The following is a 45,724-nucleotide window of genomic DNA, read 5'->3' on the forward strand; positions in this document are numbered from 1 at the left end:
GAAGGCGTTTCGTTTATTGTATAAAATATTTATTCGCCAATAAACATATATAAGTTATTTGGCTTTATAACGGCATCTCCTGCATAAATAACCCACTCTGTTAAGTTATCAAAATCTAAATGATAACTATTTCCTTCACTCATATCTTCTATAAAATATGGTTCATTAATGAGTATTCCTTGAATGAAATCTTCCGTAATGTTTTGCATTTCAAACCACATATGTTCACTTTTTCCTTCTTCGTAGGAGACACCAAACTTAGCAAGGAAACGAAAATCTTCATTTGATTGTTCAATGTGAAAAATGTTGCTGAAATACCCGAAAGTATTTTTCGCATTGTAAGCCATACGAGCCGTTTCACTATTTGTTTTATAGAACATGAGCCCTGTAGCTTCCTCGTGTTCTTTGAAAAAACTTTCAATATATTCTTCTGAAGTATTAAATTTGAATAAGAGAACGGATGGAGATTGATGGTATTCATCTCGGGCATCCATTCCGCCTAAGAATGTATTTTGTGCATCTATTGGTTGTAGTTTCACTTCTTCATCCTCGATTGAAGATAATTGGTCCATACTCGTTTTATGCCCTATATAAGATAATCCTTTTTCCCACGGAACAGCGACTGTATGTATAGAACCTTGCTGACTATGCGCGATAACGATAGGCTCATTCATAGGGACTTGTCCATTCTCAACGGCATTATTAGCAAATGTTTGAAAGAGATCGCCAATGCCGTAGTAGGAAGAAATGCGATTTGGAATAATTAACTCTATTTCAGTTACGCCTGCTCTTAAAAGACCATGTGTATGAAACCAATATTGCGTAGGCTCATCATCTTTATCGTCTTCATAAACAGAATGAATAACGTACAAGTCAGGAATGTCAGGTAATAATTCATTTTCAACGTGATATTCAATATAACTTCTAGATATCACTTTCATTGCTGCACTTGAATCGATTACAAATAACAAATCTGGGGCGAGATTCCATAAAAACTGTAACTGCTGGAAAAAGCAGTCCAGTACATCGCCTACAAATAGCGTACGAGTGAAAATTTCAGTGCCGAAAGCCGCATCTTCAAAATTACGATCTACGATTGTAGAATCTTGTCTATTGTACATTTTGTATTCTTCTGGGTCATTCGCCTCATCAATATGCAGTTCATACGGTATGATTGCTTCATCCATATGTAACTCAAAAATAAGGCTTGTCTCATCACTATAAACAATTTTTAACTCATCAACTTTAGTAGCGATAGTCTCTAGCCGCTGTTTTAACTGCTCAATTGTAATTCTAGTTGGTATAACAGCAATCATATCTGAAAAATGACGTTCTAATGTTCCATTCATAGCTGCGCGGTATGTTTCTGTTTGCACTTCCATCCAATCACTCCTATTCAAATGAATCCATTTTACATGCCAATCAAATGTCGATATTTTCTGTTTTCTCTCTCTAACATTATAGAGTGCATTTGTAGAAGGTGTAAAATTATTATTTTGTATTATAGGTTGAAAGCTTGTAAATTAAATAAATCTTTTGTAAAATTTGTCGAAAAATAGTTCTATATAACGAATCATTTGTTATGATAGAAATGCTGAGAAAATATGAAATATGGAGAGGAAAATGGCTGTGAAGAAATTGTTAAGTGTCTTTTTATCATTCTTGCTATTGCTTTCATTTACTGGAACTTTAGCGCAAGCAGAAGAAACTGCTTCTATGTCAGTAGAAAAAGCAATTCAAGTATTTAAGCAGCAAGGGAAAACGAAGGGGATAGTGGAAGGGTACATTGTTGGATATACGCAAAGTTCTTCTAAATATACGAAGGATCCAGCTAAGTTTGATGATACAAACGTAGCAATTGCAGATTCGCCAAACGAAACGAATCCAGACAAAATCATGCCTGTTCAGTTGCCAAAAGGTGATGTGAGAACGGCAGTGAATGTAAAAGATCATCCTGAAAATATCGGGAAGAAAGTTAGTTTGACTGGGACTCTTGAATTATATTTTAGTAACCCAGGTTTAAAATCAGTAACAGCTTATAAGTTTCAAGGTGAAGGCCAAAACCGTGTTAGCGATGTAGTATCTTCACCGAACGGTGGAGAAGTCGCTAAAGGAACAGCGGTAACATTAACGACGAATACAGAAGGGGCAACAATCTACTATACGTTAGATGGCTCTAATCCTACTAATAAAAGCGTTCGTTATAATGGACAAATTGTAGTGAATGAAAATAGTGTAGTGAAAGCAATCGCAGAAAAAGAAGGGCTTACTTCTTCAGCAATTTCGACGTTTTCGTTTATTATCGTAAATAATGAACAGGTTCGTATTCATGACATTCAAGGAAAATCACATATGTCTCCTTACAACGGGAAGAAAGTATACAATGTGGAAGGCGTTGTCACAGCGCTTGATAAAAACGGCTTTTATATAGAAGACAATCAGCTAGATAATGATCCAGCTACTTCAGAAGGTATGTACGTATACAAAAAAGATGCGAATGTAGCAGTAGGAGATCTTATTCAAGTTGATGGAGTAGTAGAAGAATATGTTGGACCAGGATATGCAGAGCGATTTGAAACAGACTTAACGACGACAGAAATTAAGGCGAGTCGCGTTGTTGTAATCGCAAAAGATCAATCTTTACCAGCACCGATTGTACTTGGGGAAAACGGTGTGAAAATCCCGGATCAGATTATTGATAATGATGCATTTGGTTTATTTGATCCAAATGAAGATGCAATCGACTTCTATGAAAGTATAGAAGGTATGCGTGTTACGATGCCAACACCAAAAATTATTGCACCTCAGAAAAACGGAAATTTATATGTAACAGTAAAAAATGGTGGAGATAAAATAGTAACACAATATGGCACACCTCTATTAGATGAAAATCAATTAAACCCAGAGCGTCTTTCTGTAAAAGTGCCTCGCGATTATGTAGCAAAAGTAGGAGATACTTTCACTGGAGATATAACAGGGGTAGTAGGATATGATTACGGTTCTTTCCGTATTTCGCCAATAACAGAATTGCCAGCTGTAGTGGATGGTGGATTTAAGCAAGTAGGGGCAAATATTCAGCCTCGTCTTGATAAGTTAACAGTTGCTACATATAACATTGAAAACTTCTCGGCGAATAAAAAAGAAACAACAGATGAAAAGGTAAAAGCGTTAGCGTATTCTATTAAATACAATTTAAAAATGCCAGATATTATCGGTGTAGAGGAAATGCAAGATAATAACGGATCAATTAATGACGGTACAACAGATGCGTCATTGAGCGCAAAACGTATCATTGATGCAGTTCTAGAAATTCGTGGACCGAAGTATGAGTATGTAGAAATTGCTCCAAACAATAATCTAGACGGAGGAGCACCAGGAGCGAATATTCGCGTCGGTTTCTTCTACAACCCATCACGCGTGAAATTAGCAGCAGTACCGAAGTTACTTGATAAAAATGTGGTTCGCATTGGAGACGAAAGTTCATTATTTGAAAGTACACGTAAACCGTTAGCGGCAGAATTTACGTTCCAAGGACAAAACGTTGTTGTCGTTGCAAATCACTTAAACTCAAAAATAGGGGATGCAACGCCATTTGGAAAAGTGCAACCGCTCGTATTAAAAAGTGAAGACAAACGAATTCAGTTAGCACAAGAAGTAAATCAATTTGTACAAGGAATTCAGAAAAAGAACACAAATGCACCAGTTGTTGTGTTAGGAGATATGAACGATTTTGAGTTTGCTAAACCACTAAAAGCACTAGAAGGAACAAACTTAAAGAATATGTTAAACACAGTGCCGAAAGAGAATCGTTACACGTACATTCACGAAGGAAATGCACAAGTGTTAGATCATATTTTAGTAACAAACAACATCGCACCGCACACAATTGTAGATCCAGTGCACTTAAACTCAAACATAATGAAAGAGCACGGACGTGTAAGCGATCATGACCCAGTACTTGCTCAAATTGATTTGAAGAAAGCTTCTTAAAGAAAGGAACGCTTAGGTGACTGAGCGTTCTTTTTTGTTTCTGCATCAATAGTATAAAGAGATGATTCCTTTTTTTGTAATCTGATGATAAAATTAATTGAATATTCAGTCGTTAGGAGGGCAGCGATGCAAGCACGAATAAATGGAAAATTAATGAATCAGTTTGCAATTTTTTTTAGTACGATCGTCATGCTTCAGTTTGTAGCTGATATAACAGGACTTACAAGTAATTTAGACATTACGTATAACTTAATACATACAGCAACTTCTTATATAACATTTAGTTTGGCGGTTATTTTCACTTTAATAGGTGCAAGAAGAGAATTAAGTAAATATGCAATTGCTTCATTATGTTTAGTAGTGGCGATTAAAGCAATTTATTTTGTAGCGGTTGTTATTTTATGGGGATTGGCTGGTACACCGTAAATGAATAGTAAATAAAACCCTAATTTCCAATATAGTAAGGAAATTAGGGTTTTATTATACTTGAAAAGCCTTTCTACACCGCTCTCTTCTTTGCAACCTTCTTCTATATTTTTTTCTATCACGCTTTACTCCTTGTATGTACATGAATAAACTAACGAGAAGGAAAAAAGTGCATTGCATCGTTAAAATATACGGCGACATGCCATGCAACGGTTGTTTTGGGTCATATAAATGAAAAGGCGCTCCGCCTATTGTAGGGAATATCGTATTTAGCAGGACGTATGGAATGGAGGCAACTGCAAATGGGAAGAGAATCGCCATATAGTCCTTTTGTGACCACGCAGATGCTGCAAGTCCTAAAAGGGCCATTAAACCTGCAAATAAAAAATTAATTCCGATATATACAGTAATGTAAGTGAGGGGAGATTCGTAATATAAGTTTGCAAACATCCCATTATCATTTATAATGCCTGAACCAGCCGTCGGTTCTCCGTCTGGAATGGTTAATTTGCAAAATAATAACGATAAGATGAATGGAAATGTATAAAGAAGTCCGCCACAAAAGAATGTAACGATATATTTCGTTACTGAATAAGGGAACAAAGAAATCCCTTTACTTACAAACGGTTTAAAACCATCTGATTTATCCGAATTGTAACTTGTACTAAAGGGGAAACTAGCAATAACGGGCATTAATAATAAATAAACATCCATTTCATTGTCGCGAAATCCAATCCATTTAAAAGCTGTTGTTACAAACGCATCCGTTCCATCCCCAATGTAACGAATTACATAATAATAATGGTAAATAAAAATAAGAGCTAGTCCACTAAACATAATAATTAAAGAAACACGATTACAAAAAGCTTGCTTTATATTTAAACGAAGCGCACGCATCATGACTGAAAAAGCCTCCACTATTTTGATAAACTTGTCTATTTTCTATATTACTATTAATTGTAAAGATTTTCTTGTTTTTTTATTTGATTATTTGAAAAAGAGGAATTTTGTTGTTGTGAAGTAAGGTTTAATCATATATCTTAAGAACACCTTTTCCTTTTCTCTTTTCTTCTGATAAACTATGGACAGTATGATATACACTGACTGGAATTTTTTTATACTGGAAATAATAAAAAAGAGAACTTGTCTAGAATGTAAGCGTGTGGTAATATCAAAGGTGTACTGATTGACTATATTATCCAATTGGTCATTTTTGGAGGTGAAGATGTGGCGATAGATCGAAAACGTTCTATTATTGAAGCTGCAACAAAGTCTTTTTCAGCGTTCGGTTATAAAGCAACAACGATGGATCAAGTAGCGAAGTTAGCGAATGTAGGAAAAGGAACGATTTATACTTTTTTCAAAAATAAAGAAGAGCTATTTGGTGAAATTATTTCTAATTTAATTACAGAAATGAAGCAAGTTGCAGAAAGTGCAATTCGTTCAGATGTTTCATTTTTTGAAAATGTACATAGAGCATTATATAGCATCTTGGAATTTAGAAAAGAACATCAGCTCATGATTAAATTAATTCAAGAAGAGCGCGATATGGGAACGAAAGAAGTACAAGAAGTCATGCAACAAGTTGATGTGGAAATTGTTTCTGTTATTCAATCGTATTTAAAGATTGCGATTGAAAAAGGTGAAATTAGCAAATGTGATCCAGAAATTACAGCATTTATTATGCTTCGTCTATATGTATCGCTTATTTTTGATTGGGAAAAAAATCATGAACCGCTAGAAAAAGAAAAAATTGCAGAGTTATTTGAACTTTATTTACTAAAAGGATTGTCAAACTAAGATGATCCTTTTAATTTTATAAAAAAATGACCAAATTAATAATGAGGTCATATATTTAATTTGAGGAGGAGTTATAGAAAAATTATAATCATAATGAGAAAAAGTTGCATAGTAATAAGTTCGGGGATAAGGCATATGTATGAAAAAGTATAGCCTTTTTGTTTGGGTAAAAATGACCAAATGAATATTTCGGTCATTTTAATAAAGGGGGAGAAATGATGAAATGGAATCAGTTGCTTCGTAAAGAATTTACTGAAATTATAAAAAGTAAAAAAATATTAATTCCAATTATCGCGGTTTTATTCGTACCGATTTTATATGCAGGTATGTTTTTATGGGCCTTTTGGGATCCGTATAAACAGTTAGATGATTTACCAGTTGCGGTAGTCAATTTAGATAAAGGTGCAGTATTTGATGGGAAACCAATTGAGGTCGGAAAAGGGCTCGTTGATAACTTAAAAGATAATACAAGTTTCAAATGGGAATTTGTAAGTGAAAAAGAAGCGGAAAAAGGAATGGAAGGTAGAAAGTATTACATGTTAGTACGCATTCCAGATGACTTCTCAAGTAACGCTACAACGTTATTAAAAGATGATCCAAAACCATTAAATTTAGAATACATTCCAAACGAAAGCTTAAACTTCTTATCTTCACAAATTGGCGGAACAGCCATTGAAAAAATTAAAGGTGAAGTATCAAGTACGTTAACGAAAACATATGCAGAGAAAATGTTTGATTCTATTCAAGACGTCTCAAAAGGATTAGCAGATGGGGCGGAAGGAGCAAATAAACTACACGACGGATCAAGTGAGCTGCATGATGGTTCCAGTAAAGTGACGGATGGCCTTCATACACTTCAAGGGAAGTCTGGAGAGATGAAGGATGGAGCTCAGAAATTAGCAGATGGATCTAATAAGTTAGTAGATGGATCAGGCAAAGTAACAAATGGTTTAAATACGTTAAATAGCAAAACAGGTGAGATGCAGACGGGTATAGGGAAATTGCAAGATGGATCTCAGAAAGTAACAGCGGGTTTGAATACGTTAGTAAATAAATCAGGTGAATTAAAAACAGGAACGAATGAATTAGCAGCTGGTATGGAACAGCTTGTTGGAGGACAAAGTCAATTAGAGGGGGTTTCTCAAAAAATTGAAAAGGGTTTGCAAGAATTAGATAGTAAAGTGAAAAGTTCCGCTGCAGGTTTAGAAGAAATGCAGGCGAAAGTTCCTACAATATTAAATAAAGTAAATGAGAAAATAGACGGAGCTGAAAAAAACGTAAATCAGTTAAATGGATTTACTCAATCAACAGCAGGAGATGCCAAAAATGCAGCGCAAGATGTAGCTAATTTACAAAAGCAAATTGAGAGTTTACCAAAAGAATATCAAGAGCAGTTACAACCGTATATAACAAATGCGGCAAAAAGTACAGCGACAGTTCAACAAAAAGTTGCTGTAGTATCGGGTGGAACAAAGACACTAAACGAAGAAGTAAATCAACTAAAAGGTGAAATAAATCAAAAGGCAAGTGAAATGCAAAACAAACTACCGAATTCAGGTGGGATTAATACTTTAACGGATGGTATTACGAAATTAATGAATGCGCAAAACCAATTTGTAAGTAAGTTTCACGGATTTGGTGAAGGATTAAATAATGCCAAAGTAGGTGTAAATAAATTAAATAAGGGGTCAGATCAATTAATTGATGGAGTAACTCAATTAGCGGACGGCTCAAGCAAAGTAACAGGTGGTTTAGGTACATTATCCGCAGGAGCAAATCAAATGTCAGGAGGAATAACACAATTAGTAGACGGTTCAAGCCAAGTAACAACTGGCTTAGGTACTCTAAATGGTGGTCTAAACCAAATGTCAACTGGCTCAACCCAGCTAATCGACGGTGTAAATAAACTAGCAGACGGCTCAGGAAAAGTAACTGATGGACTAGTGAAAGTAAACGATGGTTCAGGTGAACTTGCTGAGAAACTTGGGGAAGGGGCAGAGAAAACTGGGGAAGTAAAAGGGACAGATAAAACGTATGATATGTTTGCAAGTCCTGTAAAGGTGAAGACGGAGAAAATGGCGGAAGTTCCTAACTACGGAACTGGATTTACACCGTATTTCTTATCACTCGGTTTATTCGTTGGGGCATTACTATTATCAATCGTATATCCATTACGTGATACAGTTGGCGTTCCAAAATCAGGATTTAGTTGGTTTATTAGTAAGTTCGGCGTGTTACTATCAGTCGGTATTATTCAAGCGATAGTAGCAGATGTTATATTACTGTTCGGATTAGGTGTAGAAGTACAAAGTATTCCGTACTTCATACTCTTTAGCATCGTTACAAGTTTAGCGTTTATTGCATTAATTCAATGTTTAGTAACAGCATTCGGTGATGCAGGGCGTTTCATCGCCATCATCACATTAATTATTCAGCTTACAACAAGTGCTGGAACATTCCCGTTAGAGTTAATTCCGAAGTTTTTACAACCATTTAATGCTTGGTTACCGATGACATACTCTGTATCAGGATTGAAAGCAGTCGTATCAAGCGGAGACTTTAACTTCATGTGGCAAAACATAGGAATGCTCATGATCTTTATCGTTGTATTATCACTTGGAACAATCGCCTCCTTAACTTTGATGCACAAACGACAATTTAAAAATGTTGCTGAAAATCAATCGGTTGAAGCGTAAAAAAAGCACCTTTTTGGTGCTTTTTTATTTTAATAGAGGGCATCTTTTCCTTGGTTCATCTATAAATCTTTCTAAAAGCTATAGAAACGAAAGAAAAGGAATTACAACAATTTACAGAGAAACATAGGGTAGAGGAGTTGATATGATGAAAGGCAATCCTACTTACTATTTTATCTTATATCCATTAATCTTCTTTCTCGTTTTCTCTCTTTCACCTATCTTGTTTCAGAAAAAAGAATATACGAGTATGAAAGATATACTAGGGATACTTTTATTTTACTATGTGCTAATTAGTGGATATTACTTTATGGATGTTGTAAGTGAAAGAATGAAGAAGGATAGTAAAGATAAACGATAAATTTTATTGTATAAAAACCGATGGAGGATAAAAAATGACTGAAAGTGAGATGAAATTCCGTGATACGACCATTCGTAACTTTTTTGATAAAGAGAATCGTTTAAAATCGATTCCAGGTCAAAAGAAGAAAAAATTAGTATTGTTAGAGCATTTAATTAGCAAGTTAAATGCTAAAAATCAATATACAGAAAAAGAAATTAATACATTTATAAAACAATATCATGATGATTTTTGTACAATTAGACGTGAATTTATTGTACATAGGTTTATGGATAGAGAGGATAGTATGTACCGTATAAACGGGAGAGAAGTTTGGACGAAGTGGGAGGAGTTAAAATAATGAATCAGCGAGGGAATCCCCGCTGATTATAAGCCTGTGCTAGTCTTGCTGTTTCTTTGTAGTAAGTCTATGAACGCTTCAACATTCGAACTTGTAATGTATCCAAGCGTTATATATTCATCTTCATAGTAAAATATTATTTTTTTGTCAAAGATTCTTCTCTTCGTTTCTATGGATAGAATTTTTTCATAATCAAATTCGGCAATGAATGTGTTTTTATATTGGCTAAAAAAGAGAAGTCTTTGATTAGTAGCAAGTAACATGCCAGGATACGGGACTTTATGCGTAATCATATAGCCAGTAAGTGAACATTTTAAAGTAGATAAAATTTTTTCTTCTTTATGTAATAGTTGTTTTGCATCTGTTAAGATAGGGTTCATTCCATATATTCCTTTTATTTTGATTTGTGAATATTGTATCAAGAGTAAAAAGATTCTCAATATGTAATATTGCATATTGGACGTTTTATAGTTTTAATATTATTTTTAAAAAGAAAAAGTACGAGGTGATTCAATGATACGGTTAGTAAAAGAGACTGATGCAGAAGCAATTATGAATATTAGAAAAGAAATTATATTATCGGAAACTACTACAAAATTTTTCATAGTATCCCCAAAGAAGTTACCGAATGATAGTAATGCAGAAAGAGAAAAGATACGGAAAAGCAATGAGAAAGGTAATCTCTATATCGTGTATGAAGTAGATAGGAAGGTAGTTGGCTTTTTACTTTTCAACCGATATGAACTAGAACGGTTACAACACGCAGGCACAATGGGAATGGGGATTAAAGAGGCGTATTGTAATCAAGGCATCGGCACGGAATTAATTGAATTTCTTATTAGTTGGGCTAAAGGGCAGAAAGGTTTAGAGAAAATTTGCTTAGGTGTAGTTTCTGTTAATGATCGGGCAATTAAAGTGTACAAACGTATGGGTTTTGTAGAAGAAGGGAGACAACGAAAGCAAATAAAGTATGAAGATGGATCATATGGAGACGATGTATTGATGGGCTTTTATATTGAATAAAGGATATATGGTATTAAGAAAAGGAATGTACCTACCGTAAATGTCTAAAAGCAGTATATTGCCCCTCCATTAACAGACTTTTACCTATGTATAATATTAATATAGTAAAATCATAACAACCGATATTGCAGTTTCCAATAATATACTATATAATCAATTTAAGAAAACGTTTTCATGCAAAGGGGGAGAATTTCGTGTCGACTATAGAGGACGTGGCGAAATTAGCGGGGTTATCAAGGACAACGGTTTCTAGGGTGATTAATAATCATCCATATGTTTCAGATGAGAAGAAAAAAAGGGTTCAATTAGCAATGAAGCATTTAGGCTTTGTTCCTAATTCTGCGGCGAGAAGGCTTCGTAAACAAAAAACGGAAACAATTGCGGTGCTAGTTCCAAGGATTACAAATCCTTTTTTCAGTAGATTTATTGAAGCAATCGAGATTGCAGCTTCTGAACATAAATATAAACTGATTATTTGTCAAACAAGATATTTACCTGAAAAAGAGATGGAGTATTTACAATTATTATCTACGAAACAAGTAGATGGGATTATTCTATGTTCACTAGAAAATCCGTGGGAAGATGTAGAGCCATACTTACAGCACGGTCCAATCGTGTTATGTAATGAATATATTGAGGAAGCAAATATTCCAACAGTGAAGTTTGATCATGCGCAAGGAGCATACATAGCTGCGAAGCATGTGTTAGATCAAGGATATCGCAATCTTATTTTTTGCCGTGGTAACGAAACCAAATTAGTTAGCCAGCAGCGAAAAATGGGCTTTTTACGTGCAATAACTGAGAAGAGCCGCCAAGTAGAAGCGATTGATTTTCTTGAAAACGCTTTCTCTTGGGAGGATGGAAAACGAATATTCCATGAAGTATTAAAGGACAAAAAAAATCCTACCGCGATTTTGGCAGGAGGCGATGAGGTAGCAGCTGGAATTATCTCAGAGGCGAAGCACCATAACTGGAGCATTCCAGATGATCTCGCTGTTATCGGTTTTGATAATCAAATATTATCACAGATTACAGAGCCAGGTATTACGACAATTGAACAGCCAATCGATGAGATGGCCCGAAAAGTTGTCGACCTGATGATGGATAAAATCCATACGAAAAATTATCGACAAAAAGAATTGTATGAGTTTGAACTGGAGCTCTTGGTGAAAGGTTCAACGATGAAGAAGGATACGATGTTATTAGCCTAGTAGACTATGTCTGCTAGGTTTTTTTATGTTCATAAACTACTATTCTTCGTGAACGCAGTCATCACATTTGTTATGGTATGCTTCGTGTTGCTCATCAATTTCTTTCCCACAGTGCGCACAAGTTTTCGTCGGTAAATTTCTGAAAAACTCCATTGGTTGATCGATCATGTCAATCCCTCCATTTCCATTTCTTACTATTATTGTATTAGTACAAAAAATAAAAGTCAACAACTGTTTTATAACAAAATTGAAAATTAATGAAAAAGTTTAGGAAATGGATTATAGTTAACAATGTAGAATGTAAGTGAAACATGCATTCCTACTCGGTTTTAGAAAGGATGGATACATATGAAAATGACTGTTGTCGGCTTTTGGGGCGGATTTCCAGAAGCGGGAGAAGCAACGTCGGGGTATTTGTTTGAACACGATGGTTTTCGTTTACTTGTAGACTGTGGTAGTGGTGTACTAGCACAGCTTCAAAAATATATAACACCATCTCATATAGATGCAGTTGTACTGTCACACTATCATCACGATCATGTTGCGGACATTGGGGTATTGCAATATGCGAGATTAATTACGAGTGCAACAACAAGGCAACTACCGGAATTACCAATATACGGTCATACGTTTGACGAGAATGGATTCCATTCTTTAACACATGAACCACATACGAAAGGAATCGCGTACAATCCAGAAGAAACACTTCAAGTTGGACCGTTCTCGATTTCGTTCTTAAAAACTGTTCATCCTGTTACATGCTTTGCGATGCGTATTACAGCTGGAGATGGTGCTGTAGTATACAGCGCTGATTCAAGTTATATTCCTGAATTCATTCCATTCACGAAAGATGCTGATCTTTTCATTTGTGAGTGTAATATGTATGCACATCAAGAGGCTGCAAAAGCAGGGCATATGAATAGTACAGAAGTAGCAAGTATTGCAAAAGATGCGAATGTAAAAGAACTTTTATTAACGCACTTACCGCATACAGGAAACCCATCTAATTTAGTAACAGAAGCAAAACAAATTTTCAGTGGCCATATTACGCTAGCGCATAGTGGCTACGTATGGAACTCATGAGGTGATACGATGTTATTTATTGATAATAAAGGAATTACAGATCCTAGAATAAACTTAGCGATTGAAGAATATTGTGTGAAAAATTTAGATATTAACGAAACATATTTACTGTTCTACATTAACGAACCTTCGATTATCATTGGTAAAAACCAAAACACAGTAGAAGAAATTAATGCAGATTACGTAAAAGAAAAAGGTATTCATGTCGTTCGTCGTCTATCAGGCGGAGGCGCAGTATATCATGATTTAGGAAACTTAAACTTCAGCTTTATCACGAAAGATGATGGAGATAGTTTCAGCAACTTCAAAAAATTCACAGAGCCTGTAACGAAAGCGCTTGGTAAATTAGGTGTAAATGCAGAACTAAGTGGTCGTAACGACATTTTAGCTGAAGGAAGAAAAATTTCAGGTAACGCGCAGTTCTCAACGAAAGGTCGTATGTTCAGTCACGGTACGTTACTATTTGACTCTGAAATCGATCACGTCGTATCAGCACTGAAAGTAAAAATGGATAAGATCCAATCAAAAGGAATTAAATCAATCCGTAGCCGCGTTGCGAACATTACAGAGTTCCTAAACGAAGAAATGACGACAGAAGAGTTTAGACAACTTCTTCTAGAAACAATTTTCGAAGGAGAAACAGAAATCCCAACGTATGAATTAACAGAAGAGGATTGGAAAGAAATCCATAAACTTTCTGAAGAGCGCTACCGCAATTGGGACTGGAACTACGGAAAATCACCGAAGTTCAACTTACAACATTCACACCGCTTCCCAGTTGGACAAGTTGACGTTCGTCTGGAAGTGAAAAAAGGAACAGTAACAGAATGCAAAATTTACGGCGACTTCTTCGGTTCACTAGATGTTCATGATATCGAAGAGCGTCTAACAGGCGTTCAGTTCGATAAAGATACATTCACTGCAGCTTTAGAAGGCGTAGATATCGCACGCTACTTCGGTAACATTACAACTGAAGATTTCTTACATTTATTCTTCTAAAAATGAGGGAGGCTGCCATAACGGGCAGCCTCTTTTTTTGCGTAGATTGTCGCGTTTTTTCGGTAAGTCGATATATTCGAAAAATCGCGGATATAATTTCATTCACCATAAAATCACAGGACATCTGCCTCTTATAAAGGAATATATATATTCAAAAGGAGGCGGATTGATATGAAAAGGGTAATGTACGTTGTATTATTACTCAGCTTTGTCATCGGAATGACAGCGTGTAACAGTGGATCGCCCTCAAGTCGTACAATTTTGTCTATCGGAAAACCAGCGGAGGATAATGTTATATATTTTACGCATACAGATAACAAACGAAAGATACATGATATACAAGACATGTTTCAAAATAAGAAGTGGAAAAGAAATGAAACATTCAGCACTGTTAATAAAACGCCAGATGTCGTCTTATCAATAGATGAAAACAACAAAGGGTTACCGACGTTATATGTTACCGTGTATTTTCATGAAAATGGAGCGGACGTTTTGAATTTGTATGGGGAGTATACGAGCTTAAATAAAGAGGAACTTGAAAATCTTAGAAAAAAGATGAGTGCATATTATCCTAAAATGATTTTTGGTCTAGTGTTATAAATTACTTGTAAATAAAATCCCCTTATTTTTCCAAATTAAACTAAGAGAAGGTGATCTGTCTATATGCAGTTAATAGAATATCACTTGCCACTTTAATTTTCTTTTAATATAATTAATTTAGAATTTTTAAATATTCTAAATTTTATAAAGGTGGGGTTTTTGTGAATCTCGTTCAATCTTTGGCTGAAACGGCAAAAAAGAAGGGGAAAAAACCGGCTTATATATTTATGGATCAGTCGGTCTCATATGACCAATTAAACAAAATGGTCACAAGGTTTTCTAGCAATTTAGCAGAAATGGGCATTGGAAAAGGGGACAATGTCGCATTAGTTGTTGGGAACTCACCACATTTTTTGGTCGGTTTATACGGAACAATGAAAGCCGGAGCAACTGTTATTCCAGTTAATCCAATTTATACAGCAGACGAAATGCATTACATTTTACAAAATGGAGATGTAAAAACAATCATCGTACTCGACGTCCTTCTACCTGTTATACAATCTCTTACAACAAGACTTCCTTCATTAGAAAACATCATCATATGCGAAACCTCATCAGATTTTAACCATACAGAAACCGAAAAAATGAAAACGTTTACTAGTTTTGTGGGGGCTGGAGATTTACAATACGAAGGCCCTGAACTAGATGAAGAGGATGTAGCGGTTATCCTATACACTTCAGGTACAACTGGAAAACCGAAAGGCGCTATGCTCACACATAAAAATTTATATAGTAATGCGAATGATGTTGCGTCTTATTTACAATTTACTGCTGACGATCGCGTCGTTGCGGCACTGCCAATGTTCCATGTATTCTGTTTAACAGTTGCGGTAAATGCACCGATTGTGAACGGAGCAACGATTTTAATGTTACCGAAATTTAGTCCGAAAGAAGTATTCCGTATTTGTCGTACGTACGAACCAACGATCTTTGCTGGCGTACCGACGATGTACAATTATTTATATTTATTTGAAGAAGCAAGCGCAGAAGATGTGAAGACGCTTCGCCTTTGTATTTCCGGTGGTGCATCGATGCCTGTTGCTCTTCTGCAAAACTTTGAAAAACGTTTTAACGTTATTGTTTCAGAAGGATACGGTTTATCAGAAGCATCACCAGTTACTTGTTTCAACCCGCTAGATCGTCCTCGTAAACCAGGATCAATTGGCACAAATATTTGGCATGTAGAAAATAAAATTGTAAATGAACTTGGGGAAGAAGTACCTGTCGGCGCAGTCGGCGAATTAATCGTTCGCGGACCTAACGTTATGAAAGGATACTATAATGCACCAGAAGATACAGCTGCGACATTGAAAGACGGCTGGCTATATACAGGTGACTTAGCGAAAATGGATGAAGAAGGTTACTTCTATATCGTTGATCGTAAAAAAGATATCGTCCTAGTTGGCGGTTATAACGTATATCCTCGTGAAGTAGAAGAAGTATTATATACGCACCAATCAGTAGCTGAAGTTGTTGTAATCGGTGTTCCTGATGAAAACTTAGGAGAAGCTGTGCGAGCGTACGTCGTTTTGAAGCAAGCAAACGTAACAGAAGAAGAACTAATGCATTACTGTACGTTACATTTAGCGAAATATAAAGTGCCGAAAAGCATTGAGTTTTTAATAGAATTACCGAAGAATACGACGGGTAAATTGTTAAGAAGAGCATTGAGAGAGAAAGCGATGCAAGTGTAATGAAGAAAAGGTCCCCTAAAAGATATTTTAGGAGACCTTTTCTTTGTTTATCGTAATAACTTTTTCTCATATGAAATGTAGTAGGAAGTTTGTATATATAATAGCGGAGCGTGTTCAAATAACTATTTGGTACTAGTAGTAATGAAGATATTCTTCCTACTTTCTTACATGAAATTTTTAATTTTGGATATTTGTATCATATGTTTCTGCAACAAACACAAAGTCTACATGCTCTTTATCAATAAAAATACTTGTTTTAGATGGAAGACCTGTTATGGTAGAAACAATATCAACCTCAACAAGGTCAAATCCTACACGATAAGCATCTGCAATTTCAATTCCACCAGTTAGAAAATGCAATCCATCCCCAAATGACTTAAATACAAATACATTTTCTTTCAAACTTTTATTATCCATTTCAATCCATTCTTCGTTAATATAAATCTTAAATGTCGTGCACTTTGGAACACACTCGATGTGATGTATCCCTTTATAACTATTAAGCGAAAACATATAGGTATGAGTTTCTTTAAAGTTAATATCTATCCCGTATTTAAAAGCAAAGGTTTTATATACCATTTCATAAAACAATGGCATTACAATATCATCCCATGCGTCATAGGCAAAAGCATGAATTGGTATTAGATGAGGATATAAACTTACAATCGCTTTTTGAAAATTAAGTAAGATGGTTGTATCTGTAATTTCTTTTAAAGAATCATCTATTTCATGGTCATAATCTTTCGAAATTCTGTTATCAATCATATGAAAAACTCCTTACATAGTCTTCTATATACTACGTTTTTCCGCATCATCAGTTTGTGCCTTCTTCAACTAAATTGCAAGTTTAACCGATGATTCCAAAAAAGCCCTTGTCTTATTTTATCAATTGTTAAATGTATTTATCTTTAAACTTCAATACGAAGATTAAACATGAAGGTGCGGGCGGAAAAGTAACAGAAACAAACTTTGTATATGACCCGATTAACCAATTATTAAATGAAGCACTACCAAACGGAACAACTAAATCATACACATATGATGGATTTGGAAACCGTACAAGTGTGAAAGTTGTAGAGAATGGAAAAGAAACAAAATCTATAGCGGCAACATTCAATGAAGGAAATCAGCTTGTAAAATTCGGAAACGAATCGTTAACGTATGATGCGAATGGCAATCGTACGTCTGATGGAAAGTACAAGTATACATGGAATGAAAATGACCAAATTGTAGCGATTACAAAACAAGGTGAAAGCAATGCATTCGCAACGTATAAATATGATGAGGATAATCGTCGTATTGAAAAGAATGTCAATGGTCAAGTAACACGTTACTTCTATGATGGAGATAGTATCAATCCATTGTATGAAACAGATGGAAGTGGAACTGTACTTCGTCAATATGTATACTCAACAAGTGGCGCGCGTCTAGCGATGAAATCAAAAGGACAAACGTTATACTACCATTACAACCCTCGTGGTGATGTCGTTGCGATGACAGATCAAAATAGAGAAGTTGTAGCAACGTATGAATATGATTCGTGGGGTAACGTACTAAAGAGCGACGTAAAAGGTATCGCCGCAGACAATCCATTTGGATATGCGGGATACATGTATGATAAAGAAATTGGGATGTACTATCTGATTGCGCGTTATTATAATCCGGAGCATGGTGTGTTCTTATCGGTGGATCCTGATCCGGGTGATGAAGATGACCCAATTACCATGAATGGGTATACGTATGGTGATAATAATCCAGTAATGTTGATAGATCCAGATGGTAATATACCTGTTGCTCCACTTGTAATAGCGGGTGCAAGGATGGCTGCCCCTCATATAGCACGTTATGCAGCAAAACAAGCAGCAAAACAAGCAGCAAGAAAAGCGAAAAAAAGAGCTACATTAGCAGCTAATAAAAGAGCAGGAGCAAGGGCTGAGGAACTTGCAAAATCGGCATTAAAGAAAAAGGGATATGATGTATTAGGAAGTCAAGTTAGTGTTCGTACTTCTAAAGGTATTAGAAGGGTTGATCATTTAGTTAGAACACCTCGTGGCAAATTACTGGCGGTAGAAGTTAAAGCTGGTAATGCTAGAAGAACTGCGATGCAGTTAAAAAAGGATAAGCTAATGAGGAAACAGGGAGGAAAGATTATAGGGAAGAATGCCCCTCGTAGATTGAAAGACCAAGTTCGTAAAATACGAACCGTTGTTGTCACCCCTAAGTAAGGAGGATAGTTATTATGAATAAAAAAGAACTAAAATTAAAGTTATTGCAAGGTCTAGGTGAAGCATTAAAAGAAAACGGTTATAAGACTAGAACTACACAACAAGACCTGGTGAAAAAATTTGATAAAGGAAAAATCAGTATACATTTAGCCTTTATCAATCACCCAGAAGATTTTCATGTGACGGTGGATGTGGGAATTCGGTTTGACGAATTAGAAAATATGAAAAATCAATGGGATGAAGGTTTAACAATTAAAGAGAAAAAGGAAACCTATACGATTGGGGTTGAGTTAGGGAATTTAGTCCATAGGGAGCAAAAAAGGTGGCGTGTTGAAAAGGAAGAAAATATTTTACCTGTTACTATGGATATTTTAAAAGAAGTTAAGGAATACTTCATTCCATATATTGATAAGTATGTAGATGTGGAAAATGTATTTGATTTATGTGTAAGAGATGATGATGAGGCTGGATTAATAGGGACAATATTTGATGGGGCTCGAGCAAAAAATGCTATTGGATTAGCCTTGTTATTAAATAAAGAAGAGATGTTAGAACAAATCATTGAGAAAAAGAAAGAGTATTTAAAGACGAGGGATAAATTTGAATTGGAGTTATTTGAAAACTTTCTTTCTAATATGAATCTAGGATAAACAAGGTTAGTTATTCATTTTCGTGAGTATAGTGGGGTTAATTGTTTATATCTGGTTTTTCTGGCTGGAAAAACATTAAACTCTAGATTTTCTATTAATTATAAATATTAGTAGCCCCTAGAAGGAAACATTCGACGTTTTTATGATTAGACATAAACTTCGAATGTAACTTATAGGGGTTTTTATTTACAGGTTTTATAATGCTGGAAAGTCCATATCGAATTTTAGTGCCTGCGAGTGATGATGGTGCACTGTAACCTTGAGCAGTAGCGATAGACTTAGCCTTTAATAGCAAAACCCCCACAGAGTTTAGTCAACTTACCTTTTTAAAGAGTGTATCAAAGAATTATTTATTTTTATAAATTAAATGATTAAGAACCATTATTTCGATTATGAAAAAGAAGTATTATTATAAAATGCTAGAGAGACGCTTTTTATTAATTTAATTTATTTGAGTTCAATTATATTATGTGAAATAGGAGTGAGAATTTTGTTCCAAACGATAATTTACGATAAAGCTAAATATCATTATGAAGGAGATTTCCCACAAGAACTACCGATGGAGCAAGCATTTGTACATACTGGAATGTTCTTAGGTTGGATTATTGATAATAATTTATTTAGTGATGAATTCTTAGAAGAGACTGAAGAGGAAATTAATAAATTTAAGCTTAGAAAAATGACTGGAACTCAAGTTTATATGTTCTGGGATGGGGTTTTAAGCGATGACATGTTAAATGATGAAGGGAATCAATTTGCAATAGATTATTTTGATTTTGAAAAAGGTTTATATTTAGATGATTATGATGATGTATTTTTAGAGTGTGATACATTATATCAAGTGCAAGATACTTGGGAAAATTACTTTAAATTAAAAGAAGTGATTGATATTAGGTATACAGAATGGAAAAAACTTAAAAATAACGGGTAAAGAGGACTTTAAGTAATGGAATATTTTTTGTTCCAAATGAAGGTTTATTATATGCTGTAGAAAAAGGAGAGAAATAATGAAATTCCCAAAAGATGAAGATGGACAAGTATTAAATATGTTATATAAACAAGGTATAGATTTTAATAAAAAACATATAGTAGATTTCTTTATTGCAATTCCTGATCAAGGTAATGGAGAAAAAATAATTGGCAGACTACAAGAGCTGGGCTTAAATTGTGAATTAGATTATAATGAAGAATTTGAAGATTGGACATGTACTTGTTCTAAAGAAATGTTCTTAATTTATGAGGATATTGTAGAGATGCAAAAGGAATTGAATAAACTGGGTGAAGAGTTTGGTGGATATACAGATGGTTGGGGTGCATTTGTGTAATGTTGAATTTATTTATCGTGATAAAATAAATTAGACGGAGTAAAGAAACTATTTACGGAAAGAAGGGCTTATATAAGTTCTTCTTTCTTTGTATATATTAAGATATCTTAGTGATAGAAACGTATATGATATGTGGGCGGGGGGCTATTGGTAAAAGCCCGATTGGTAAGGGCTAATTAAAGTTTCACTTTATATAGGTTTTGAGAGAGTAAGATATAAGATATATTGTTTGTAGTGGAGATCTTGAATGAAGGGAGCGTGTGATAATTGGCAATGACGGATGAACAATTCGAGAATTATCTTGTTATGTGTTATGACAAATTAGAAAGTAAACAGCAAAAATTCATTTCGGATTATAATATCTATAACTTTGATGAGTATTGGTATGATCAAGATCAATGTATATTACAGTTTAAAAAAAATGGTCAAGTATTACTTGAATTTAGTGTTGTTTTTATAGGTTCTTGGTCTGAAAAGAGTAACAGTTGGATGTGGTCTTGGGTTAATGAGAATGTGGCTGATTATGCAAGAAGTAAGTCTAACTGTTTGAAAGATTTACAAAAGATTACAGGAAGTGAGGTTTTTATAAATCCACTTTTTGAATGCGATCAAGAAATGGCGTATGAGCTAGCAGCCTTTTCCATTGAATATTTAGATGCAGAAGGAGTGTATATAGCACCAGGTGAGAGAAGTGATGTATTTATGGCTGTTATGTCACCGCGTGCGTTGTGAGTAAGCATATTAAAAATATAGATAAGGTAGAATGAAAAAGGAGTACAGTTTAATAAATTAATAAAAGGTATCATAGGTCCCTGATGCCATGGTGATAAATTTAAAGGAGTGAATTATATTGCTTGAAGTAAAGTTTTACGATTGGAAAAAAAAACGTCCTAAAAAACATTATTTGCTTGTACATGAAATTAGAATTTTTGAGCTAATTTTCTCAAAGAAAGTTAGCGAGTTTGAGATGGGATTAAGAGAGATTGAAAAAGTAACTGTCTTTTGTTTAGCTAACGAAAACACTGATATTTCATATGAAGTAAATAGAGCTTTGGGTGAAATTCGTATATATGTTCCATATGATTTTATGGACTTTTTAGCATTAAATTCAGTTGAAGAGAAATACAAAGAGTTTTGCAAATTAGTACGCCAATATGTTGTCCCTGGACTTGAAGAAAACTCTACTCTTTCATCATCTGTTGTTAAAGGGTATATAGAGGAATCTTTAGATGAAATTGTGAAGCAAAACTATGAAGGAATATTTTTAGTTGGGAAGACACCTAAGAAAAGCCCAAGCCGTAAGAGGATAGCGATATTAAAAGGAATTCATCGTGTTAAAGGTTTCCAACTACGATGTGAAGTGTATGATGAAAAGGGATTAAAGATTCGAGATCAACTATTGGTGGAAGAAGTAGGAAATGAAATGGTGTATGCAAGATTTTTGGGTACCTTAAAATGGGAAAGTGAAAATCTAATAGTAGTTCAATCTAAATCCAGTAGTTGGAAAGAAGAAATCTATCTTTAATAACAAGGTTGTATAGTAGAAAGAGGGTTGTAGAGCATAAATGAATTTTTTTCGAAAAAATAAATTAAGTGACATTCAGAAAAAATACTATGAACATTTTGGAGAGCCGATTCAATTTGTTAATTATTATAGCCGCGGATCGGTTATGTATTTTCAAACGGATGATAGGCTTTATTATGTTAATTTACTGAATGTATGAGGTGATAAATGTGAATGAACGTCTAAAGAAAATTGCAATGTTAAGAGAAAAGGTAGAGGAAAAGGCTACTAGAGAAAAGTTTTTAATGTTATGTCCGTCTATAAAAGAATTTGAGATTATTAGCGGGAAGAAAATTGCTTCATTAGTAAACTTTTTAATTGATGAAACACCGAATCCTATCAAAGTTATGAGTGAATTAAATGCTGAACAAGTTATCAATGACATAAAAGAATTTGAACGTGAATTAACTAGTTTATTGTCTAAGAAGATTATTGTATGGTATGCACATGAAAATTGGGACTTTGGTGTGCAATTAGAATTAGAAGATTTCATGTTATATACAAAAGAAGTATTACATTTCATTGGATATGACGATGCTCAAAGAGGATTAATTTATTCTAGCCTTATTGTAGTAGATGAAGCAATGAGAAGTGCTTTTTCTTTTCTAAAGAATGAGTATAATGTCGAGATAGTACTATGGAAAGAAAGCTGAGTGTATTAGAGTGTTTTAAAACAAATTGGATGAATGGTTGAATTTATTATTAGAAGAAGTGGTGCGTGGTTTAGTGTGATAGAAAGAAAAAGAGAGTCTTCAAGGGATATGTATAAGAGAGTAAAGGAGAGGAAATATGTCTTTTTATAAAAAGGAAATAAAAGGGGATAAATTGATTATAAGTGACGAAAGCATTGATATTTTAATGGATGCTTTTCAAAATAAAGGTGAAGAGATGCCTAAAAATATATCATGGAATTTCATAGCGACGGTATTACTCGCGGGATCTTATTATGAATAAGTAAAAAAACGAAGAGTCTAAATAGTCCCTTCGTTTTTTTACTTATTTTTTCTCTACTAACTTTTTATTCTTCCAATCTAGTGTAAATGATTTATTAAATGTTTTTTGATCAACGTCTTTTACGTTGTTTCCAACCCAGTTTGCAGTTCCGAATGTGAAGCCTGGACGAAGTTGGTAGTCGTCGGCGTGTTTTGTATAAGCGACTTGTAAGTTAGATTGATCTGTATTTTTTTCAGAGATAACAACAGCAATCATACCAGGAGAGAAACCGCTATTTGTTAATGCTGGAAGTTGATCCATCGGTATTAAATTACCTTTTGCATCAGATTCATATAAGTATGTGCGAGAGTACATGAACAGTTGGTTTCCGTATAAAGAATGGTAGGAATCACGTGTGTAAATACCCCAGTTTTGATTGTTATATCCGTTAAAGAATACGTTCCATTTTACGTTTTTGTTTGTTTGGTCAATTAAATTTGTTTTATAACTAGTTTGTTTATAGCTTACAGAGTCCGACCAAGTGACTTGACCAGTTGCACCCGCTTCAGCGCTAGGGCCATTAGGCGTTACAGAAGCTTTAACAGAGCCACCAAGTTGATAAGATACGCTAGATGTTACAGTCGTTTCTTCTACAGCATTTGTAGGTGCTACGTTAAAGAAACGAGCGCTGTTATCTTGAAGGTTAAATGCAACATCATATTGTGAAGGATAACGTAATGTTGCACTAGCGCCAGGGATTGGGTAGTTATCAATAGGTGCATCACTTATAGTAGGATTTGCTTTTAGAAAACTACCAGTTGTATTAATAACGGCAATCTGTTTATCAGCGCTAGGGTCATCGATAAAAGTTACCTTTAAAGACATTGTCATATTATCAGCTTGATCATTATTAAATGTATTATAGCTCGTATGTGTTTTTGCATTTTGCCCGATATCTGTTACAACTTATGACGTCGTTTGAGCGTAAGCAGCAGGTGTTGAAAGAGTTACAGCGCTACTAGCAAAAACAGCGGATAATGCTAAACATTTTAAGTATGTTTTAGAACGTTTCATACAATCACTTCCTTGTATCTTTGTCGATATATGTCGTATTACATTTATATCGTAACATGAAAATAAAACGGAAGGGATAGTTATGCATAATTGCATAGGTGAGTTTTGGATAGTGAAATTTTATGAATCCTTCTCAAGGGAATCGCCGCTGTATTGTTTATATATTCCTCCTCATCAACTCCCCAACTTGCGTCGCAACAAACGCAACATCACTATCAATTTCATCCAATACGTACGATTCCAAAATGCCCATTACAGCTGTTCCTAAAAATTTTAAGACGATATGTTTATCGATGTTTTTATTTACTGATGTGTTTGTGTTTAATTTTTTTTCTATTTCACCCATGATGAAAGTTAGTAATTTTTTTTGAAATGATAATGTACTGTTACTTCTAAATAGTGCCGCGAAAAATGGTTTGTGCTCTTTGAAGTATTCAAACCATATAACAGTTCCTTCTATATAACCTTTGTTTTGTTTCTCATAGCATATTTCTTTTAGTTGGTCTAAATGATCATCCACAATTTTATCTAATAAATTGTACTTATCTAGATAGTGTAAGTAAAAAGTTTTTCGCCCGATGTTTGCTTTTTCTGTAATGTTTTTTACTGTAATTTCGTCAAAACCATCTGTAATTAACATCTCTATAAATGTGGATTGAATGGCTTTTTGTGATTTTATAATTCTTCTATCGATTTTCTCCATATGGTGTTCCTCCGTTGTTGATACACATATTTCGTTACGTGTGTATTATCACCCAAATGCGTAAATGTGGTCATTGAAACAAGTGGTTGCTCGCTTTATTATAAATATACACGTGAGTAATAACTCTCACAAGTGTAAAATTAAAAATAAGATAAGGGTGGTTTTATATATGGCAGTTACGAAGAAAAATGTAAGATTTTATGCAAGAGGTTTACAAGTTGCAGGTATTTTGAACATTCCTGAAGGTGCTGAGGAAAAGAAACAAAATGCAGCGATTGTTTGTGTGCATCCAGGTAGTAGCTGTAAAGATCAAACAGCAGGATTGTATGCCGAGAAGTTAGCGGAACAAGGATATGTAACGCTTGCGTTTGATGCATCATATCAAGGTGAAAGTGAAGGTGCGCCGAGGTATATTGAAGAGCCAGCTGCGCGAGTTGAGGATATTCGCTCAGCAGTAGATTATGTAACTACCCTTCCTTATATAGATGAAGAACGTATCGGTGTGTTAGGCGTGTGTGCAGGCGGTGGTTATGCAGTAAATGCTGCGATGACAGAGCGCCGCATTAAAGCGGTTGGCACAGTTGTTGGTGCAAATATTGGCCGATTAAATCGTGAAGCTGATCCAATTGGGGTGTTAGAGGCGATTGGTAAACAACGTACTGCTGAAGCACGCGGAGCAGAGGAACTGATTACAAATTGGATTCCTAAAAATCAGGAAGAGTTAGTAGCAGCGGGTATGACGGATATAGATATTGTAGAAGCAGTTGAGTATTACACAACGCCGCGAGGTCAAAGTGTGAACTCGCCAAATAAGTTAAACTTTACGAGTATGGGATCCGTAATCGGTTTTGATGCGTTCCATTTAGCAGATACGTTATTAACGCAGCCGCTGCAAATTATTGTCGGCAGTAAGCAAGGCGCATTCGGTTCTTATAAAGATGGTCATGAGCTGTATGAGAAAGCAGCTTCAGAGAAAAAAGATTTACTTGTTGTGGAAGGTGCGAGTCATTACGATTTATACGACCAACCAGAACCAGTAAGAATTGCAGTTGAAAAATTAACAAGTTTTTATAAAGAGCATTTGTAAAAACAATGTTGATATAAATGGTGCCTATAGTTGTTAGATACAAGTCTAACAACTATAGGTTTTTACTATGATGAGCGAAGTGCTTAATATTTACGTTATAAGTGCATAACAAGTTATAATAGAAGAAATCAATAAGGAGGCTGGCTGTGAAGAATCTTCGTTATCTCAATATATTTACCATATTAATTATATACACACTACTTATGTTTTACATCGGCTGGAACGGATGGGTTTGGCTTCATGCGGTATTTGGCTGGGAATCTTGGGGATATTATGCTTTCATAGTCGCATTTATTTCATATGCGTACATTCTCGTGCAAGTGTTTAAGTTTTTGCCATTTCTGCGAACGATAGGTTCGATTTGGTTTGCGGTCATACAATATGCGCTTATGTTGTTGCCATTAGCTAATATTATGGTCTTTCTTTTACAGTTTTCAGTGGAGAAAGAAGCGGCAATTATTTGGACAGGAACGGCTGTGATAGCTGCATTTATCTTTATCTTTGCGTATGGAGTATTTAATGCGTATAGTCCGGTAGTAAGAAAGTACGAGGTGCACATACCGAAAAAGGTAGAGGGGCGTAAAAGTTTACGCATTGCGATGGCTTCTGATATGCATTTCGGTAAACTGTCTGGCGTTTCGCATTTAAAAAGACTTGTTCGTCATGTAAATGAGATGGAACCTGATATTATTTTACTGCCAGGTGATATTATCGATGATCATCCAGGTGTGTTCATTCAAAAGAATATGGGACCAATCATGAAACAAATGAAAGCACCATTAGGCGTATATGGTGTTTTAGGAAACCATGAATACTACGGTAGAGCGGTTCCAGAGTTTTTACAAGAGATGGATAAGATTGATATTCGTATTCTTTTAGATGAAGTAATTACAATTGAAGGTGACTTTTATCTCGTTGGAAGAAGAGATAAAACAGAGCGAGATCGCCAAAGCTTTGAACAATTAATGAGTACGGTAGATAAATCGATGCCAGTTATCGCAATGGATCATCAACCATTTGAGTTGAAACAAGCAGCGGATGCTGGCGTCGATTTACTATTATCCGGCCACACGCACCGCGGACAAATGGCACCGAACCATATTGTAACGAGAAGAATGTACGAATTAGACTGGGGATACGCACAAAAAGGTGCATTCCAAGCGATTGTTTCTTCTGGTTTCGGATTCTGGGGACCGCCGCTTCGACTTGGAAGTAGGTCGGAGATTGTGCAGGTAGAAGTTACATTTGAATAGGGGTTATGAAATAGAGAGCTGATGGCTCTCTATTTTTTTAAATAAAAACAAATAACAATAAATATTTATGTTGGTGCTAATTTCATAAAAGAGATACGATTATAAGACTCGATCAAAATAAAGGGGGATTGTAAGTGATCATATCAGATGTACTATACGGAGAATTTGAAGTGGATCAAGTAGTAGAAGAATTAATTTCAAGTAAGTCTATGCAAAGACTAAAGGGAATTCATCAAGCAGGCGCAAGTTACTTAATGAACGAGAAATGGAATGTAACTCGCTTTGAGCATTCAGTGGGTGTTATGTTATTAGTGAAAAAACTAGGTGGTTCAGTAGAAGAACAGATTGCTGGTTTACTGCATGACGTATCGCATACTGCTTTTTCCCACGTGATTGATTACGTTTTTCATAATGAGGGTGAAAGTTATCATGAAGAGATATTTAGTTCTGTCGTGAAAAACTCAGAAATTCCAGCGATTCTTGCGAAGTATGGTTATAACTATGAAGATATTTTGTTAGATGATTCGAAATGGACGTTACTCGAAAGGTCAGCACCAGAATTATGCGCAGACAGAGTGGATTATACATTACGAGATATGTATACATATGGGTATGTTTCTTTAGAAGAAGTTCACAGTTTTTTAGAGGATGTCATCGCAGTAGAAGGGAAGATGGTTCTTCAAAGTATCGAAGTAGCAGAATGGTTTACAGAAACGTATTACAAAGAAGTAATCGATTTCTTTATGAAACCAATGAATATTTACGGAAATGATATGTTAGTGAAAACGTTAAAGTTAGCTCTTCATAAAAAGGTTATTCATGCAGATGATTTCCTTCTTGAAGATGCTGAGCTTATTTCGAAATTGCAGCAATGTAATGATTCAGAAGTCCATGCTTTATTAAGAAAAGTTCATCCCAATGTAAAAGTAAAAGAAGATAGAGACGATTACGATTTGTATCAGAAAAATAAAGTCCGTCTTATTGATCCTCCGTTACTTTGTGAAGATGAAGTTATTCACTCGTCTGTTGTGTCAGAAAGCATAAGACAGATGAATGATATTGCTTATGAAAAAGCGGTGAGAGGGATATATGTGAAATTGATTTAAAAGAAAAAGGGTTGTTTGTATGGAAATGTGTTACATTTTTACGATACTATTTCATTTTATCATAAAGATACCTTTTATGGTAAAAAATAAAAATTGTAAAGTTTTCCATTGATAATAATTTGTGAAAAAAGTACTAATTTTTAATGTGTAAAAAATAATAAATATTTTTAATGGATGCTTTAGAATCTTTCGGTCTTTATATATAGATTTTTATATTTTTTAAGGTAATTTAAAGAATTTTGTCGTTTTTTGTTGTGATTCTTATATTATGATACATATAATGTTCGGAGTTAGCTATTATAACATAAAAATTTTAAAAAACCAGAATTGAATCATATTGTTTATTTTAATATAATTTAATTGTTAATTAATAACATATTTGGGGTATGATTCTTTATTGAGGTGAGAATTCTTTTTTATATAGGGGGATTTACAAAATGGTTAAAACGGCAAAGCCTGAAATGATGAATGAATTAAAAGAAATAGTTTACAAATTCTTTCCAAAAAATATTATGAAAGAAGAAGAATTGTACGAAGAATCTAAAGAACATAAACGATTTATAGAGCTAAAAGAAACGTTTATAGAAAACGAAAGCTCTCAACAGGAAGTTTTGTCTTTAATCGAGTCAACATTTTGCGATGAGCATGTATCAGATTGTACAGATTTAAACCTATATAATTGTCTAGAATATAACGTGTTGTTAAATGGAAGAGAACCGATGTTAAATGATGATATTGAGTGGATACAAAAATCAAGAGGTGAGCGTCTTGATTTAGGGGTTTTTGTTAGTTTACTTGATAAATATTATTATTACTACGTATTAAAAACAACATATGATGAAGAGGTAAGGGAATGGACTTTTGAAACAATCGATGTAGAAATGGATACCATTTGTGAATTTGAAACACGAATGAATACAAAAGGTTTTGTAAGAGTAGAGCGTGAGATTGCTAGAACGGCAATACCTGATATAGAAACGGAATGTTTACGTATGGGAGAAGTTAACGTATTCCATGCTTTATTTACGGATTCGGTTAGTGAAATATAAAATATATATGCAGATTGTACTATATTGAAAGAGTCGCTAAGAAAGCAAGATGTTACTAATTTCTTAGCGGCTTTTTTATTAATGATCAAACCAATTCCAAATCTCAATATCTCCAAGAGTCGCATAACGTACGTGCGGGGAGTTTTGTAATTTTAATAACTCTTTCGATGGGCCAGTAATAACAATTCCGTATACTTTTACACCGTTATCCTTTACATATTGATAACGTTTATCTAAGTTTAGTTCTTTCTCAGAAAGCGCTGCTATTTTGCTTACCGTTTTTTTATGGATAGAAAGGACGCGCATCATTTCGGTTACTTTGTCTTCTTGCGTTTTCTGCCCGTCAGTTTCATTATCGAGGAATCTTACATGTTCTGGAAACCCTATAGCTTCTCCGCCATGTAGGATATAGTTATCTACATTTTTTCTTTCTTGCCCTGTATCTAAAGCGTACCATACAGGAGTTGGAGGGAGTTCTTGTGCCTCAAATATACTATATAAAAGCGGTTCTAATTCTTTTAAAGTGTAAGCTTTATCAAAAGAAATTGCTACTTCTGCAACGGTTCCATCATGTACTTTTGCAAGTGTATCCCATACTTTTTTTGATGAATCCTTTAAATAATCACCCTGCTCTGTTTTTGGATGAACAAAGAAGAGTTTTGGTTGATAGAACGGATTCATCCAAGTTCGCTTCGTAACATCTACAGATGATAAGAAGCTTTTTGTTTCTATTGTACCGAGGGGTATTTCTTTTTTACCCACGGTTCGTACTAAATCAAATTGGCTATTCGTACGGAAAAAAGCTTCTACACTTGTTCCGCCTCCCATAACACGGCTATTTGGGATCGTTGCTTCAAGTGTAAGCGAAGGAACCTCTCTAATTTCTTCTAGCCTTTTATCATTATTAGCTTGAAAATAAAAGGCTGATAATACCCCGCCGATTATATAGATAACGATGCAAATTGATAATATAAAACCAAACGTTTGTAAACGATGTTTCCACTTAATTCTCCAAAAAGGAACTTTAAAATCTTTTGGAGGTAACTTTTTCTTAATTGGTTCTGTCTTTGTTAACAGCTCATCTAAGTAAGCTTCACACGCTTCACATGACTCAATATGACTTTCTAACAGTTCTTGTTCATCATGCGTGAGTGTTCCGTTTTCGTACTTCTCCCATAGTTTTTTAAATGCTGCACAACCCATCTGTATCACTCCTCTATGTTTCTCGCTTCTTTTCGTCCGCGGTGTAATTCAATTTTTACTTTCGCTAATGAGAGACCAGTCATTTCTGCTATTTCCTTATAGGAGAATCCATAGTAATCTCGTAGTAGCAGGACATTTCGTCTTTCGAGCGGAAGAGAAGATAAACTTTCTAACCAACTAGCGATCTCAAATTTTACGAAATATTCATGTTCTGTACTTGGCGCGTTTGGTAAATGGAATTCTTCCACTGTAGTTGTTTTATATTTTTTTTCTTTTCGATACCAATCGATAAAGGCGTTGTAGGCAATTGTAAATAACCACGGCCTAATTTCTTCGCCTTTGTAATAATCAATATGGACGAGCATGCGATAAAAGGTTTCTTGCATGAGATCTTCCGCACAGTGAGAATCTCCGGTTAGGGAGAGAAGATAGCGAAATAAATCATGCATATGATCTGAATAAATATCTTCTAATGATTGTTTGCGTTTCACTAATTTCCCTCCCTTCATACATAACAACGAAATACATATAAAAAAGTTACAATTTTTTATGGAATTATAGTAAAAAACGTCAAGAATTGGATAGGATTCTCTTTTATCATAATACATATAAGGCGGGTGAATAGAGATGGAAAGCTATGAAACACAAATTCAAAGGTCAATTGATTATATCGAGGAAGATGTAATGGAAAAACAAACGCTGCGTAATTTAGCGCGGGTTGCAGGTTTTTCTGAGTCGCATTTTCATCGTGTATTTCAGGCGTTAGTAGGGGATACAGTAATGGAGTATGTTCGAAAGAGGAGGTTAGCCCGGGCAGCTTATCAACTTTCTCATACGGATGAAAAAGTTATTGATATCGCGTTTGAACATGGCTTTCAATCTCACGAAACGTTCACGAGAGCCTTTAAAAAATTATTTCAAATGACACCGAGTGAATATCGAAAACAAGAAATCGAAACACCGATGTATTACAGAGTGAATGTAAAGCAAAGAAAATTAAATCCGTATTTAGGGGGCATACAAATGGAATATCGTATTGTAAATAAACCAGAATTTTTAGTGGCGGGTTATGAATTGAAGACGACAAGTAAAGAAGGGAAAAACCATCAAGACATTCCAGTATTTTGGCAAGAATATTTACAAAAAGATCTTGGGACAACGATTCCGAATCGTAAAGATACGAGCCAATGGGTAGAGCTTGGATTATGTACTGATTTTAATTTAGAAACAGGAGACTTCACTTATATTATCGGAATGGAAGTTACAGATTTTGAAAATGTACCAAATGAAATTGCAAAGCGTACTTTCCCGGCAGCAACATATGCAGTATTTACAACGCCGAAAGTTCCTCATGAAGAAATGGTATCGTCTATTCACCAAACTTGGAATGCAGTATTCTCAGAATGGTTCCCGCATTCAGGATATGAACATTGCGGCGTTACAGAGTTTGAACTGTACGATGAGCGTTGCCACGAAGATAAGAGTGAGTTTGCACAAGTAGAGCTTTGGATACCGGTGAAGAAAAAATAATAGGGTAAGAGCGAATCATTGGGAGATGGTTCGCTTTTTCATGAAGGGGGAAATAGGAAAATGTTCAAAAAACTAGAATGTGTATCTATACATACGAAAGATATAGAAAAATCAGTTTCTTTCTATAAAGAAATGGGAATGAAGCAAAACTGGATGATAGAAAGAGAAATAGAAGAAGGAGCTATTTGGACGTTAATAGGATTGAAATTTCCAGATGAGAAAAGTTCGGAGTTAGTAATAAGCAATCATCCGGATATTAATTTTACGGAAGTGGAAGTATTAGTAGAAGATGTACAACAAACGTATGAAAGTTTAAAAGATAATAAAGATGTAAAATGGATTCGCGAACCATTTCCAACGGAATCAGGACATGTTGCAGTAATGGAAGCACCTGATGAAAATGTGTTTGTGTTAGTAGGGAAATAGCTAAAATATGGAGATGACCTTTCATAGTGAGTTGTGAAAGGTTATTTTTACGAGTAGATTGTTAAATTTGTATTGCCTCATCTGTAATACATTTAAAAATGGTAAAATAAAGTAGCAATTAAATATTGCGGGTGGAAGGTTATGCCCTTTCTTCATTTAATGGAGTAAGGAGGTGTAATCGTATGGAATTTCTTTTGCAAATTTTGTTGGAAATCACAAAAACTATAGCTAGAGAAGGTATAGTTTTGGGATTTAAGAAATTAACGGCAAAAAAGCGCAAAAAGAAGACCACCCGTCTGCCTGCGAAGCGTGGGAAGTCTTCAAAGCGCAAATAAGCTTTAGTTGCAACCTTCCACCTCGCGGTAATTAGTTGCAGTGACGGGGTGTTGGAAGCACCTCGTCTACTTCATTTTATGCAAAACTTATTTAGTTTATACTTCTATTTATAGTATAACAGTTTAGAAATGTATTTGTTAATAGTTTTATTTTTACTTTGTATAGTAGGGGAAGTAGACTGGTATTGTTGGTTTTTGTTGGCAATTCGATATATCTTAAAAATCGCTGATATAACTTCATATACCGCCGAACTATCGCAATAAGCTAGAATAAAAGGCGAGTAACATAATTTCATGTACCATCAAACTTCCCCATAAGAAAAGACGCTACATAGCGTCTTTCCTACGAACGAAACGGAAACACAAGAATAATCGTCGTTCCTTTTCCGAGTGCACTATCAACGGAAATTGTCCCGTTATGAGCATGAACGAGCTGTTTTGTAATGGCTAGGCCAAGTCCAGTTCCGATGTTGCTTTCTTCTGTGTTTGTTCCGCGGTAATATCGTTCAAATAGAAGTTCTTTCGTTTTTTCATCCATTCCTTTTCCGTCATCCGAAATGGAGAGTATAAAGGAATTAGCGTTTTGTGATAGTTTTACGATGACAGTAGTTGTTTCGTTATTATGTTTTACAGCATTTACGAGTAAGTTTTCGATAATACGCTGGAACCATTTTTCTTCAATGAAATATTGAATTTTATTTGAGCTCGGTACGAATTCAATATTTTGATTTTGAAGTGTTGGATTATTAATAAATTGCAATAATACTTTTTGGACGAACTGATTGATTTCAACGTTTACGTGCTGTGCAGGAAGGCTATTATTTTTTAATTGATACGTTAAGCTTAAATCATCAATTAATGTCGTCATATATTGAGATTTCTCTTTCATAACACTACCAAATTGTTGAATATCACGATCGGTCCAGTTGTATTGATTCGATTCTAGTAATAATGCGTAGCCATATATAGAGCTAAGTGGTGTTTTTAAATCATGCGTTAGACCGGTAATCCATTCTTCTCGTGTTTGCTGAAGTACTTGCCTCATCGCATCATTTTTCTTGAGTGTAATAGAAAGGTGTTCTAGTGAACTTGTCACATCTCTAAACAAACGGAATGACCATTTTTCTTTACCAGATCGCCGGAACCTGACAGGCTTTTCTTTTTTACTAATAGGTTCTTCATACTTTCCACCAGCGATATTTTTAAGCCAGCGCATCGCATGTAATAACGGTTTCCCGAATTTATTACCATACCAAATAGAAAGAATGACTAAATAAACAAATACGATAAGAAGGATTAATCCGCATCCAATGAGAAACTTCTTAGTAAATACATCTTCAATTTCGTCATCTGGGTAGTAGTGATCATTTTTTGCAGTTACAACGAGAAGGTTGCCACTATTTGCATCGTAAAAGCTAGACGTGTTTTCTTTATGATTCCAAGGTTCTTTTTCATTAAGGGCGATTTGTATTGCTGAAAATGTTTTTTTCTTTCCGGTTGTATAAGAAAAAACCTCTTCGCCATTTTGATTAAATATTTGAAGTGCTGCTTTTTCTTTAGACAGTAACTGTTTTTCTTGATCTGTTAATGTGAACGAATCCATTGTTAAAGAGGAATGCTCCTTTTGAATTGCTGTTAGTAAAGCATTGCTTTTTAACATACCACCATAAATAACAAGTACTTTCTTTTCTTCTAATTCAATTTCCCAATATGTAAATTTATAATTACTTTCGATATGATGTTGTATATATGCGACTAAAGATGTCTTCGTATAAGCATTCGGAACATCATTTGGTGTATTAAAGTGGTAGAGGATTTTTCCGTTTTCATCTACAACTTGGAGCCAATCATTTTTCTCCTTTATTAAATCTTGCACTTCAGATTGTAATGAAATATGCCCATCTTCTGAAGAGATGTATCTTGAAATCGTAAAACTATCAGAATCTGGAATGTTAGGTTCATATAAAGTACTAGTAAGAAGAAAAATTAAATAAGTAAAAGCAGCAACTACAGCGATAAGTAATGTAACTAAAACAAAAACGTGTTGCATGATAAATTGAATAATAAGTCGTTTATTAAAATTCATATCGTCACCCTACTTTGTAACGAACTTATAACCAAGGCCGCGAACAGTTTTTATATATTCTGGTTTACTTGGATCGTGTTCAATTTTTTCACGTAGTTTTCGAATGTGGACCATAACAGTGTTGTCATCGCCATTATAGGCAGGTGCTCCCCAAACTTTTTCGTATATTTCCTCTTTCGAAAATACGTAGTTCGGATTCTCGCAAAAGAAGAGTAGTAGTTGAAAGAGTTGAGCGGAACATTCGACAATGTGACCATCCACTGTCAGTTCTGCAGAGTGTTGATCAATTTCAAATCTTCCAAATGAAATCGAGTGTGATTTTTGTTCGTGCGGTACTGCTTGTTTCATATGTCTCCGAAGCTGTGCTTTCATGCGTGCTACTACTTCTAATGGATTAAAGGGCTTCGTAATATAATCATCCGCACCGTATGAAAATCCAGATATTTTATCTAAATCAGATGCTTTTGCTGATAGGAAGAAAATGGGACAATCTGTTTGTTGGCGAATGATTGGACAAATATCAAAACCAGATTGTCCAGGAAGCATTACATCTAAAATAATTAAATCGTAATTGTTTTCCTTAGTTAGAGATAAAGCTATTTCAGCTGATGTTGCAGTTGTAATATGAGAAAAACCTTCTTTTTCAAGAATGGTAGTTAGTAATTGTAAAATTGCTGTTTCATCATCAACGAGTAAAATATTTGCTTGGTACATAAACATCCCTCCTAATTTTCTCGAATATCATATCATCCTTTTGTAACTTATGGAATTTTTAAGGAAATTTTAAGGTTTTCTTTCGCAAAAAATTAAGAATCAAATGATATGATAAAAGTAACATAGGGGAGGAGATGAGTGTGAATCCGTTTCAAGTGATGCGAGCTAGATATTTTTTAATTGTATTTGCACTATTAATTTTAATAGCGAGAAGTAGTGGCGATTTGCTAACAAGTATATTTCATATACAAAATTCTTCTTTTATAAATATCCTTATATTCTATATCCTTCCGATGGTATGGATTTTTTATGAGTATAAAAAGCATCGCATTTCATTTTCATTGTTTGTTAATAAAAATGAAACATTTAACTTGGTGCAAGTTTTATACATTACGGTTATGTTATGCATATTTAGTTACGGGTATCTTATTTTGTATATGTATAGTTTTGCATGGATCACACCAGACTTTATTATGAATGCATTGCATGAACCGATTATAGATAGTACTGGGGGATATGTATATCAAGTCATTAGGGTTGTATTCATCGCACCAATTATCGGGGAGTTTGTTTTTCGCGGATTTTTACTTCAACGCTTTGCAACAAAATGGGGAACGAGCATAGCGACCATCGTTGTAGCAATATTGTTTGCATTGTTACATGTTGATTTCCTCGGTGCAGCCATATTCAGCATCGTATTGTCGATCGTATATATTCGTACGGAAAGTTTACTCATGCCAATTGCAATACATATGTTAAACAATGCATTTGTAATGTGCGCGTCTTTTTTAATAAGTAGAGAAAAAATTATGAGTTTTGCAGACTTCTCAAATTATACGACATTCTTTCCTGGACTTATTATATTTATAACGGGATTAAACTTAGTACTTATCTTTTTATTTGTTAATCGCAAGTATTGGAGTAAAGAAGTGCCAGTTATATATGCAGAGCAGGAAAAGAGCTTTTCAGATGTAGTCGGGAGTAAATAAGATGAAGAAGACGGTTGAAAAAATATTAAAAGAAATTATAGATGCTACGTCTATTGCAGATATGTGTGATAAAAGCTTTTGTAATTGGATTCAACCTGTAGTATTTGTTTTCTAGTAATCATTTAAAAGAAAATATTATTTCTCTTCTTATTGTATTAGGAGTTGTACTAATATTTGGTCTAATTGTAGAAGAAATGATGAAGCGCATCTTCAGAAAAAATGGAGAGAAGTATATGTGGGTTCATAAAGTATTTGAGAAAGTAATAGTGGCTTTCCTTTTGTTTTATAGTATGAAAACAATCATTTACTTTATAGCTTTGAAACATCATTAATTCTAAATTTGAAAGGGATGTATAAAATTATATGAATGAAACGATATCATCAAATAAGTTTTTTTATTTGATTTTACTTAGTCTAGTGTTAATAACGACAGTGAATGTTATTTTGCGCTGGGAGGAAGCTTACTTTTTCATGTATTTAGCGCTCCATTTGTTGGGGATTTTATGTATAAGTGGTGGAGTCGTTACTGAAAAAAAGAGTGAAGAAAGCGTTAACTATATGTGTGTGATCGGTCTTATTTTACTTTTAGCTGTACAGGGTATTATGAAATATAGTTCCTTCTCTTTACAAGATTTTAGTTTATTAATAGATGTACTTCCTTAAAGAGGCTCTTTATGTTATCTAAAAAGCAAGTAGGGTACGTACTAGTTTTAATCGGATTTTTTAAGATTATCCCGCTATTTGCCGGGCAGTAAGACCCCACTGATTAAAGTTTCGCTTTATTATAACGACGCTATTCTTTCAAGACTATGAGTATATTTGATATGTAAAAGGCGTTGGTTTGTAAGTGCTTCCGGATTATGAACCGAAGAAAGTGTTTAAAGATAGGTAAAACTCTTCTTATGTAGAAGAGTTTTTTTATGTAAATAAAAAGATCCATAGCAATTCACATAATAAGCTTGTTCTAATTTAGCGTGTACGAACTTACAATAATAATAGACAGGCAGCATAGAGGAGGGAATAGCGTGAGGAAGGTTATTGGTTGGTCGCTTTTTTTGTACGTTGGATTTGCGTTACTTATATATTGGTATTTATTTGGATGGAATCATGAACTTATTCCGGACATGTATAAAGGAACAAGTGCAGATCCAGAAACGTTTATGAGTGCTAGAGAGCTTACGCTAAGCCAAGATTATTCGCGCGTGAAAAATTTACTATACTTTTTAGCGACGCCTCTTGAATGGATTATTTTATTATTTGTACTTGTGCTAGGTATTTCAAGAAAGTTTGAGAAATGGTCGAAGGAAACGACTAAAATAAGTGTCTTGCAAGTTGCGATTTATTTCTTTTATTTATCATTACTGACAACAGTGCTTGCCTTACCGATGCAATGGATTGGCCGGAAAGTATCCGTTGATTACGGCATTTCAACACAAAGTACACAAAGCTGGATAAAAGATCATGTTATCGGTTTTTGGGAAAGTTATGCGACTATGTTAATCGTAGTTACCGTTCTATTATGGCTTATCCGTAAATTTCCGAAGAGGTGGTGGCTAGCAGGGTGGGCGCTCTCTGTTCCATTTACAATCTTTTTAACATTCATACAGCCTGTCGTTATTGATCCGCTTTATAACGACTTCTCAACGCTGAAAAATAAAGAATTAGAAACGAAAATTTTAGCGATAGCAGACAAAGCTGACATTCCTGCTAAACACGTATATGAAGTAAATATGTCAGAAAAAACGAATGCATTAAATGCTTACGTAACAGGAATTGGTCCTAACGCCCGTATTGTAATGTGGGATACAACGCTTAAGCAGTTAAAAGATAAAGAGATATTATTTATCATGGCTCATGAAATGGGACATTATGTTATGAAGCATATATACTTTGGCGTTGCAAGTTATGTATTGCTATCGTTTATAGGTATGTTTTTAATTAGTCGTATTATAAATATGTGTATTCGCAAATGGGGAGATACATTGCAAATTTCAAAAGTGGCATGTTTCTCCATTTTACCTTTATTTTTCTTAATTTCTTCTATACTCTCTTTTGCAGCACAACCAGCAACAAACTACGTTTCACGTATAGAAGAAAGAGCGGCAGATCAATATGCTTTAAATATGACGAAGGACGGGAAATCTGGTGTGAAAACTTTTCAATATTTATCAAAAACAAGTTTAAGCCAAGTAAATCCGCCTGCGTTAGTGAAGTTTTTCTTATACACCCACCCACCAATTTTTGAAAGAATTCACACGTTTGAACAATATGAGAAACAAAGCAAAAAGGAGTAGCATGATAGCTACTTCTTTTTTTATAGAGATATAAGTTTGATATTGGGAATATTTATCATTGCTTTTTATTGAGATTTTGTAAATAATAAGCTATAAAATTCTAAAAATCTATATATAAAGGAATAAAGGTGGAAAAATGTATTTTTTACAAAATTTAAAAGTGAAATATAAATTATTATCGCTTATTTCATTAGCAGTTTTAGGTATGGTAATTATGAGCAGTGTAGCAATTAATTCCATTAATAAGATTAAGCACGATACAGAGGTTGTAGTAGATGATTATCAATATTCTGCAATTTTATTAGAAGGAATGCTTCGCACACAAAATTCACTAGAATATAATTTATTAGAATTAATTACTGCATCACAAAATGAAGTGGCAAATAAAGAGGGGATAATTGATAATATTGAAAAGGATCTTAAAAAATATGATTCTTTATTAAAAGAATATGATGATGGTTTTAATTTAAGTAAGCAAGAGGATGAACTGTTTCAGAAGATGAAGAAATCTTTGCCAAGTTATAAAGATACATATAAAAAATTATTTGAAAAGGCGAAGGCAACAAATGAGCCACAAATGGTAAACGAATTTCAGAAGGAATTAAAACCGAAGGGAATAGAGTTAGCTGGTTATGCAGTGGATCTAGAATCGTATGTTTCAAACTTAGCTGATCAAGTGTTTAAAGATTCTCAAAAAATGATTGATCGATCCGTTATTACCTTTATCATTCTTGTAGTAGTTACTACAATCGTTATATGTATAGTAAGTTATATTATTAGTAGGCTTATAGTTGCTCCGTTACAAACGGTTAGTCGTATGATGGAAAGAGCGAAAGAAGGAGATTTAACTGTACATGGTGATTATAATGCTAAGGATGAATTAGGTGTATTAGTAAGTAATTTTAACGAGATGATTGCAGGGCTAAGAACAAATATGCAAGAAGTAGAGAATAATATTCAGCTTTTATTCCAACATGCAGACGGAGTAGCATCTGCATCAGAAGTATCTAGTAGTGCAGCGAAGAAAATCACTATGGATATTGAAGAAGTTGCAAATGGTGCAGAGAGTCAAATGCAAGCAATGGAACAAACTGCGGGTGCGATGGAAGAATTGACACAAGGAATGCAGAGTATAGTCAATACATCGTCCTCTGTAAATGAATTGTCTGCTCAATCAGCATTAGATGCAGAGAATGGTAACAAATTAATGAAACAAATGATTCAACAGATGGATACAATCCAAAATTCGGTACATAGCGGTGTGAAACAAGTAGAGACTATGAAAGAACAATCAGAAGAAATTGTTAAAATCATTGATGTTATGCAAGGTATTACCTCTCAGATTAACTTATTAGCATTAAACGCCGCAATTGAGGCTGCACGTGCTGGTGAAAGTGGTAGAGGATTTGCAATTGTGGCAGATGAAGTGCGGAAATTAGCAGAACAATCTAGTGATTCTGCAAAACAAATTGAGAATCTTATTACTCAAGTTATGGGAACAACGAACCATACGGTACATATGATGGGGAAAGTAGATAATGAGGTACAGGCAGGTACAAAAGTAGTAATGCACACAGAAAAAGTATTTGGAACAATTACAGAAAAAGTACAGCAAGTATCTGAGCAAATTCAAACGGTATCTATGTCTACAGATGAAATTGCAGCGAGTAGTGAGGAAATCTCGGCTTCTGCAGAAGACATGGCTCAAATTTCCCAAAGATCATCTGACCGAACTGATAGGGTAAAAGAGTCTATTCAACAGCAAGAAAAATCTGTTCAAGAGATTTCGGTTTCAATTGAACATATGCATAACGCAGCAGGAAAATTAAAACAAATAGTTGCCCAATTTACTCTTCAAAAGTAGTAGCATATTTGAGTGTTAATAAATAAAAAAAAGCATCCTCTTTTTAATCCGTACCCTTTGTAAAGGACATTTTGAAAAAAGTTAGGCAACATCAAGAAGATGATTTCTGTATCCAACAGGAGTCATCTTTTTTAAATTCCATTGATATCTATAATGATTATAATACGTCATATATTTCTTAATCTCTTGTTTCAATTCATTAAAGGACACGCAAGGTTTTATATGAGCTTCATCTTTCAGATGACCAAAAAATGATTCTTGTGGGGCGTTATCCCAACAGTTTCCTCTTCTTGACATGGATTGTCCAAGGTTTATCTTTTTAACTAGCTTTTGATAGGTAGGGCTTGTGTAGTGGGATCCTTGATCTGAATGAATATAAGCACCTTCAGTCAATCGAATCCGCGGATTCCTTTTTAGTTTATGGAGAGTTGTCGTTACGAGCTCTAATGTCATCTGTTCTGAAACATGGTAAGCTAAAATTTCATTAGTTGAGCCGTCTAAAATTGTAGATAAATAGGCCCTTTGATTCTTACCGTAAACTAAATAGGTGATATCTGTAAGAAGTGTTTTCCCTGGGGTATTTTGTTTAAATTCCCGATTTAATTGATTCGGTACTATTCGATGTTCTTTTGTAGCTTTAAGCATTCTTTTATAAGGATTCGCTTTGCGAACCGGACAGATAATCTCGTATTTCTTCATAATTCTACGGATACGCTTTAAATTGTAGACAACTTGAAACTGACCCGCCAATGTCATCTTTATCTGACGAGCCCCCTTGTTTCTATTTCTAAATCGAAGTGCTTTTAATATGGTTTCCTTCAAGATTTCATCTCGATCACTCTTTTGTTTCCGTTGTTCTTGAGATGAAACTGAAAAGTAATTATAGTATCCCGAACGGGATACACCAGCTACTTTACACAAATGACTGACCATATTCCTTAAGTTGTATTTCATGATGACAGAACGAATCAAGATGAATTTCTGACTAGGTGGTAGTGTTATTTCCTTCTCATCCTCCCTTCCATAAGTTTGATTTTTTTTAGCAATTCGTTTTCCGCCTTTAGTAAGTTTCGTTCGGCTTCTAAACGGGCATACTTTTCTTCTAACGTAAGCTCTCTCTCAAGAGTTCTGCCAGCGTTTTCGATACGTGTATCCCTTAAACCCAATACACCATTTTTTCTATAAGCAGCACGCCATCTACTTCCCGATGACATAACTCGTTTCATTCCAATCATATCTATATCAAAACCACATTCTTCAAAAATATTTCGAGGTAGCTTTCCTTTTTCATTTTCCTCAATAAAAATGTGCTTAAATTCCTCTGTATAAGTGATACCTTTCTGACTTACAGATTTTACGTATAGGTTATTTGATAGAATTTGAATTTCTCTTTCTGTAAATAGTTTTTTTGTCATTTTCAACATTCTCCGATCCCAATTTTCCTTTTATTATACAAGAAATACCCTATAGAATAGACTTTTTTCAAGTGTCTATTCTATAGGGTACATTTTAAATTAACATGTTCTTTATATTTGCCTCTATATCATGATGGTTGTTTTTTGGCCGCGATGGTATTATTACGGGAAACGATCCAATCGAACAAGGCCTAGTTTCGGCAACTTTATTTTGTTCCCTACAACGGCAATGTTTTCATTTGTTTGTTTTGTGGTATAAGATTGTACGTTGTTCTTCTTAGATTTAAAGCGCGGTGCGCTGTTTTGTTTTTTGAAAAAGCGTGTATAAGCATCCGCAAGGTTGCGAACAGACGACTGAATCGCAATACTATCCACTTCTTTTAGCCAAACAAACCCTTTCTTCATGGCAGGTAGTTTGGCAGAGCATATACCATAGGTCAAGCCATTTCCTGTCTCTTTGTATGCGTGATCCCATAAGGATAGGAAATGATTGAATACAAAGCGAGAACACCCAATCGTTTTGTTGATTACAATTGCTTGTGCTTGATTTGGATAGATACGAAACTTATAGGCTTTATTAATCATTATTTGATTCACCACCATTTTGGTATATGACTATTATAAACCGAACATGAGTTCGATATGTAGTGGAGTAACACTTTCTGTATGTCGAACAATTAAGATGGCTTTCTGCCATCCCTTGTTCGAAGCCAATTCATCTCCCACCTACTCACTGGGGTGTGACCCTTCACGCTCCTTGAGGAAGGAGTCTTCTTGGCTAAAATGATAAAAAAGGATGTCCAAAAAAATTCTATTTTTTTGGACATCCTTTTAATCTATTTCATTAATAATCCGGTAGGAGTAACTTGATATGTTTTTTTCTTACCTACAAATTCCTGTTTACTATTCTCAAGATTAGTAAGTGTGGCGCGTGTCTTTTCCTTTTGTGCTTCTCCCTCTATATGAGTAAACTCAATACAATCCCCTACTTTGACTGAAACGGTTTGGCTCTCAGCAGATTGTTGTCTATTTCCTACAATTTCTTTATTGTATAAAATATTGCCCGATAAGTTTTGAACTTTAATGCTTGCATACGTACTAGTAAAATAGGAATGGGGTATACCCGCTTCTAATTTAATCTGCATTTTTTCTGTTGTTTTGTTATATTCTATTTTCGCGATTTCCCGATCATTATATCCCTTTAATGACCATGCAAATTGATTTCCATCTAAAACCGTTGTTTCTGGCATTCTCTCTACTTTCTTCAGGCCTTCTTTTGTAACTTGATATCTTGCTATCTTTCCAATGGTTTCATTTTTGTTATTTTCAAGGTTAATTAAAGTCGCTCGCGTCTTTTCCTTTGTTGCTTCCCCTTCTATATGAGTAAGTTCAATGTAATCCCCTATTTTCACGGGCACAGTTTGACTTTCAGCATTTTGTTGTTTATTTCCCACGATTTCCTTATTGTACAGGACGTTGCCAGAAGAATTCTGGACCTTAATACTCGCATACGTACTAGCAAAGTAGGAATGTGGTACACCTGCTTCTAGTTTTACCTTCATCTGTTCTGCCGTTTTATCATAATCTACTTTTGCAATTTCTCTATCACTATATCCTTTTAATGACCATGCAAATTGATTTCCATCTAAAATTGTTGCTTCTGGCATTTTTTCTACTTTCTTCAGACCTTCTTTGGTAACTTCGTATATGGCTTTTTTTCCAAAGCTCTCTTGTTTACTATTATCGATATTCGTAAAGGTAGCTCTATGCACACCTTCTAAATGTGTTAACTCAATATAATCTCCTACTTTGACTGGTACCTTTTGTGATTCAACATTTTGCTGTTTGTTTCCATAAATATCTTTATTGTATACTACTTTCCCTGATGCATTTTGTACTTTAATACTCGCGTATGTTTCATTAAAATAATGATGCGGTATGCCTGCTTTTAAGTCGACTTGCATTTCTTCTGTCGACTTATTGAAATTGATTTTAGCAAACTCAAAATCACTAATTCCTTTTAGTGACCATGCAAACTGCTTTCCTTCTAAAATACTAGAAGAGTTTGGTATATCTGAATTAAAACCTAAGTTATTTAATATAGATTTTAAATCAGGTAAAACACCTATTCTATCATTCCAAGGATCTTGAGATTGTGTTCCTGTATTTGGATTACTTAAAATATTTCTTAATTCGGCTGGTGTATAAGGAGAACCTCGATGTTCTTTAGCAATACCTTGAATCGAAGTTGCTGCTCCAGCAATAATTGGTGAAGCACTTGATGTTCCACTAAATGTTGATGTATATAAATTTGTAGTATTTTGATTTGGATTTGCTGATGTTGTATCAACATTTTCTCCCCATCCATATACATCTAATCGACTTCCATAATTTGAAAACCATAAACGTTTATGTGGAACAGTTGATGATCCCGCCCCAACCATAATAGCACCTGAATCCTTGAAGTCTGGACTATTTCGATTTAAGATCTTTTTTCCATTACGATCTTTAAAATTATCTAAGTCGTTTGAACCATTTGCGCCAGCTTCTATAATAATAATCCCTTTATCTGCACCAACACGAATTGCATCAAAAATATCTGGATGTACTTCTACAGGTAAATATTTATCCCCATACCCATCATATGAAGCTTGTGCCTCTAATAAAAGAACATCCCCTGATTGTAAATTATGTACAGCACTTAAAATAGCATCTGCTGTATAGAACCTCTAATAAAAGAACATCCCCTGATTGTAAATTATGTACAGCACTTAAAATAGCATCTGCTGTATTATAAATTCCATTATCCCTGATTTGGGATATTACTTTTACATTTGCTTTTGGTGCAATTCCAATATTTCCAATTTGATTATCTTCGGATGAAACAATTCCTAAAACTGAAGTACCATGAGCTCTATGCTGGCTTATATTTTGTCCAGACATAAGCTTTATATTTTTATTGACTAAATCCTCATGGTTCAATAACCACCCATATTCCATATCCACAAAAGTTGTACCCTTCCCGTCACCACCCTTAATGCTCCAAGCATGCGAGGCATTAATTCCCTTTGGTGCCGCTTCAAGATATCCTTGATTTTTAAATCTAGGATCATCGTACGGATTAACAGATAAATCTTGTAACTGTATTTCAGGGGGTGTCAAAATTTGTTTTTCTTGTATATAAGCCTCCTCTACAAGAGGTGATGTTTCAAATTTTTTCAGTAACAACTCTATTTCTATGTTATTAGGAGCTTGTACAATATAATAATTTAATAAATTATTAGCTGATTGATTAGCAAATGATTTAGAGTGTACTGATAACTTTTCAATCTCTATCGGATTTACAGATGAGAACAGACGATTCAAAGTAAGTTCTTTATTTTCAGAAAATAACTCCTTTAAATTGTTATCATAATCCCCATTTTTTATTCTTTTCTCAATACCATCTTCATAAGGTAAGTCAATTTGATTTTTAAACTTTACAATTAATCTTTCTTCCTGTGAATCTCTTTCCTTGTATGTGACATTATAAGATTCAGCATAAACTTTATTATGAATACTATCATTTTGTAGGATTAGATCTGTTCCTACAAAAGTTGTCATTGCAATTGATGAAATTAGAAACCCTTTGAATATGTTCATACTATACCCGCCAATCTATATTCTCTTGAGATTTTTT

The 45,724-nt window shown here is 34.5% G+C and carries 42 protein-coding genes and 6 pseudogenes; 34 read left to right on the forward strand and 14 right to left on the reverse strand.

What is annotated here, in order from left to right:
- Window positions 1-29 precede the first annotated feature (29 nt).
- Complete coding sequence (locus DN403_RS00395; RefSeq protein ID WP_149185252.1) at window positions 30-1,382, reverse strand: DUF4026 domain-containing protein; 1,353 nt, start codon at window positions 1,380-1,382, stop codon at window positions 30-32.
- 241 nt (window positions 1,383-1,623) lie between these two features.
- Between DN403_RS00395 and DN403_RS00400 the strand changes: the two genes are divergently transcribed.
- On the forward strand, window positions 1,624-3,990 hold the full coding sequence (locus DN403_RS00400) for a DUF6359 domain-containing protein (protein WP_149185253.1): 2,367 nt from the start codon (window positions 1,624-1,626) through the stop codon (window positions 3,988-3,990).
- A 126-nt stretch (window positions 3,991-4,116) separates the two neighbouring features.
- A complete protein-coding gene (locus tag DN403_RS00405; protein WP_001148894.1) occupies window positions 4,117-4,416 on the forward strand; it encodes a hypothetical protein in 300 nt (99 codons plus the stop codon).
- A gap of 54 nt (window positions 4,417-4,470) precedes the next feature.
- Here DN403_RS00405 and DN403_RS00410 read toward each other — a convergent pair whose 3' ends face one another.
- Window positions 4,471-5,316 carry a hypothetical protein gene (locus DN403_RS00410; RefSeq protein WP_000984163.1) on the reverse strand — a complete coding sequence of 282 codons (846 nt, stop codon included), beginning with the start codon at window positions 5,314-5,316 and terminating at the stop codon, window positions 4,471-4,473.
- Window positions 5,317-5,643: 327 nt separating this feature from the next.
- Here DN403_RS00410 and DN403_RS00415 point away from each other — a divergent pair, with 327 nt between their 5' ends.
- The 4 genes from DN403_RS00415 (at window position 5,644) to DN403_RS00430 (ending at window position 9,610) form a co-directional block, all read left to right on the forward strand.
- Window positions 5,644-6,216, forward strand: coding sequence for a TetR/AcrR family transcriptional regulator (locus DN403_RS00415; protein ID WP_000963381.1), 573 nt, complete (start codon window positions 5,644-5,646; stop codon window positions 6,214-6,216).
- A 218-nt stretch (window positions 6,217-6,434) separates the two neighbouring features.
- Window positions 6,435-8,912 carry a YhgE/Pip domain-containing protein gene (locus tag DN403_RS00420; protein WP_000871857.1) on the forward strand — a complete coding sequence of 826 codons (2,478 nt, stop codon included), beginning with the start codon at window positions 6,435-6,437 and terminating at the stop codon, window positions 8,910-8,912.
- 142 nt (window positions 8,913-9,054) lie between these two features.
- On the forward strand, window positions 9,055-9,270 hold the full coding sequence (locus DN403_RS00425) for a hypothetical protein (protein WP_002083046.1): 216 nt from the start codon (window positions 9,055-9,057) through the stop codon (window positions 9,268-9,270).
- A 34-nt stretch (window positions 9,271-9,304) separates the two neighbouring features.
- The gene (locus tag DN403_RS00430; RefSeq protein ID WP_149185254.1) at window positions 9,305-9,610 is read left to right on the forward strand and encodes a DUF2087 domain-containing protein; all 306 of its coding nucleotides are present in this window, start codon (window positions 9,305-9,307) and stop codon (window positions 9,608-9,610) included.
- A gap of 26 nt (window positions 9,611-9,636) precedes the next feature.
- Here DN403_RS00430 and DN403_RS00435 read toward each other — a convergent pair whose 3' ends face one another.
- A complete protein-coding gene (locus DN403_RS00435) occupies window positions 9,637-9,990 on the reverse strand; it encodes a PH domain-containing protein (RefSeq protein WP_001068229.1) in 354 nt (117 codons plus the stop codon).
- A gap of 133 nt (window positions 9,991-10,123) precedes the next feature.
- Here DN403_RS00435 and DN403_RS00440 point away from each other — a divergent pair, with 133 nt between their 5' ends.
- Window positions 10,124-10,633 (forward strand): GNAT family N-acetyltransferase, encoded by a 510-nt coding sequence (locus tag DN403_RS00440; protein WP_149185255.1) that lies wholly within the window; start codon window positions 10,124-10,126, stop codon window positions 10,631-10,633.
- Window positions 10,634-10,827: 194 nt separating this feature from the next.
- Window positions 10,828-11,844 carry a LacI family DNA-binding transcriptional regulator gene (locus tag DN403_RS00445; RefSeq protein WP_000103710.1) on the forward strand — a complete coding sequence of 339 codons (1,017 nt, stop codon included), beginning with the start codon at window positions 10,828-10,830 and terminating at the stop codon, window positions 11,842-11,844.
- Window positions 11,845-11,883: 39 nt separating this feature from the next.
- On the opposite strand, the gene yhfH is transcribed toward DN403_RS00445, so the two are convergent.
- Window positions 11,884-12,012 (reverse strand): protein YhfH, encoded by a 129-nt coding sequence (gene yhfH / locus DN403_RS00450; protein WP_000567010.1) that lies wholly within the window; start codon window positions 12,010-12,012, stop codon window positions 11,884-11,886.
- Between the two features lie 180 nt (window positions 12,013-12,192).
- Between yhfH and DN403_RS00455 the strand changes: the two genes are divergently transcribed.
- From DN403_RS00455 to DN403_RS00470, 4 genes are all read left to right on the forward strand, one after another.
- Complete coding sequence (locus DN403_RS00455) at window positions 12,193-12,927, forward strand: MBL fold metallo-hydrolase (RefSeq protein WP_000784692.1); 735 nt, start codon at window positions 12,193-12,195, stop codon at window positions 12,925-12,927.
- A 9-nt stretch (window positions 12,928-12,936) separates the two neighbouring features.
- Window positions 12,937-13,926 carry a lipoate--protein ligase gene (gene lplA / locus DN403_RS00460; protein WP_000897261.1) on the forward strand — a complete coding sequence of 330 codons (990 nt, stop codon included), beginning with the start codon at window positions 12,937-12,939 and terminating at the stop codon, window positions 13,924-13,926.
- Window positions 13,927-14,097: 171 nt separating this feature from the next.
- A complete protein-coding gene (locus DN403_RS00465) occupies window positions 14,098-14,526 on the forward strand; it encodes a hypothetical protein (protein ID WP_000832634.1) in 429 nt (142 codons plus the stop codon).
- Between the two features lie 161 nt (window positions 14,527-14,687).
- Window positions 14,688-16,220 (forward strand): fatty acid--CoA ligase family protein, encoded by a 1,533-nt coding sequence (locus tag DN403_RS00470; RefSeq protein ID WP_149185256.1) that lies wholly within the window; start codon window positions 14,688-14,690, stop codon window positions 16,218-16,220.
- Window positions 16,221-16,397: 177 nt separating this feature from the next.
- On the opposite strand, the gene DN403_RS00480 is transcribed toward DN403_RS00470, so the two are convergent.
- Complete coding sequence (locus tag DN403_RS00480) at window positions 16,398-16,985, reverse strand: hypothetical protein (RefSeq protein ID WP_000566763.1); 588 nt, start codon at window positions 16,983-16,985, stop codon at window positions 16,398-16,400.
- A gap of 155 nt (window positions 16,986-17,140) precedes the next feature.
- Here DN403_RS00480 and DN403_RS00485 point away from each other — a divergent pair.
- The 9 genes and pseudogenes from DN403_RS00485 to DN403_RS30995 form a co-directional block, all read left to right on the forward strand.
- Window positions 17,141-18,010 (forward strand): annotated as a pseudogene (locus tag DN403_RS00485) (RHS repeat domain-containing protein); the annotation flags it as partial.
- A gap of 30 nt (window positions 18,011-18,040) precedes the next feature.
- The gene (locus DN403_RS32265; RefSeq protein ID WP_481747565.1) at window positions 18,041-18,445 is read left to right on the forward strand and encodes a nuclease-related domain-containing protein; all 405 of its coding nucleotides are present in this window, start codon (window positions 18,041-18,043) and stop codon (window positions 18,443-18,445) included.
- A gap of 14 nt (window positions 18,446-18,459) precedes the next feature.
- On the forward strand, window positions 18,460-19,095 hold the full coding sequence (locus DN403_RS00490) for a DUF4304 domain-containing protein (RefSeq protein ID WP_149185258.1): 636 nt from the start codon (window positions 18,460-18,462) through the stop codon (window positions 19,093-19,095).
- Between the two features lie 490 nt (window positions 19,096-19,585).
- Window positions 19,586-20,026 (forward strand): DUF7832 domain-containing protein, encoded by a 441-nt coding sequence (locus tag DN403_RS00495; RefSeq protein WP_000487868.1) that lies wholly within the window; start codon window positions 19,586-19,588, stop codon window positions 20,024-20,026.
- 76 nt (window positions 20,027-20,102) lie between these two features.
- Window positions 20,103-20,420 carry a ribonuclease E inhibitor RraB gene (locus DN403_RS00500; protein WP_000671650.1) on the forward strand — a complete coding sequence of 106 codons (318 nt, stop codon included), beginning with the start codon at window positions 20,103-20,105 and terminating at the stop codon, window positions 20,418-20,420.
- Window positions 20,421-20,687: 267 nt separating this feature from the next.
- Window positions 20,688-21,152 carry a DUF6882 domain-containing protein gene (locus DN403_RS00505; protein WP_017762900.1) on the forward strand — a complete coding sequence of 155 codons (465 nt, stop codon included), beginning with the start codon at window positions 20,688-20,690 and terminating at the stop codon, window positions 21,150-21,152.
- A gap of 118 nt (window positions 21,153-21,270) precedes the next feature.
- Window positions 21,271-21,945 carry a hypothetical protein gene (locus DN403_RS00510; RefSeq protein ID WP_000895167.1) on the forward strand — a complete coding sequence of 225 codons (675 nt, stop codon included), beginning with the start codon at window positions 21,271-21,273 and terminating at the stop codon, window positions 21,943-21,945.
- A gap of 209 nt (window positions 21,946-22,154) precedes the next feature.
- Window positions 22,155-22,637, forward strand: a complete 483-nt coding sequence (locus DN403_RS00515) for a hypothetical protein (protein WP_149185259.1) — start codon at window positions 22,155-22,157, stop codon at window positions 22,635-22,637.
- Window positions 22,638-22,773: 136 nt separating this feature from the next.
- A complete protein-coding gene (locus DN403_RS30995) occupies window positions 22,774-22,938 on the forward strand; it encodes a hypothetical protein (protein WP_000011711.1) in 165 nt (54 codons plus the stop codon).
- A gap of 42 nt (window positions 22,939-22,980) precedes the next feature.
- On the opposite strand, the pseudogene cytK2 reads toward DN403_RS30995, so the two are convergent.
- Window positions 22,981-23,991, reverse strand: a pseudogene (gene cytK2, locus DN403_RS00520) (beta-channel forming cytolysin CytK2).
- Window positions 23,992-24,148: 157 nt separating this feature from the next.
- Window positions 24,149-24,694 carry a TetR/AcrR family transcriptional regulator C-terminal domain-containing protein gene (locus DN403_RS00525; RefSeq protein ID WP_086398432.1) on the reverse strand — a complete coding sequence of 182 codons (546 nt, stop codon included), beginning with the start codon at window positions 24,692-24,694 and terminating at the stop codon, window positions 24,149-24,151.
- Window positions 24,695-24,863: 169 nt separating this feature from the next.
- On the opposite strand from DN403_RS00525, the gene DN403_RS00530 reads away from it, so the two are divergent.
- From DN403_RS00530 to DN403_RS00545, 4 genes are all read left to right on the forward strand, one after another.
- The gene (locus tag DN403_RS00530; RefSeq protein ID WP_000301546.1) at window positions 24,864-25,781 is read left to right on the forward strand and encodes an alpha/beta hydrolase; all 918 of its coding nucleotides are present in this window, start codon (window positions 24,864-24,866) and stop codon (window positions 25,779-25,781) included.
- A gap of 146 nt (window positions 25,782-25,927) precedes the next feature.
- Window positions 25,928-27,034 (forward strand): metallophosphoesterase, encoded by a 1,107-nt coding sequence (locus DN403_RS00535; protein WP_149185260.1) that lies wholly within the window; start codon window positions 25,928-25,930, stop codon window positions 27,032-27,034.
- 134 nt (window positions 27,035-27,168) lie between these two features.
- Window positions 27,169-28,140, forward strand: coding sequence for an HD domain-containing protein (locus DN403_RS00540; protein WP_016097884.1), 972 nt, complete (start codon window positions 27,169-27,171; stop codon window positions 28,138-28,140).
- Between the two features lie 437 nt (window positions 28,141-28,577).
- Window positions 28,578-29,189, forward strand: a complete 612-nt coding sequence (locus DN403_RS00545; protein ID WP_016097885.1) for a hypothetical protein — start codon at window positions 28,578-28,580, stop codon at window positions 29,187-29,189.
- Window positions 29,190-29,267: 78 nt separating this feature from the next.
- Here DN403_RS00545 and DN403_RS00550 read toward each other — a convergent pair whose 3' ends face one another.
- Both DN403_RS00550 and DN403_RS00555 read right to left on the reverse strand, forming a co-directional pair.
- Window positions 29,268-30,392, reverse strand: coding sequence for an anti-sigma factor (locus DN403_RS00550; protein WP_149185261.1), 1,125 nt, complete (start codon window positions 30,390-30,392; stop codon window positions 29,268-29,270).
- Between the two features lie 5 nt (window positions 30,393-30,397).
- A complete protein-coding gene (locus DN403_RS00555) occupies window positions 30,398-30,901 on the reverse strand; it encodes an RNA polymerase sigma factor (protein WP_149185265.1) in 504 nt (167 codons plus the stop codon).
- Between the two features lie 118 nt (window positions 30,902-31,019).
- On the opposite strand from DN403_RS00555, the gene DN403_RS00565 reads away from it, so the two are divergent.
- The 3 genes from DN403_RS00565 to DN403_RS31000 all read left to right on the forward strand — a co-directional run bounded on the left by DN403_RS00565 (window position 31,020) and on the right by DN403_RS31000 (window position 32,683).
- Window positions 31,020-31,922 carry an AraC family transcriptional regulator gene (locus DN403_RS00565; protein ID WP_000446857.1) on the forward strand — a complete coding sequence of 301 codons (903 nt, stop codon included), beginning with the start codon at window positions 31,020-31,022 and terminating at the stop codon, window positions 31,920-31,922.
- A gap of 60 nt (window positions 31,923-31,982) precedes the next feature.
- Window positions 31,983-32,348, forward strand: coding sequence for a VOC family protein (locus DN403_RS00570; protein ID WP_000473636.1), 366 nt, complete (start codon window positions 31,983-31,985; stop codon window positions 32,346-32,348).
- 182 nt (window positions 32,349-32,530) lie between these two features.
- Window positions 32,531-32,683: a hypothetical protein gene (locus tag DN403_RS31000; protein WP_000394945.1), complete on the forward strand. Its 153-nt coding sequence runs from the start codon at window positions 32,531-32,533 to the stop codon at window positions 32,681-32,683.
- Window positions 32,684-33,026: 343 nt separating this feature from the next.
- Here the strand turns inward: DN403_RS31000 and DN403_RS00575 are convergent, their stop codons facing one another.
- Both DN403_RS00575 and DN403_RS00580 read right to left on the reverse strand, forming a co-directional pair.
- Window positions 33,027-34,769 (reverse strand): sensor histidine kinase, encoded by a 1,743-nt coding sequence (locus DN403_RS00575; RefSeq protein ID WP_149185262.1) that lies wholly within the window; start codon window positions 34,767-34,769, stop codon window positions 33,027-33,029.
- Between the two features lie 9 nt (window positions 34,770-34,778).
- Complete coding sequence (locus DN403_RS00580) at window positions 34,779-35,483, reverse strand: response regulator transcription factor (protein WP_000283858.1); 705 nt, start codon at window positions 35,481-35,483, stop codon at window positions 34,779-34,781.
- 140 nt (window positions 35,484-35,623) lie between these two features.
- Between DN403_RS00580 and DN403_RS00585 the strand changes: the two genes are divergently transcribed.
- The 6 genes and pseudogenes from DN403_RS00585 to DN403_RS32275 all read left to right on the forward strand — a co-directional run bounded on the left by DN403_RS00585 (window position 35,624) and on the right by DN403_RS32275 (window position 40,630).
- Complete coding sequence (locus DN403_RS00585) at window positions 35,624-36,472, forward strand: CPBP family intramembrane glutamic endopeptidase (RefSeq protein WP_001067981.1); 849 nt, start codon at window positions 35,624-35,626, stop codon at window positions 36,470-36,472.
- Between the two features lies 1 nt (window position 36,473).
- A pseudogene (locus tag DN403_RS00590) lies at window positions 36,474-36,804 on the forward strand (hypothetical protein).
- A gap of 31 nt (window positions 36,805-36,835) precedes the next feature.
- Window positions 36,836-37,135 carry a DUF2101 family protein gene (locus DN403_RS00595; RefSeq protein ID WP_001006051.1) on the forward strand — a complete coding sequence of 100 codons (300 nt, stop codon included), beginning with the start codon at window positions 36,836-36,838 and terminating at the stop codon, window positions 37,133-37,135.
- 362 nt (window positions 37,136-37,497) lie between these two features.
- Window positions 37,498-38,766, forward strand: a complete 1,269-nt coding sequence (locus tag DN403_RS00600) for a M48 family metallopeptidase (protein WP_001233314.1) — start codon at window positions 37,498-37,500, stop codon at window positions 38,764-38,766.
- A gap of 136 nt (window positions 38,767-38,902) precedes the next feature.
- Window positions 38,903-39,682 (forward strand): annotated as a pseudogene (locus DN403_RS32270) (MCP four helix bundle domain-containing protein); the annotation flags it as partial.
- A gap of 156 nt (window positions 39,683-39,838) precedes the next feature.
- On the forward strand, window positions 39,839-40,630 hold the full coding sequence (locus DN403_RS32275) for a methyl-accepting chemotaxis protein (RefSeq protein ID WP_418923460.1): 792 nt from the start codon (window positions 39,839-39,841) through the stop codon (window positions 40,628-40,630).
- Between the two features lie 81 nt (window positions 40,631-40,711).
- Here DN403_RS32275 and DN403_RS00610 read toward each other — a convergent pair.
- The 3 genes and pseudogenes from DN403_RS00610 to DN403_RS00625 all read right to left on the reverse strand — a co-directional run bounded on the left by DN403_RS00610 (window position 40,712) and on the right by DN403_RS00625 (window position 45,687).
- Window positions 40,712-42,054 (reverse strand): IS3 family transposase gene (locus tag DN403_RS00610; RefSeq protein ID WP_149185264.1). Its coding sequence is split into 2 segments (ribosomal slippage): window positions 40,712-41,673 and window positions 41,673-42,054, totalling 1,344 coding nucleotides; the frame shifts between segments, so codons are not numbered across the junction.
- Window positions 42,055-42,225: 171 nt separating this feature from the next.
- Window positions 42,226-42,633: pseudogene (locus DN403_RS00615) on the reverse strand (RNA-guided endonuclease TnpB family protein); the annotation flags it as partial.
- A 248-nt stretch (window positions 42,634-42,881) separates the two neighbouring features.
- Window positions 42,882-45,687 (reverse strand): annotated as a pseudogene (locus DN403_RS00625) (putative mucin/carbohydrate-binding domain-containing protein).
- Between the last annotated feature and the right edge of the window lie 37 nt (window positions 45,688-45,724).

It is taken from the genome of Bacillus sp. AY2-1, from assembly GCF_008368965.1.
Classification (GTDB): Bacteria; Bacillota; Bacilli; order Bacillales; family Bacillaceae_G; genus Bacillus_A; species Bacillus_A thuringiensis_S.

Excerpts from the sequence above, each read along its gene's own strand:
- DN403_RS00395 (WP_149185252.1), bottom strand. The coding sequence starts at position 1,382 with ATGGAAGTGCAAACAGAAACATACCGCGCAGCTATGAATGGAACATTA.
- DN403_RS00400 (WP_149185253.1), top strand. The coding sequence starts at position 1,624 with ATGGCTGTGAAGAAATTGTTAAGTGTCTTTTTATCATTCTTGCTATTG.
- DN403_RS00405 (WP_001148894.1), top strand. The coding sequence starts at position 4,117 with ATGCAAGCACGAATAAATGGAAAATTAATGAATCAGTTTGCAATTTTT.
- DN403_RS00410 (WP_000984163.1), bottom strand. The coding sequence starts at position 5,316 with ATGATGCGTGCGCTTCGTTTAAATATAAAGCAAGCTTTTTGTAATCGT.
- DN403_RS00420 (WP_000871857.1), top strand. The coding sequence starts at position 6,435 with ATGAAATGGAATCAGTTGCTTCGTAAAGAATTTACTGAAATTATAAAA.
- DN403_RS00425 (WP_002083046.1), top strand. The coding sequence starts at position 9,055 with ATGATGAAAGGCAATCCTACTTACTATTTTATCTTATATCCATTAATC.
- DN403_RS00430 (WP_149185254.1), top strand. The coding sequence starts at position 9,305 with ATGACTGAAAGTGAGATGAAATTCCGTGATACGACCATTCGTAACTTT.
- DN403_RS00435 (WP_001068229.1), bottom strand. The coding sequence starts at position 9,990 with ATGAACCCTATCTTAACAGATGCAAAACAACTATTACATAAAGAAGAA.
- DN403_RS00440 (WP_149185255.1), top strand. The coding sequence starts at position 10,124 with ATGATACGGTTAGTAAAAGAGACTGATGCAGAAGCAATTATGAATATT.
- yhfH (WP_000567010.1), bottom strand. The coding sequence starts at position 12,012 with ATGATCGATCAACCAATGGAGTTTTTCAGAAATTTACCGACGAAAACT.
- DN403_RS00455 (WP_000784692.1), top strand. The coding sequence starts at position 12,193 with ATGAAAATGACTGTTGTCGGCTTTTGGGGCGGATTTCCAGAAGCGGGA.
- lplA (WP_000897261.1), top strand. The coding sequence starts at position 12,937 with ATGTTATTTATTGATAATAAAGGAATTACAGATCCTAGAATAAACTTA.
- DN403_RS00465 (WP_000832634.1), top strand. The coding sequence starts at position 14,098 with ATGAAAAGGGTAATGTACGTTGTATTATTACTCAGCTTTGTCATCGGA.
- DN403_RS00480 (WP_000566763.1), bottom strand. The coding sequence starts at position 16,985 with ATGATTGATAACAGAATTTCGAAAGATTATGACCATGAAATAGATGAT.
- DN403_RS32265 (WP_481747565.1), top strand. The coding sequence starts at position 18,041 with ATGGCTGCCCCTCATATAGCACGTTATGCAGCAAAACAAGCAGCAAAA.
- DN403_RS00490 (WP_149185258.1), top strand. The coding sequence starts at position 18,460 with ATGAATAAAAAAGAACTAAAATTAAAGTTATTGCAAGGTCTAGGTGAA.
- DN403_RS00500 (WP_000671650.1), top strand. The coding sequence starts at position 20,103 with ATGAAATTCCCAAAAGATGAAGATGGACAAGTATTAAATATGTTATAT.
- DN403_RS30995 (WP_000011711.1), top strand. The coding sequence starts at position 22,774 with ATGTCTTTTTATAAAAAGGAAATAAAAGGGGATAAATTGATTATAAGT.
- DN403_RS00525 (WP_086398432.1), bottom strand. The coding sequence starts at position 24,694 with ATGGAGAAAATCGATAGAAGAATTATAAAATCACAAAAAGCCATTCAA.
- DN403_RS00530 (WP_000301546.1), top strand. The coding sequence starts at position 24,864 with ATGGCAGTTACGAAGAAAAATGTAAGATTTTATGCAAGAGGTTTACAA.
- DN403_RS00545 (WP_016097885.1), top strand. The coding sequence starts at position 28,578 with ATGGTTAAAACGGCAAAGCCTGAAATGATGAATGAATTAAAAGAAATA.
- DN403_RS00550 (WP_149185261.1), bottom strand. The coding sequence starts at position 30,392 with ATGGGTTGTGCAGCATTTAAAAAACTATGGGAGAAGTACGAAAACGGA.
- DN403_RS00555 (WP_149185265.1), bottom strand. The coding sequence starts at position 30,901 with ATGAAGGGAGGGAAATTAGTGAAACGCAAACAATCATTAGAAGATATT.
- DN403_RS00565 (WP_000446857.1), top strand. The coding sequence starts at position 31,020 with ATGGAAAGCTATGAAACACAAATTCAAAGGTCAATTGATTATATCGAG.
- DN403_RS00570 (WP_000473636.1), top strand. The coding sequence starts at position 31,983 with ATGTTCAAAAAACTAGAATGTGTATCTATACATACGAAAGATATAGAA.
- DN403_RS31000 (WP_000394945.1), top strand. The coding sequence starts at position 32,531 with ATGGAATTTCTTTTGCAAATTTTGTTGGAAATCACAAAAACTATAGCT.
- DN403_RS00575 (WP_149185262.1), bottom strand. The coding sequence starts at position 34,769 with ATGAATTTTAATAAACGACTTATTATTCAATTTATCATGCAACACGTT.
- DN403_RS00580 (WP_000283858.1), bottom strand. The coding sequence starts at position 35,483 with ATGTACCAAGCAAATATTTTACTCGTTGATGATGAAACAGCAATTTTA.
- DN403_RS00595 (WP_001006051.1), top strand. The coding sequence starts at position 36,836 with ATGAATGAAACGATATCATCAAATAAGTTTTTTTATTTGATTTTACTT.
- DN403_RS32275 (WP_418923460.1), top strand. The coding sequence starts at position 39,839 with ATGCAAGCAATGGAACAAACTGCGGGTGCGATGGAAGAATTGACACAA.